Annotated in this window: 46 protein-coding genes and 3 tRNA genes; 29 read left to right on the top strand and 20 right to left on the bottom strand. The window is 70.3% G+C overall.

Annotation, left to right across the window (positions count from 1 at the left end; all coding sequences use genetic code 11):
- The first annotated feature begins 377 nt into the window (after nucleotides 1-377).
- Both IEY73_RS15775 and IEY73_RS15780 read left to right on the top strand, forming a co-directional pair.
- A complete protein-coding gene (locus IEY73_RS15775; RefSeq protein ID WP_014440216.1) occupies nucleotides 378-755 on the top strand; it encodes an ArsR/SmtB family transcription factor in 378 nt (125 codons plus the stop codon).
- Nucleotides 756-855: 100 nt separating this feature from the next.
- Entirely contained in the window at nucleotides 856-1,545 is a 690-nt protein-coding gene (locus tag IEY73_RS15780; RefSeq protein WP_189079959.1) for a class II aldolase/adducin family protein, read from the top strand.
- Nucleotides 1,546-1,583: 38 nt separating this feature from the next.
- Here IEY73_RS15780 and IEY73_RS15785 read toward each other — a convergent pair whose 3' ends face one another.
- Entirely contained in the window at nucleotides 1,584-2,390 is an 807-nt protein-coding gene (locus IEY73_RS15785; protein ID WP_189079960.1) for a DedA family protein, read from the bottom strand.
- Nucleotides 2,391-2,598: 208 nt separating this feature from the next.
- On the opposite strand from IEY73_RS15785, the gene fbaA reads away from it, so the two are divergent.
- Together fbaA and IEY73_RS15795 are read left to right on the top strand one after the other, a co-directional pair.
- Nucleotides 2,599-3,624 carry a class II fructose-bisphosphate aldolase gene (gene fbaA / locus IEY73_RS15790; RefSeq protein ID WP_189079961.1) on the top strand — a complete coding sequence of 342 codons (1,026 nt, stop codon included), beginning with the start codon at nucleotides 2,599-2,601 and terminating at the stop codon, nucleotides 3,622-3,624.
- 109 nt (nucleotides 3,625-3,733) lie between these two features.
- Nucleotides 3,734-4,249 (top strand): hypothetical protein, encoded by a 516-nt coding sequence (locus IEY73_RS15795; RefSeq protein ID WP_189079962.1) that lies wholly within the window; start codon nucleotides 3,734-3,736, stop codon nucleotides 4,247-4,249.
- A gap of 8 nt (nucleotides 4,250-4,257) precedes the next feature.
- On the opposite strand, the gene IEY73_RS15800 is transcribed toward IEY73_RS15795, so the two are convergent.
- The gene (locus tag IEY73_RS15800) at nucleotides 4,258-5,484 is read right to left on the bottom strand and encodes an LOG family protein (protein ID WP_189079963.1); all 1,227 of its coding nucleotides are present in this window, start codon (nucleotides 5,482-5,484) and stop codon (nucleotides 4,258-4,260) included.
- An 86-nt stretch (nucleotides 5,485-5,570) separates the two neighbouring features.
- Here IEY73_RS15800 and IEY73_RS15805 point away from each other — a divergent pair, with 86 nt between their 5' ends.
- From IEY73_RS15805 to IEY73_RS15815, 3 genes are all read left to right on the top strand, one after another.
- Nucleotides 5,571-5,993, top strand: coding sequence for a DUF3151 domain-containing protein (locus IEY73_RS15805; RefSeq protein WP_189079964.1), 423 nt, complete (start codon nucleotides 5,571-5,573; stop codon nucleotides 5,991-5,993).
- A 131-nt stretch (nucleotides 5,994-6,124) separates the two neighbouring features.
- Nucleotides 6,125-7,156, top strand: a complete 1,032-nt coding sequence (locus IEY73_RS15810; protein ID WP_189079965.1) for a YeiH family protein — start codon at nucleotides 6,125-6,127, stop codon at nucleotides 7,154-7,156.
- 13 nt (nucleotides 7,157-7,169) lie between these two features.
- Nucleotides 7,170-8,108, top strand: coding sequence for a LysR family transcriptional regulator (locus IEY73_RS15815; protein ID WP_189079966.1), 939 nt, complete (start codon nucleotides 7,170-7,172; stop codon nucleotides 8,106-8,108).
- Nucleotides 8,109-8,117: 9 nt separating this feature from the next.
- Here the strand turns inward: IEY73_RS15815 and IEY73_RS15820 are convergent, their stop codons facing one another.
- The 3 genes from IEY73_RS15820 to IEY73_RS15830 are packed head-to-tail and all read right to left on the bottom strand — an operon-like array spanning nucleotide 8,118 to nucleotide 12,281.
- Nucleotides 8,118-9,986, bottom strand: a complete 1,869-nt coding sequence (locus IEY73_RS15820; RefSeq protein WP_189079967.1) for a chromosome partitioning protein — start codon at nucleotides 9,984-9,986, stop codon at nucleotides 8,118-8,120.
- Between the two features lie 31 nt (nucleotides 9,987-10,017).
- Complete coding sequence (locus IEY73_RS15825) at nucleotides 10,018-10,992, bottom strand: hypothetical protein (RefSeq protein ID WP_189079968.1); 975 nt, start codon at nucleotides 10,990-10,992, stop codon at nucleotides 10,018-10,020.
- A gap of 5 nt (nucleotides 10,993-10,997) precedes the next feature.
- A complete protein-coding gene (locus tag IEY73_RS15830) occupies nucleotides 10,998-12,281 on the bottom strand; it encodes an adenylosuccinate synthase (protein WP_189079969.1) in 1,284 nt (427 codons plus the stop codon).
- Between the two features lie 120 nt (nucleotides 12,282-12,401).
- Here IEY73_RS15830 and purD point away from each other — a divergent pair, with 120 nt between their 5' ends.
- On the top strand, nucleotides 12,402-13,646 hold the full coding sequence (gene purD / locus IEY73_RS15835) for a phosphoribosylamine--glycine ligase (RefSeq protein ID WP_189079970.1): 1,245 nt from the start codon (nucleotides 12,402-12,404) through the stop codon (nucleotides 13,644-13,646).
- A gap of 554 nt (nucleotides 13,647-14,200) precedes the next feature.
- Here the strand turns inward: purD and IEY73_RS15840 are convergent.
- Entirely contained in the window at nucleotides 14,201-14,653 is a 453-nt protein-coding gene (locus tag IEY73_RS15840; protein WP_189079971.1) for an SCP2 sterol-binding domain-containing protein, read from the bottom strand.
- A 129-nt stretch (nucleotides 14,654-14,782) separates the two neighbouring features.
- Here IEY73_RS15840 and IEY73_RS15845 point away from each other — a divergent pair, with 129 nt between their 5' ends.
- From IEY73_RS15845 to purL, 5 genes are all read left to right on the top strand, one after another.
- Nucleotides 14,783-15,154, top strand: a complete 372-nt coding sequence (locus IEY73_RS15845) for an ArsR/SmtB family transcription factor (RefSeq protein ID WP_189079972.1) — start codon at nucleotides 14,783-14,785, stop codon at nucleotides 15,152-15,154.
- A gap of 100 nt (nucleotides 15,155-15,254) precedes the next feature.
- The gene (gene purB / locus IEY73_RS15850; RefSeq protein ID WP_189079973.1) at nucleotides 15,255-16,676 is read left to right on the top strand and encodes an adenylosuccinate lyase; all 1,422 of its coding nucleotides are present in this window, start codon (nucleotides 15,255-15,257) and stop codon (nucleotides 16,674-16,676) included.
- Nucleotides 16,677-16,850: 174 nt separating this feature from the next.
- Nucleotides 16,851-17,105, top strand: coding sequence for a phosphoribosylformylglycinamidine synthase subunit PurS (gene purS, locus IEY73_RS15855; protein WP_189079974.1), 255 nt, complete (start codon nucleotides 16,851-16,853; stop codon nucleotides 17,103-17,105).
- Nucleotides 17,102-17,794 (top strand): phosphoribosylformylglycinamidine synthase subunit PurQ, encoded by a 693-nt coding sequence (gene purQ / locus IEY73_RS15860; protein ID WP_189079975.1) that lies wholly within the window; start codon nucleotides 17,102-17,104, stop codon nucleotides 17,792-17,794. The genes purS and purQ overlap by 4 nt, the downstream gene beginning before the upstream one ends.
- Before the next feature lie 35 nt (nucleotides 17,795-17,829).
- On the top strand, nucleotides 17,830-20,448 hold the full coding sequence (gene purL / locus IEY73_RS15865; RefSeq protein WP_189079976.1) for a phosphoribosylformylglycinamidine synthase subunit PurL: 2,619 nt from the start codon (nucleotides 17,830-17,832) through the stop codon (nucleotides 20,446-20,448).
- Nucleotides 20,449-20,523: 75 nt separating this feature from the next.
- Here the strand turns inward: purL and IEY73_RS15870 are convergent, their stop codons facing one another.
- The gene (locus tag IEY73_RS15870; protein WP_189079977.1) at nucleotides 20,524-22,827 is read right to left on the bottom strand and encodes a carboxypeptidase-like regulatory domain-containing protein; all 2,304 of its coding nucleotides are present in this window, start codon (nucleotides 22,825-22,827) and stop codon (nucleotides 20,524-20,526) included.
- A gap of 174 nt (nucleotides 22,828-23,001) precedes the next feature.
- Here IEY73_RS15870 and IEY73_RS15875 point away from each other — a divergent pair, with 174 nt between their 5' ends.
- The 5 genes from IEY73_RS15875 (at nucleotide 23,002) to amcA (ending at nucleotide 27,691) form a co-directional block, all read left to right on the top strand.
- Nucleotides 23,002-23,367, top strand: a complete 366-nt coding sequence (locus IEY73_RS15875) for a sterol carrier family protein (RefSeq protein WP_229715863.1) — start codon at nucleotides 23,002-23,004, stop codon at nucleotides 23,365-23,367.
- A gap of 144 nt (nucleotides 23,368-23,511) precedes the next feature.
- On the top strand, nucleotides 23,512-25,083 hold the full coding sequence (gene purF / locus IEY73_RS15880; protein WP_189079978.1) for an amidophosphoribosyltransferase: 1,572 nt from the start codon (nucleotides 23,512-23,514) through the stop codon (nucleotides 25,081-25,083).
- Between the two features lie 33 nt (nucleotides 25,084-25,116).
- Nucleotides 25,117-26,268 carry a phosphoribosylformylglycinamidine cyclo-ligase gene (gene purM / locus IEY73_RS15885; protein ID WP_189079979.1) on the top strand — a complete coding sequence of 384 codons (1,152 nt, stop codon included), beginning with the start codon at nucleotides 25,117-25,119 and terminating at the stop codon, nucleotides 26,266-26,268.
- Nucleotides 26,269-26,394: 126 nt separating this feature from the next.
- Entirely contained in the window at nucleotides 26,395-27,504 is a 1,110-nt protein-coding gene (amcB, locus tag IEY73_RS15890; protein WP_189080009.1) for a cyclophane-forming radical SAM peptide maturase AmcB, read from the top strand.
- Entirely contained in the window at nucleotides 27,470-27,691 is a 222-nt protein-coding gene (gene amcA / locus IEY73_RS15895; RefSeq protein ID WP_189079980.1) for a multiple cyclophane-containing RiPP AmcA, read from the top strand. Before amcB ends, amcA begins: the two co-directional genes overlap by 35 nt.
- Before the next feature lie 169 nt (nucleotides 27,692-27,860).
- Here amcA and IEY73_RS15900 read toward each other — a convergent pair whose 3' ends face one another.
- Entirely contained in the window at nucleotides 27,861-28,073 is a 213-nt protein-coding gene (locus tag IEY73_RS15900) for a DUF3073 domain-containing protein (protein ID WP_189079981.1), read from the bottom strand.
- 147 nt (nucleotides 28,074-28,220) lie between these two features.
- Nucleotides 28,221-29,300 carry a Glu/Leu/Phe/Val family dehydrogenase gene (locus IEY73_RS15905; RefSeq protein ID WP_189079982.1) on the bottom strand — a complete coding sequence of 360 codons (1,080 nt, stop codon included), beginning with the start codon at nucleotides 29,298-29,300 and terminating at the stop codon, nucleotides 28,221-28,223.
- Between the two features lie 121 nt (nucleotides 29,301-29,421).
- Between IEY73_RS15905 and IEY73_RS15910 the strand changes: the two genes are divergently transcribed.
- The 4 genes from IEY73_RS15910 to IEY73_RS15925 all read left to right on the top strand — a co-directional run bounded on the left by IEY73_RS15910 (nucleotide 29,422) and on the right by IEY73_RS15925 (nucleotide 32,736).
- On the top strand, nucleotides 29,422-30,261 hold the full coding sequence (locus tag IEY73_RS15910) for a DUF8083 family protein (protein ID WP_189079983.1): 840 nt from the start codon (nucleotides 29,422-29,424) through the stop codon (nucleotides 30,259-30,261).
- A gap of 281 nt (nucleotides 30,262-30,542) precedes the next feature.
- A complete protein-coding gene (locus IEY73_RS15915; protein ID WP_014687221.1) occupies nucleotides 30,543-30,752 on the top strand; it encodes a BldC family transcriptional regulator in 210 nt (69 codons plus the stop codon).
- Nucleotides 30,753-30,904: 152 nt separating this feature from the next.
- Entirely contained in the window at nucleotides 30,905-31,468 is a 564-nt protein-coding gene (locus IEY73_RS15920; RefSeq protein WP_189079984.1) for a hypothetical protein, read from the top strand.
- Complete coding sequence (locus IEY73_RS15925) at nucleotides 31,465-32,736, top strand: PrsW family intramembrane metalloprotease (protein WP_229715864.1); 1,272 nt, start codon at nucleotides 31,465-31,467, stop codon at nucleotides 32,734-32,736. Before IEY73_RS15920 ends, IEY73_RS15925 begins: the two co-directional genes overlap by 4 nt.
- Nucleotides 32,737-32,755: 19 nt before the next feature.
- On the opposite strand, the gene IEY73_RS15930 is transcribed toward IEY73_RS15925, so the two are convergent.
- Nucleotides 32,756-33,004, bottom strand: a complete 249-nt coding sequence (locus IEY73_RS15930) for a hypothetical protein (RefSeq protein WP_189079985.1) — start codon at nucleotides 33,002-33,004, stop codon at nucleotides 32,756-32,758.
- A 146-nt stretch (nucleotides 33,005-33,150) separates the two neighbouring features.
- Here IEY73_RS15930 and IEY73_RS15935 point away from each other — a divergent pair, with 146 nt between their 5' ends.
- The 3 genes from IEY73_RS15935 to IEY73_RS15945 all read left to right on the top strand — a co-directional run bounded on the left by IEY73_RS15935 (nucleotide 33,151) and on the right by IEY73_RS15945 (nucleotide 34,698).
- Entirely contained in the window at nucleotides 33,151-33,501 is a 351-nt protein-coding gene (locus tag IEY73_RS15935) for a hotdog fold thioesterase (protein ID WP_189080011.1), read from the top strand.
- 80 nt (nucleotides 33,502-33,581) lie between these two features.
- A complete protein-coding gene (locus IEY73_RS15940; protein ID WP_189079986.1) occupies nucleotides 33,582-33,974 on the top strand; it encodes a hypothetical protein in 393 nt (130 codons plus the stop codon).
- 37 nt (nucleotides 33,975-34,011) lie between these two features.
- Nucleotides 34,012-34,698 carry a DUF2786 domain-containing protein gene (locus IEY73_RS15945; RefSeq protein ID WP_189079987.1) on the top strand — a complete coding sequence of 229 codons (687 nt, stop codon included), beginning with the start codon at nucleotides 34,012-34,014 and terminating at the stop codon, nucleotides 34,696-34,698.
- 52 nt (nucleotides 34,699-34,750) lie between these two features.
- On the opposite strand, the gene IEY73_RS15950 is transcribed toward IEY73_RS15945, so the two are convergent.
- The 10 genes from IEY73_RS15950 to IEY73_RS15995 all read right to left on the bottom strand — a co-directional run bounded on the left by IEY73_RS15950 (nucleotide 34,751) and on the right by IEY73_RS15995 (nucleotide 40,627).
- Complete coding sequence (locus IEY73_RS15950) at nucleotides 34,751-35,068, bottom strand: STAS domain-containing protein (protein WP_189079988.1); 318 nt, start codon at nucleotides 35,066-35,068, stop codon at nucleotides 34,751-34,753.
- A gap of 24 nt (nucleotides 35,069-35,092) precedes the next feature.
- A complete protein-coding gene (locus tag IEY73_RS15955; protein ID WP_189079989.1) occupies nucleotides 35,093-35,524 on the bottom strand; it encodes an ATP-binding protein in 432 nt (143 codons plus the stop codon).
- Nucleotides 35,525-35,624: 100 nt separating this feature from the next.
- Complete coding sequence (locus IEY73_RS15960; protein WP_189079990.1) at nucleotides 35,625-35,957, bottom strand: hypothetical protein; 333 nt, start codon at nucleotides 35,955-35,957, stop codon at nucleotides 35,625-35,627.
- A 42-nt stretch (nucleotides 35,958-35,999) separates the two neighbouring features.
- Nucleotides 36,000-36,076: transfer RNA gene (locus IEY73_RS15965), tRNA-Phe, on the bottom strand.
- A gap of 14 nt (nucleotides 36,077-36,090) precedes the next feature.
- Nucleotides 36,091-36,164 (bottom strand) — tRNA-Asp (locus IEY73_RS15970).
- Between the two features lie 22 nt (nucleotides 36,165-36,186).
- Nucleotides 36,187-36,259: transfer RNA gene (locus tag IEY73_RS15975), tRNA-Glu, on the bottom strand.
- 134 nt (nucleotides 36,260-36,393) lie between these two features.
- The gene (locus tag IEY73_RS15980) at nucleotides 36,394-37,440 is read right to left on the bottom strand and encodes a MerR family transcriptional regulator (RefSeq protein ID WP_189079991.1); all 1,047 of its coding nucleotides are present in this window, start codon (nucleotides 37,438-37,440) and stop codon (nucleotides 36,394-36,396) included.
- Nucleotides 37,430-38,005 carry an isopentenyl-diphosphate Delta-isomerase gene (idi, locus tag IEY73_RS15985; protein ID WP_189079992.1) on the bottom strand — a complete coding sequence of 192 codons (576 nt, stop codon included), beginning with the start codon at nucleotides 38,003-38,005 and terminating at the stop codon, nucleotides 37,430-37,432. The genes IEY73_RS15980 and idi overlap by 11 nt, the downstream gene beginning before the upstream one ends.
- Complete coding sequence (crtI, locus tag IEY73_RS15990; protein WP_189079993.1) at nucleotides 38,002-39,483, bottom strand: phytoene desaturase family protein; 1,482 nt, start codon at nucleotides 39,481-39,483, stop codon at nucleotides 38,002-38,004. The genes idi and crtI overlap by 4 nt, the downstream gene beginning before the upstream one ends.
- A 31-nt stretch (nucleotides 39,484-39,514) precedes the next feature.
- Nucleotides 39,515-40,627: a polyprenyl synthetase family protein gene (locus tag IEY73_RS15995; protein ID WP_229715865.1), complete on the bottom strand. Its 1,113-nt coding sequence runs from the start codon at nucleotides 40,625-40,627 to the stop codon at nucleotides 39,515-39,517.
- 67 nt (nucleotides 40,628-40,694) lie between these two features.
- On the opposite strand from IEY73_RS15995, the gene IEY73_RS16000 reads away from it, so the two are divergent.
- The 4 genes from IEY73_RS16000 (at nucleotide 40,695) to IEY73_RS16015 (ending at nucleotide 45,387) form a co-directional block, all read left to right on the top strand.
- Nucleotides 40,695-41,579, top strand: coding sequence for a phytoene/squalene synthase family protein (locus tag IEY73_RS16000; RefSeq protein ID WP_189079994.1), 885 nt, complete (start codon nucleotides 40,695-40,697; stop codon nucleotides 41,577-41,579).
- A complete protein-coding gene (locus IEY73_RS16005; protein WP_189079995.1) occupies nucleotides 41,576-42,910 on the top strand; it encodes a cryptochrome/photolyase family protein in 1,335 nt (444 codons plus the stop codon). The genes IEY73_RS16000 and IEY73_RS16005 overlap by 4 nt, the downstream gene beginning before the upstream one ends.
- A gap of 206 nt (nucleotides 42,911-43,116) precedes the next feature.
- On the top strand, nucleotides 43,117-44,475 hold the full coding sequence (locus IEY73_RS16010; RefSeq protein WP_189079996.1) for a dihydrolipoyl dehydrogenase family protein: 1,359 nt from the start codon (nucleotides 43,117-43,119) through the stop codon (nucleotides 44,473-44,475).
- A gap of 57 nt (nucleotides 44,476-44,532) precedes the next feature.
- Nucleotides 44,533-45,387 (top strand): Rieske (2Fe-2S) protein, encoded by an 855-nt coding sequence (locus IEY73_RS16015; RefSeq protein ID WP_189079997.1) that lies wholly within the window; start codon nucleotides 44,533-44,535, stop codon nucleotides 45,385-45,387.
- Nucleotides 45,388-45,830 lie beyond the last annotated feature (443 nt).

Raw genomic sequence — 45,830 nt, forward strand, 5'->3', positions numbered from 1 at the left:
CTTTCGCGGGGTCGTGAGGCGACGGTGCCGCCGCGCCAGACGACCGCACCCGACGTGCATGTCGGCTCGGCCGGTGGGGACCGACGGGAGCGCGGAATCGAGAGATTCACATTGTGGGACGGCTCACTTCCAGCACGGAGACCGAGGTCTCTACGACGATCAGCAGCGACCTCACGGCGGCTGAGGCGTTGCAGGAGGCAGAGACCGAAGTCGGTGTCGGGATATTGCTCGTTTCATCGGGGTAGGAACGCTGCACGGTGGCGGTCGGCCGCCGTGCCGATCGCCCGACCTGGCGACCCGTCTCGGACTTACGGCCTGAAAGGTTAGCCGGTTCGTTCCTGCGGACATGCAGGAGAATCGATGCAGTTGGTGGAAGGATGGAGATCGTGGGAACAGCGTTGGCGGAAATGACAATGCCGCAGATCTCGCCGCTTGCCGGCGAGCCAATTGAACGAGCCGATGCCGAGCGTCTCGCGGGGGTGTTGAAGGCTCTCGCGGACCCTGCGCGGCTCCGGCTGCTCAGCCTCATTCAGTCCGCTACGGACGGTGAAGCGTGCGTCTGCGACCTGACTGCCCCGCTCGGGCTGTCGCAGCCGACCGTGTCGCACCATTTGCGGATCCTGACCGAGGCCGGCCTCCTGGAGCGCGAGAAGCGCGGCGTCTGGGCGTACTACCGCCTGGTGCCGACCGCCATCGCGACCATCGCCGACCTGCTGACGCCGCCGCGCAAGCGGGCCACCAAGAAGGCGCGCTGACCTCAGGGCGTACGCCTGGCGTCACCGTTCATGGCTGTGGCGCCAGGCTGGATTACCTCTCCATTCGCCAGTCCACCCCCACGGACCCGAAGGAGCACGGGTGAACTACGTACCGGGTGATCTGCGAGACCAGCTCACGCACGTGGGATACGACGTGGTCCAAGCAGGGTTGGTCTGCGGATCCGGCGGCAATCTGTCCGCCCGCATCGCCGACGACGACGCCTGCTGGGTCACCGCCGGCGGCACCTGGCTCGATCGGCTCAGCCGCACCTCCTTCACCGCGGTGCGCATCTCCGACGGTTCGCCGGTGGAGGGCCCCACTGGGCCGGGCGCCCCGCTCCCGGCGCCGCGGCTCGAACCGAGTAGCGAAGTGGCCCTGCACCTGGCGCTCTATCGTGCCCGGCCGGACGTCAACGCCGTGGTGCACCTGCATCCGCAGACCACGCTGCTGCTCGACGCGCTCGGAGAGCGTGTCCGGCTGGTCACCACGGATCATGCGTTCTATCTGCGCCGCGTGGTCACGGTGCCGTTCCGGCTGCCGGGCACCACCGAGTTGGCCGCGCTCACCGCGGCGATGGCCGCCGACGGCACCGACTGCATGGTGCTCAGCCAGCACGGCTGCGTGGTCATGGCGGACAGCGTCGAACTCGCCCACAAGCGGGCGCGCAACCTGGAAGAGGCGGCGTTGCTGACGTACCGGGCGCTTACCGCCGGGCGGTTGGACAGCCTGCCCGACTGCCCCGAGGCGTTCGTCGAACGGCTCGACGGGGCCGCGGCAATCGCCGTCTGAACCCGCCCGGCCTGGACCGGAGCTTCCGCACAGCTCGGTCAGCGGCGGTGGCTGCGCGGCCGATGCGGCTCCTCCGACCCGTCATCGTCGTGCACCGCATCGGCCAGGCCGGCGATGCTCGCCGCGGCCACGACGCCGACCGCCGCGGCGGGCCCTGCCTCCGAGGCGGTCCGGCGGGCCTTCCGCTCCCGAACCGCCTCGATCACGATCGGCAACACCGAGATCAGCACGATCAGCGCGACGACCGGCAGGATGTAGTGGTCGATCTGATCCCCGATGGCGTCGTAGATCTGCTGGGCCAGGAGATAACCGACCAACAGCACGCCGTCGCACCAGAGAATCGCGCCCACCACGTTCCACAGGAGGAACTTGCGGGCAGACATGCCGAGCGTGCCGGCCACCGGGTTCAAGAAGGTCCGGACGATCGGGATGAAGCGCGCCAGCACCACGGCCTTGGCCGGTCCGAACTTGTCGAAGTAGTACTCCGCCTTCTCCACGTATTCCCGCTTGAAGAGCCGGGAGTCGGGCTTGTCGAACATCCGCCGCCCGTAGCGAGCCCCGAGGAAGTGGCCGAGCTGCGCACCCAGAATCGCGCACAGTGGAGCTCCCACCAGCAGGCCGACCAGCGAAAGTCGGGTGCCGTCACCGAAGAAGGAGTCGGCCACGGGGGAGGACGCGACACCAGCCAGGAACAGCAGGGAGTCGCCGGGGAAGAAGAACCCGGCGAGGAGGCCGGTCTCGGCGAAGAGCACCACCCAGACTCCGAAGAGTCCGAAGGTGTGCACGAGGTCCGTCGGGTCCAGCGGATTGAAAGCCAACTGCTCAGTCAGCGCACGCACGTCCACGAGGAGCCAGGGTACCGGCCCGGACCTTCAGATGAGCTGTGTGAACGCTGAGACCAGCACCTCAGCGGTAGTCGTCCACGATCCCGGCGAAATGCCCCACCTCGAACGGGCCGGTTTCCGTCCACGCCGTCGGCTGCGGAATACTGCCCGAAGGGGGACAGCGCGGTCCGGGCCCTCATGTCGTACAGAATGATCAAGGAGCCTTTCGATGCCTATCGCTTCGCCTGAGGTCTACCGCGAGATGCTCGACCGTGCCAAGTCCGGCGCGTTCGCCTATCCCGCGATCAACGTGACGTCCTCGCAGACCCTGAACGCAGCCCTTCAGGGCTTCACCGAGGCGGGCAGCGACGGCATCATCCAGATCTCCACCGGCGGCGCCGAGTACGTCTCCGGCCCGACCGTCAAGAACATGGTCACCGGGGCGGTGGCGCTGGCCGAGTTCGCCACCGAGGTGGCCAAGAACTACCCGGTCAACATCGCCCTGCACACCGACCACTGCCCGAAGGACAAGCTGGACAAGTACGTTCGTCCGCTGCTGGCGATCAGTAAGGAGCGGGTGGCGAACGGCAAGGCGCCGCTGTTCCAGTCGCACATGTGGGACGGTTCGGCCGTGCCGGTCGAGGAGAACCTGCAGATCGCCGAGGAGCTGCTGACGCTGGCGGCGGCCGCGCACATCGTCCTGGAGATCGAGGTCGGCGTGGTCGGCGGCGAGGAGGACGGCGTCTCCGCCGCGATCGACGACAAGCTCTACTCGACGGTCGAGGACGGTCTCGCCACCGCTGCCGCGCTGGGCCTGGGCGAGAAGGGCCGCTACATGACGGCGCTGACCTTCGGCAACGTGCACGGCGTCTACAAGCCGGGCAACGTCAAGCTCCGCCCGGAGATCCTCAAGGAGATCCAGGAGGCGGTGGGCGCCAAGTACGGCAAGGAGAAGCCGTTCGACCTGGTGTTCCATGGCGGCTCCGGTTCGCTGCTGTCGGAGATCCACGGTGCTCTCGACTACGGTGTGGTGAAGATGAACATCGACACCGACACGCAGTATGCGTTCACCCGCCCGGTCGCGGACCACATGCTCCGCAACTACGACGGCGTGCTGAAGGTGGACGGCGAGGTCGGCAACAAGAAGGCGTACGACCCGCGTGCCTGGGGCAAGCTGGCCGAGAACGGCCTGGCGAAGCGCGTCGTGGAGGCATGCGAGAACCTCCGGTCGACGGGCACCACTCTCTCGAAGTAATCATCCCATCACGGCCGGTCCCCGTTGGTGGGGCCGGCCGTCGTCGTGTTGCAGGGCCGCGCCGCGGGATGGGTACGATCGATCACTTCTCCGACGGCTGGAGGTGATCGTGCTCGGCATTGCGGGATATGAACCCGAGTGGCATCACGACGCCGAGGCCCTGGCCGCCGTCCACCGGCACCGTTTCGTTCGCCTGATCGGGCGCAAGCTGCGCTCCGGCTGGCTGATGTGGGACATGGCCGAGCGCGGCTGGTTCGCCGACGGTCCGGTGGTGCTGCACTTCGGCTCGACGCAGGTCGAGATCACGCACCGCAAGTTCGACGAGTGCGCCATCACCTGGGACCAGATCGATCTGAACGTGCCGATCGACTGGTATGAGCATTTCGACTGGCGCGCCGACCCGACCGCGGCGCTGCGCAACGCCCGCGGGCGTCCGCTGCGCGCGGTCAACATCATCGAGTTGATCACCGTGGCACAGTGGCGGCCCCGGATCCTGCACGGAGTGGAGTTCCTCTTCGAAGGCGCCCGGCTGGCCGTCTACAACGCGATGGACGAGAACGGGCTGACCGACGTGCCCGAGGTGGACCTGCCGGTGCACAACTGGCGCCGGGTGCACGTGGCCTGACCGGCAGGTCAGTCCACCGTCAACGCGTGCATGGCCCGGTCCAGGTCATCCGTCACCACGATGAGGTCCGACTGGTCGCCGTGCGGCGAATCGGCCAGCAGCGGCCGGAGCAGCGCCTCCACCGGCAGCGCCCGCCAATGCTCGACACCGAGGAAGACGAACGCCCCGGACGGGCCGTCGGTCCGGTAGAACGTCTTGGTCGCGGCCTGGAAGACCTCCTGCACCGTGCCGGCGCGTCCGGGCGCGAAGACGATGCCGCCGCGGGCCAGCCGAAGGATCGAGTCCTCGCGCACCGCGTTGGAGAAATATTTGCCGATCTGACCGGCGAACAGGTTCGCCGGCTCGTGGCCGTACAGCCAGGTGGGCAGGGCGAGGCCGCCGTAGGTGAGCCGGCCGACGAGGTCGTGCGCGGCCGTCGGCGGCGCGGGGAAGGCCGCACGCACCTCGATCGCGGCGGCAGTGTATGGATCGTGGTCCAGGAAATCCGGAACCGGCGCCAGCATGTCGATCGCGCGGTGCAACTCGGCGGCTGGTCGCGCGGCGAAATAGGCGCCCAAGTTGGCCGCCTCCATCACGCCCGGACCGCCGCCGGTGACGATCAACCGGTCGGCGCGGGCCAGCCGCCAGGCGAGCGTCGCGGCCATCCGGTAGGCGTCGGAACCGCGCGGTTCGGCGTGGCCGCCCATGATGCCCACTGCCCGGTTCGCGGCATGGTCGACCGCCCAGGCGTCGAGGGCCTTGCCCAGTGCGTTGTCGATGCCCGCGTCGTGCAACCGCTGCGCGATCGCCTCGCGGATGTCCGGCGTCGCCCCGCCGTGCGTCCGGAAGTGCTGGTAGACCCGGGTGTCGTACATCTCGGCGAAGCCGCCCTGCGCGAAGCCCGAGGCCAGATCGTCCGGGGTGTAGAGGATGGCCGGATGGGTCGGGTAGGGCCGCGTCTCGAACGGCGGCACCAGATGCGCGCCGCGCCGGATCAGATCGGTCTCCACGTCCGCGTCGGCCAGATGACACCCGACGAACAGCGTTTCCCGTACGTCCACCGCGCTCAGATCCGGCGGATCCTGATCCAACCGGAGGCCGAGCACGATCAAACCGGCCAGTGACCGTTTCGCCAGGTGGGTGTCGAGTTCGGCGCGCGATTCGATCTCATTCGCGGTGGCGTCGAAGGGTAGGTCACCGGTGGCTTCGACGGCGAGGTTGCCACGGTGCGCCGGCGCGAATGGATCATCGGACATGACTCGTAGCGTATGCCGGGCGGACAACGCGGCACGTCGTACGCCCCCTCGGGAATCGGTGGCCGCCGGACCGGTTGAATGGAGTCATGCAGAATCTTCTCCCGGAGCCTCCCGCCACGCGCCTGCCCGTCTCCGAGGACGCCGACACGGCGCTCGGAAGGGCAGCGGAGAGTGGCACCGACGCCGCCTACCAGCAGGTCGCGGCGGACTATCCGGCTTACAGCGCGGCCTGGGCCGCACTGGCCGCGAACGCGCTCGCCGCCGATCAGCCGGTCACCGCGTACGCCTACGCGCGCACCGGCTACCACCGCGGTTTGGACGCGCTGCGCCGCAGCGGCTGGAAGGGGCACGGACCGGTGCCCTGGTCGCACGAGCCGAACCGCGGATTCCTGCGTTGCTTGCACAGCCTCTCCCAGGCGGCGGCGGCGATCGGCGAGTCGGATGAGGCGGCGCGCTGCGCCCAGTTCCTGCGCGACAGCGACCCGGCCGCCGCCGACGCCCTGACCTGAGCCGCGCCCGCCGTCGGCGCCCCCGCGGTCGATGTGCCGGTCCGTCGAGCCCAGGTCATAGGCACCGACTATGACGGTGGGTGCCGGATCGGCGCTACCGCAGGCTTGAGCGCGGCGGAAGCCTGGAACCCATGATCGTTCTGGCTCCCGCCGACCGCCGCACCGCGCCTGGTCCGGTCGCCGGTCTGGTCGTCGCCGTGCTGCTCGGCCTGGGCGCGACGGCGGCCGGCGCGGCGGTGCCGGTGATCGGCGCACCGGTCTTCGCGGTGCTCACCGGTGTGGCGCTGAGCCCACTGCTGCGTCGCCGCGCCGCGCTCTGGCATCCAGGTCTGGACTTCGCCAAGGGCCGGGTGCTGCAGTTCTCCGTGGTGCTCCTGGGCGCGCAGCTTTCGCTCGGCGAGGCGGTCTCGGTGGGCGTCGACTCGCTGCCAGTGATGCTCGGCACCCTGGCGGTGTGCCTGGCACTCGCCGCCGTCCTGGGCAGGCGCTTGGGCATCGGCCGCGACCTGAGCACGCTGATCGGCGTCGGCACCGGCATCTGCGGTGCCTCGGCGATCGCCGCCGTCACGCCGACGATCCGGGCGCGCAGCACCGATGTGGCGTACGCGATCTCCACCATCTTCCTGTGCAACATCGCCGCGGTGTTGCTCTTTCCGCCCCTGGGCCACGCCCTCGGCCTGGGCCAGGAGGCGTTCGGGCTGTTCGCCGGCACGGCGGTGAACGACACCAGCTCCGTGGTGGCCGCGGCGAGCACCTACGGGCCGACCGCCGCCCAGCACGCCGTCGTGGTCAAGCTCGTGCGCACCTTGATGATCATTCCGATCGTGCTGGCGCTGGCCGCGACGGTCCGGCACCGAGACGGCGCCGCGCCGGCGGAAGCGCGGCCGGCCCGCTGGCGTGCAGCCGTGGCGCTGGTGCCGTGGTTCCTGGTCGGGTTCGTGCTGGTCGCGGCGCTGAACTCGGCCGGGCTGATCCCGGCCGCCGCGCACCCGCCCGCGCACCGGGCCGCCCTGGTGTGCATCGCGGTCGCGCTCGCCGCCATCGGCCTGTCCACCGACGTGGCCGGTCTGCGCCGGGCTGGGCCCCGTCCGCTGCTGCTCGGCGTGATGCTGTGGGTGGCGGTCAGCGCGACGAGCCTCGGCCTGCAGGCGCTGACGCTGTGACAGACTGCCGACGATGCCGTTGCCGCCCTGGATCAGCGACCTTCCGGCCTTGGACCTGCTGTTGTCGGTCGCCGAGACCGGCAGCGTGGGCCGGGCCGCGCAGGCGCACGGCATCACGCAGCCCAGCGCGAGTGCGCGGATCAACCGGCTGGAGCGTCGGCTGGGCGTCCCGCTGCTGGTGCGTTCCCGACGGGGAAGCCTGCTCACGCCGGCCGGCGAGGCGGTGGTCGCCTGGACCCACGGCGTCGTCGACGCGGCGCAGGCGTTGGCCGACGGAGTGCTCACCCTGCGCGCCGATCGGCAGGCCCGGCTGCGTATCGCGGCCAGCCTCACGGTGGCGGAGTACCTGCTGCCCGCGTGGCTCCTCACGCTGCGCCGGAGCCATCCCGATCTGGACATCTCGGCGGGCGTCGCGAACAGTGCGGACGTCTGCGTCGCGGTCCGCACCGGCGCGGCCGACCTGGGATTCGTGGAGTCGCCGGACGTGCCCGCGGACCTGAGCGCCCGCGTGGTGGGAGAGGACCGGCTGGCCCTGGTGGTGGCCGCGGCCTATCCGCTGGCCGCCCGCGCATCGAGTGGGCTGCGTCTGCGGGACGTGGTGAACCAGCCGCTGCTGCTCCGCGAACCCGGCTCCGGCACGCGGGACACCTTCCTGCTGGCGGTGGAGAACGCGCTCGGTGCCGCGCCGCATCTTCCGCACGCGACAAGCCTCGGTTCCACCACCACCATCATGGCGACGGTGCGGGCGGGCGGCGGCGTCGGCGTGATCAGCGCGCGGGCGGCGGCCACCGCGGTCGCCGCGCGGGAACTGGTGGAGCTGGCGGTGACGGACCTGGACGCCCGTCGGCCGCTGCATGCGGTCTGGTTGGGCCGGACGCCGACCGGACCGGCTGCGGAGCTGCTCACCGCGGCCCTCGGCGGCCCGACCGGCGCCGCCGCCGAGACCGGCTGATTCGCGGCGTCACAGCCCTTCGGCGACGGCCGCAGCGATCTTCAACCATGCGTCGCGGGTCGGGCCGGACAGGTGGCCGTACCGCAACGGCTCACCCGAGTCGATCAGTTTCTCGTACGGTGCGAGCAGCACCGCCCGGGTGCGCGCCGCGAAGTGCCGCTGGATGGCGGGCAGGTCGATGTCCTTGCGGGTGGGCGGCATGGACACCACGCTGATGGCCTGCCGCACCAGGCGCTGGCGTCCGCTCTGCTCCAGGTGGTCGAGCATGCGGGCGGCGGTCTCCGCCGAGTCGTTGCGCGCGGACATGGTGATCACGAGCTGATCGGTGGCGTCGATCGCGGCCTGCCAGTTCTGCGCCCGTACGTTGTTCCCGGTGTCCACGAAGATCAGCTTGTAGAACCGGCTGACGATCTCGCGGATCTCGGCGAACGCGTTGGCGGTGAGCATCTCGCCCGCGGTGGCCGATTCGTCGGAGGCCAGCACGTCGAACATGCCCTCGCCCTGGGCGCGGACGTACTGCGACAGATCGCCCACCCGGCCGTGTGCACCCCGGAACAGGTGCAGGTCGCGCATCATGTCGCGGACCGTACGGGCATGGAAGTCCTGCTGCGCGCGCATGCCGAGGGTGCCCTGGGTCTCGTTGTTGTCCCAGGCGAGCACGTATCCGCCGCGCTTCTGCCCGAAGGTCATCGCGAGCAGCAGCACGGCGACCGTCTTGCCGGCCCCGCCCTTCGGGTTGACCACGGTGACCTGGCGCAGGCCGCCGAAGTTGCGGCGCACCATCTCGACGTCGCGCTTGTAGTCCAGTTCCCGCCTGCCAGGCGCGATGCGCAGCAGCCCGAGGGTGGACTTCTGGAGCATGGCGCGCGGACCCATGGTGGCGGTCGGCTCGGCGGGCTTTGCCAGGCGGCGGCGCGCGAACTCCTCCGCGGTGGGTGTGTCGCCGGGGTTCCACGGCACCTGCTGGTACGGATCCACCGGCTGATAGGGATCCGCCGGCGGGGGGCCGGCAGAGTGGGGACCGGCGGCCGGTGGCGCGGCGGGCGGTGGCGCGGTAGGCGGCGGGCCGGCGGGTGGTGACGCGGCGGGGCGCGCGCGCTGACGCGGAGCGGCCGGCGGTCGCTGGTCGCCCGCCCCGCGCGGGCCGGGACGGTAGACGGCGCCGTTCCCCGGATCGCCGGCGGCGCCGGGGCCGGGGCCGGGGCCGGGGCCGGGCGGCGGGGAAACCTCGTCCGGTCGCCGGGCGGGTGCCTCATGCGGTCGCCGGGCCGGTGCGTCCGCCGGACGCCGGGCAGGCGCCGGATCGGACGCGGCCGGGCGCGCGGTGCCCGTGCCGGACGGACCGACGCGGCCGCGATGTGGGCTGCCCAGCCGGTGCATGTCCACGTCATCATCGGCGGCGGGCGGACTCGCCTCGGTGGGCTGCCGCTGCGGCGGCTGCGCCCACGGCGAGTCCGCGATGCCCGTGGGCGTGTCCGCCTTGCCCGTCGGGGCATCAGGTCGCGGCGAGTCCGCATCGGCCGGTTCCTCGGCATGCTGCGGAAGGTGCGGCCAGGCGCCGTTGGCCACGCGCGGCTCCCCGGCCGGCGGCGGCGTCGCGACGTACGGCGGAGGCGGCTGCTGCGCCGGCGGTTGCGGGCGGGCGGGCGGTTCCGTGGCGCGCTCCGTGGGCCGGTACACGCCATGCTGCTCGGCCCCGCCGGAACGGCCCGGTGGGGTGGAGGCGGGCGTGGTGGGCCGCGATTCGTGCGGCACCGGCTTCCCGCCGTGCACCGGAGTCTCCAGCTCCTCGGGCGGCCAGAAGGGCTCCACGTCCCGGGCGGGCGGCGTGGCATTCGTGCCCGGGACGTAGACGCGGTCGGCGTTCTCGTCCTCCACTGCTGCAACCTCCCCCAGGTCTCCTACCACTTCAGACTGGCACAGCCGATCGGTTCGCGTACACCGCCCAGGCACCCGGTTCGATCCACCAGGATCGCTTGCGAGCCATCGATCCGCCTACCCCGTCGTCGAGAAAGTGCAGTTCACCGTCGCGGGGAAGCACCGAGGCGGCGCGGCCTCGGGCGCGGCGCACCTCGACGCGCACGCGGTTGCGCCGGAACCGGCGCCTGCTGACCACGGGCACCGCCACGGCCACCTCGACCCGGCCGTCGCTGGGATCCCCGGCGGCCAGCAGCGGCAGGCCGTCGACTGTCGCATAGCCACCGGCGTTGCCGATGGCGCACGCGAGAATGCCGTCCGTGCCGTCGGACAGCACCGCGTCGTCCACCTCCACCCGCCCGCGCCAGGTCACCGCGCGTCCGTGATCGTCCGCGCCGCCGATCAGCGCACCGTCCACGGTGACCGAACCGGCGTCGTTGCGCAGCAGATCGAGGCGCCGCACGTGGTCGCCGAGCACTGCGGCGGCTACCTCCTCCGGCGACCTCGGCAAGCCCAGTTGCGCCGCCAGATCGGCGGGTGCGGCGGCGTCCAGCGGCAGGATCGCCACCGGCGGCAGATCCGGCACGGTTCGGTCCGCGGCCAGGTCGGCGGGACGTTTGCTGGGCGGTGGGGCGTACCGGCGGACCAGCCGGCGCAGCACCGCGCGTAACTGACTGTCGGTCGCCGAAGCCACCACGAGGCGCAGGCCGCGGTCGTCCCGCGGCCAGGTCAGGCCGTCCGCGCGCGACGGGCCGTCGAGCCGGGTGAGCACCGCGTCGATCTCCGCATCCGAGGTGGCGACCACGGTGTCCACCCGCGCGCCCCCGGCCCGAAGCGCGTCGGCGCATTTCAGCACGGGGACCCGCGGCGTGCAGCGGTCGTCCTTGCGCGCGTCGGATCCGCACGCGCCGCAACCGCCGCCGCAGGCGTCGCCCTCGGCCAGGCTCAGCAGGACGACGTCGAGCACGGCGTTCACAGCACCGGGTGCCGCTCGATGACCGCCTCGCGGCCCGGACCGACGCCGACGATGGAGACCCGAGCGCCGACCCGGTGCTCGACGAACTCCACGAAGCGTTGCGCGTCCTTCGGCAGGTCCTCGAAGGAGCGGCAACCCGAGATGTCCGCCTTCCAGCCCGGCAGGGTCTCGTAGACCGGTACGGCGTGGTGGAAGTCGGACTGGTTGACCGGCATCTCGTCGTGGCGCACGCCGTTCACGTCGTACGCCACGCAGACCGGGATCTCGTCCAAGCCGTCGTAGTTGTCGAGCTTGGTGAGGGCGAAGTCGGTGACGCCGTTGATCCGCTGGGCGTACCGGGCCATCACCAGGTCGAGCCAGCCGATCCGGCGTGGGCGGCCGGTCGTGGTGCCGTACTCGTGACCGACCTCGCGAAGGTAGTCGCCGAACTTGTCGTGCAGCTCGGTGGGGAACGGGCCCTCGCCGACCCGGCTGGTGAACGCCTTCAGCACCGCCACCACGCTGTCGATGCGCGTCGGCGGGATGCCGGCGCCGGTGCACGCCCCGCCAGAGGTCGCGTTGGAGCTGGTCACGAACGGGTAGGTGCCGTGGTCCACGTCCAGCAAGGTGGCCTGGCCCGCTTCGCACAGCACCACCTTGCCGGCATCCAGCGCCTTGGACAGTTCCAGGGCGGTGTCGCCCACGTACGGGCGGAGACGGTCGGCGTAGGACAACAACTCGGCGATCACGTCGTCCGGCTTGATCGCGCTGCGGTTGTAGATCTTGGAGAGCACCTGATTCTTGAAGGAGAGCGCGGCTTCCACCTTCTGCCGCAGGATCGATGCGTCGAAGATGTCCTGAATGCGTACGCCGAGGCGGCTCATCTTGTCGGCGTAGGTCGGCCCGATCCCGCGACCCGTGGTGCCGATCCGGCGCGCGCCCAGGAACCGCTCGCTGACCTTGTCGAGAGATCGGTTGTACGACGGGATGACGTGCGCGTTGGCGCTGATCCGCAGGCGCGAGGTGTCGATGCCGCGGGCCTGCAACCCGTCGAGTTCCTCGAACAGCACCGCGAGGTCGACCACCACGCCGTTGCCGATCACCGGCGTGACGCCCGGCGTGAGGATGCCGCTCGGCAGCAGGTGCAGGGCGTACTTCTCGCCGTCGATGACCACCGTGTGCCCGGCGTTGTTGCCGCCGTTGAACTTGACGACGTAGTCGAGACGGTCGCCCAGAAGGTCGGTGGCCTTACCCTTGCCCTCGTCGCCCCACTGGGCGCCGACCAACACGATCACTGGCACTTCTCAACACGCCTTCCGTCTTACGTGTGATGTACGCGGAGAAGCCCGAGTACTGGTGGAGTTTACGTGACGGCAGCGTGTGCGACGTGCGGGCGCGGGCGCTGGGTAGGATCTGCGGCCGTGCGCGTACTACTGATCGGCTCCGGCGGGCGCGAACACGCCCTTGCCGTCAACCTGGCCGCCGACCCCGCCGTGGAGCACCTGGTCGCGGCGCCCGGGAACCCCGGCATCGCTCAGATCGCGGAACTGCGCGCGGTGCAGCCCGCGGATCCCGGCGCGGTCGCCGACCTGGCCGCCGAGGTGGGCGCCGATCTGGTGGTGATCGGGCCCGAGGCGCCGCTGGTGGCGGGCGTGGCAGACGCCGTACGCGCCAAGGGGATCGCCTGTTTCGGACCGTCGGCGGCGGCGGCGAGGCTGGAAGGCTCGAAGGAGTTCGCCAAGGACGTGATGAGCGCGGCCGGCGTGCCCACCGCTCGCCATCGGACCTGCGGCACGCCGGACGAGGTGCGGCGGGCGCTGGACGAGTTCGGGCCGCCGCACGTGGTCAAGGACGATGGTCTGGCGGCCGGCAAGGGTGTGGTGGTCACCGAGTCCCGCGACGCCGCGCTGGCACACGCCGGTGACTGCGGAAAGGTCGTGGTCGAGGAATACCTGTCCGGGCCGGAGGTGTCGCTGTTCGTGGTGACCGACGGCACGTCGGCGGTCCCGCTGTTGCCCGCCCAGGACTTCAAGCGGATCTTCGACGGAGATCAGGGGCCGAACACCGGCGGCATGGGCGCGTACGCTCCGTTGCCGTGGGCGCCGGATGATCTGGTGGTCCGGGTGATGCGGGAGACGGTGGAACCGACCCTGGCCGAGATGCGCCGCCGGGACGCGCCGTTCGCGGGCTTGCTGTATGTCGGGCTGGCGATCACCGCCGACGGGCCTAAAGTCATCGAGTTCAACGCGCGTTTCGGTGACCCGGAGACACAGGCTGTGCTGGCGCTGCTGGACACGCCGCTGGCGGGCCTGCTGCGCGCGGCGGCGACCGGGACGCTGTCCGCCTGCCCGCCCTTACGGTGGCACTCCGGCGCCGCGGTCACCGTCGTGGTGGCGGCGGCGAACTATCCGGGCAAGCCACGCACGGGCGACGAGATCACGGGCGGGGAACGCCCCGGAATCATCCACGCGGGCACGGCTCGGCGAGCAGACGACGGCGCGCTGCTCTCGTCCGGTGGCCGGGTGCTGTGCGCGACGGGTGTCGGCCCGGACCTGGCGGCGGCGCGGGATGCGGCGTACGCCCTGGTGGACGGGGTGGACCTGGCGGGCGCTCAGCACCGCACGGACATAGCGTTGAAGGCCGTGCAGGGCAAGATCATGGCCTGACCACCGAGCCCGCCGCCGCACCCGGCTCGCGGCGCCGCGCCGCTCATGCCGCGCCGCGGCGCTCGTGTCGTGCCGGGCCGCCGCTCGTGTCGTGCCGGGCCGCCGTTCGTGCCGGGCCGCCGTTCGTGCCGGGCCGCGCCGTTCGTGTCGTGCCGGGCCGCGCCGTTCGTGCCGTGCCGGGCCGCGCCGGGCCGATCTTGAGGTTAGTGTGCCGGTTACGACGGGAAAAGTCCTGTTATGCCCGCCCGCAAACTCCAAGATCGGCGCGGATGTCAGGGGAACGCGCGCCGATCTTGAGCCTTTGGGTCGGACTTGTCGGTCATGGTGTGCCAACTCGGGCACACAAACTCCAAGATCGGCGGGGCTGGGGGCCCCGTGGGCTGGGCCCCGTGGGCTGGGCCCCGTGGGCTGGGGGCCTGTGGGCTGGGCCCCGTGGGCTGGGGGCCTGTGGGCTGGGCCCCGTGGGCTGGGGGCCTGTGGGCTGGGGCCCCGTGGGCTGGGGCCCGTGGGCTGGGGGCCTGTGGGCTGGGGGCCTGTGGGCTGGGGGCCTGGCGTTATGCCTTGGGGATGTCGAACAGCTTCGCCACCTGCGCCGCCAGGCCCAGGTCGCCCTTTGCCTTGATCTTGCCGGTCATGAACATCATCATCGGGTTGCCGTCACCCGAGACCACCTTCAGGAACGTGACCGGGTCCATCGTCATCGCCAGCTTCGGGTCGCGGACCGGTTCGTTGGTGACCGTGCACGCACCGTTTTCGATCACCGTCTCGTAGGTGTCCGTGCTGTCGCCGGGACCTCCCGTGATGTTCCAGTGGATCACCGCCTGGGTGCTGCCGGCGCGGTCCGCGCGGAACAGGGTCGGCATCCGGTTGAAGACCTCGTCGAGGATCTTGGAGCGGTCCGGGCCGCCCATCACTTCGGCGATCTTCGAGTCGGGGGTCGACTTGACGAGCTGAGCGAACTCCTTCGGGCCGATCGACGCGAAGGATTCGGGCTTGAAATCAGTCATCGGTGGACCTTTCGGAACGATCGTCGGACCTACTCACGGGTAACCCTATCGACAACACCGCGGTCACGCAGTCTGCCACCACCAAAGGATCGTTTGACTGATGGGTGTCGATGAAACAGGCTCCCCAACATGTCTTTGGGTGACGGCGCCTCCTCCCGCACGGCCACCATGCGGGCCACCGCGCACCCGGTGCGGTTGCAGATCATGTCGCTGCTCGCCGGTGCCGCGATGACCGCCGCCGAAGTGGCCCGCAAGCTCGGCCTGACGCACGCCAACGCCAGCTATCACCTGCGCCGGATCGCCGAAGTCGGCCTGATCGTGCCAGCCGGCGAGGAACGCATCCGGGGTGGCGTCGCGAAGCGTTACCGGTACGCGGTGGGTGACGACCGTGACCGGATCCTGGCCGCTGCGCGTGACCTGCACGAGGCGGCACGGCCGCCGGGTACGCCGGGAACCGTGCGCACCTCCACCGCCGTGGCCATGTTCCGGATGGAGCGCTGACGACCGCGGCGGCACTCTTCATGCTGGGCGGCCGCGACGTCCGTACGCTGCGGCACAAGCTGCCGGAACGGGTCGAGGCGCCCGTGGGAGAATCGGTCGCGTGACCATCCCCAACGTGCTCGCCGCCCGGTACGCCTCCGCCGAACTCGTCGCCCTGTGGACGCCGGAAGAAAAGATCCGGATGGAGCGGCGGCTCTGGCTCGCTGTGTTGCGGGCGCAACGCGACCTCGGCGTACCGGTCGGGGACGGGGTGGTCGAGGCGTACGAAGCGGTGGTCGACGACGTCGATCTGGCGTCCATCGCGGCGCGGGAGCGGGTGACCCGGCACGATGTGAAGGCGCGCATCGAGGAGTTCAGCGCGCTGGCCGGGCACGAGCACATCCATAAGGGAATGACGTCTCGCGACCTGACCGAAAACGTCGAGCAACTGCAGATCCGGGCCTCGCTGGAGGTCATCCGGCGGCGGACCGTCGCGACGCTGGCCCGGCTCGCTGCCCTTGCCGTCGAGCACAGCGACCTGGTGATGACCGGTCGTTCGCACAACGTCGCGGCGCAGGCGACCACGCTGGGCAAACGGTTCGCGTCGGCGGCCCAGGAGCTGCTGATCGCGTACGAGCGCCTGGACGACCTGATCGAGCGCTATCCGCTGCGCGGCATCAAGGGCCCGGTCGGCACCGCCGCCGACCAGTTGGACCTGCTCGACGGCGACACGGCGGCGCTGGCCTGTCTGGAGGAGCGGGTCGCCGGGCACCTGGGCTTCCGGCGGGTGCTGGCCAGCGTCGGCCAGGTCTATCCGCGCTCCCTGGACTACGACGTGGTGGCCGCCCTCGCCCAGATCGTGGCCGGTCCGTCCTCTCTGGCCACCACGATCCGCCTGATGGTGGGCCAGGAACTGGTGACCGAGGGCTTCAAGCCGGGCCAGGTCGGATCGTCCGCCATGCCGCACAAGATGAACACGCGCTCGTCGGAGCGGGTCAACGGGCTGGCGGTGGTCGTCCGTGGCTATGTTTCGATGGTCGGGGAACTGGCCGGGGACCAGTGGAACGAGGGCGATGTCTCGTGCTCGGTGGTCCGCCGGGTGGCGTTGCCGGATGCCTTCTTCGCCGCTGACGGGTTGTTCCAGACATTCCTCACCGTGCTCGACGAGTTCGGCGCCTATCCCGCGGTGGTGGCGCGCGAGCTCGATCGGTTCCTGCCGTTCCTGGCCACCACCAAGATCCTCGTCGCCGCGGTGCGTAAGGGCGTGGGCCGGGAGACGGCGCACGAGGTGATCAAGGAGCACGCGGTCGCGGTGGCACTGGCCATGCGGGAGAAGGGTGTGTCCGACAACGACCTGTTCGACCGGCTGGCCGCGGATGGTCGGCTGGATCTGTCCCGGGCCGAAATCGACGCCATGGTGGCCGACCGCGCCGCCTTCGTGGGCGCGGCGGGCTCCCAGGTCCAGGCGGTGGCCGACCTGGTGGCCACGATCGTGTCAGCGCATCCGGACGCGGCGGCATACGCGCCCGCACCGATCCTCTGAGCGGCACGGGACGCCTCGAAAGTGGTCCGCGTCACGCCGAACGCCTGCTCAGAGTCTTGAGCGTCGGTCTGCCGACAGCGGCCGATACGGAGATCGGCGAACCTACAAGGTAGGCTTCGGGCTGCTCGCCCCGTAGAGGGGCTCCCAACTGCGCACCTACAGTCAGGAGTGCCCGTGGCTCGCGTCGTCGTCGACGTCATGCTGAAGCCGGAGATCCTCGATCCGCAGGGCCAGGCGGTTGCGAACGCGCTGCCCCGCCTCGGAGTCACCGACGTCACCTCGGTGCGCATCGGGCGGCGCATCGAGATCGACTTTGATGGTGAACCGGATCTCGACCGTGCCCGGGAGATCGCCGACAAGCTGTTGGCGAACCCGGTGATCGAGGACTTCACGGTCAGCCTTGCCGAGGTCCCGGCGGAAACCGCATGACCATGCGGATCGGTGTGGTCACGTTTCCCGGTTCGCTGGACGATGGCGACGCGGCTCGGGCCGTGCGCCTCGCCGGCGCCGAAGCGGTCCGTCTCTGGCACGGCGACGCCGACCTGCACGGCGTCGACGCGGTCGTGCTCCCCGGTGGCTTCTCCTACGGCGACGCGCTGCGCTGCGGTGCGATCGCTCGCTTCGCGCCGGTCATGGAGACGGTCGCGGACGCCGCCCGCGGCGGCCTCCCGGTGCTCGGCATCTGCAACGGTTTCCAGATCCTGTGCGAGGCGCACCTGCTTCCCGGCGCGCTGACCCGCAACCAGCATCTGCACTTCCGCAACCGCGACCAGCACCTGCGGATCGGATCCACCTCCACGGCGTGGACCGGCCAGTTCACCGCGGACCAGGAGATCCTCATCCCGGTGAAGAACGGCGAGGGTTGCTTCGTGGCCGATGCGCGTACGTTGGACGAGCTTGCGGCCGAGGGCCGGGTGGTCGCCCGTTATGTGCGCGGCAACCCGAACGGATCGCAGCGGGACATCGCGGCGATCACGAACGAGGCCGGCAACGTGGTCGGCATCATGCCGCATCCGGAACACGCGGTGGAGGCGCTGACCGGGCCGTCACTCGACGGCCTCGGCTTCTTCGCCTCCGTCTTGCACACCCTGGCCGGCGCGCCGGCAAGCAGCCGGTAACCGGCAAGCGGCCAGTAGCAGGGGGAATAGCTCATATGACCACGCAGCCCGAGACGGCCGCCGACGACGTTGTGGCGCCGCCAGCGATGCCGAACCAGTCGGCGTCCGGGTTCGGCGGCAAGCCGACCGGATTCGCCGCGACCGATGTGCTGGCCGAGGGGTTCGGCACGCCGGACACGGTGGAGCGGGCCCGCAGCACACCCGACGACCTCCAGCCGCACGCCGAGCTGGGTCTCAAGGACGACGAGTACGAGCGCATCCGGCAGATTCTGGGGCGTCGGCCGACGGCCGCCGAGCTGGCGATGTACTCGATCATGTGGAGCGAGCACTGCTCGTACAAGTCCAGCAAGGTGCACCTGCGGCAGTTCGGCGAGAAGGTGCCGCAGAACACCCGGATGCTCGCCGGCATCGGGGAGAACGCGGGCGTCGTGCAGATCTCCGACGAGCTCGCGGTCACCTTCAAGGTGGAGTCGCACAACCACCCCAGCTTCGTCGAGCCCTACCAGGGCGCGGCCACCGGCGTCGGCGGCATCGTGCGGGACATCCTCGCGATGGGCGCCCGTCCGGTCGCGGTGATGGATCCGCTGCGCTTCGGCGCCGCCGATCACCCGGACACCGCCCGGGTGCTGCCCGGGGTGGTCGCGGGCATCTCCGGATACGGCAACTGCCTCGGCCTGCCCAACATCGGCGGCGAGGTCGTCTTCGACCCGTGCTACCAGGGAAACCCGCTGGTCAACGCGCTGAGCATCGGCGTGCTGCCGGTCCAGCGCCTGCAGCACAAGGAAGCGGCCGGGGTCGGCAACGTGGTCGTGCTGCTCGGCGCTCGCACCGGGCGCGACGGCATCGGCGGTGTCTCGGTGCTCGCCTCCGCCACCTTCGACGATGCGGCCGGTCAGCGACGGCCGTCGGTGCAGGTGGGCGACCCGTTCATGGAGAAGCTGCTGATCGAGAGCTGCCTGGAGCTCTACGACGCCGGGCTGGTCGCCGGCATCCAAGACCTGGGTGGCGCCGGACTGACCTGTGCGCTCACCGAGACGGCCGCCGCGGCCGGCACCGGCATGCGGGTCTGGCTGGAGCGGGTTCCGCTGCGCGAGCCGTCCATGTCCCCCACGGAGATCCTGGCCAGCGAATCCCAGGAGCGCATGCTGCTGATCGTGACGCCGGAGAACCTGGATGCCGTGCTGGCGACCGCGGAGAAGTGGGGTGTCTGGGCGACCGCGATCGGCGAGGTCACCCCCAGCGAGGCCGGGGGACAGCCCGGTCGGCTCGTGATCACGTGGAACGATCACGTCGTGGTCGATGTGCCGCCGGGCTCGCTGGCCGACGACGGCCCCGTCTATGCTCGTCCGCTCCGGGAACCGGGCGACCTGATCCTGCTCCAGGCGGATCACGCCGAGACGCTGCCGCGGCCGTCCACTCCGGACGAGCTGCGAGAGACCCTACTGCGCATGGTCGGCGCGCCGAACCTGTGCGACAAGTCGTGGGTCACCGAGCAGTACGACCGGTACGTGCTGGGCAACACCGTGTTGGCCCAGCCCGAGGACGCCGGCGTGCTGCGGATCGACGAACGCACCGGGCTCGGCGTGGCGCTGTCGGTGGACGGCAACGGCCGATACGCCCGGCTCGACCCGTACGAGGGAGCGAAGCTGGCGCTCGCCGAGGCGTACCGCAACGTGGTCGTGACCGGTGCCGAGCCGGCCGCGGTGACCGACTGCCTCAACTTCGGCTCGCCGGAAGATCCCGCGGTGATGTGGCAGTTCTCCGAGGCCGTCCGCGGCCTGGCCGATGGATGTCAGCAGCTCGGCATTCCGGTGACCGGCGGAAACGTCAGCTTCTATAACCAGACCGGCGCGGCGGCCATCCATCCCACCCCGGTGGTGGGCGTGCTGGGCATCCTTGAGGATGTGGCCCGCCGCGTCCCGATGGGCTTCCCGGCGCCGGCCGACGCGGACGGCGATCTGCTGTTCCTGCTCGGCGACACTGAGTGCGAGCTCTCCGGGTCCGAGTGGGCCTGGGTCACCCACGGCCATCTCGGGGGCCGCCCGCCACGCGTGGACCTGGCCAAGGAGCAGGCGCTGGGTGTGCTGATGGCTCGTGCGGCTCGGGCCGGACTGGCCGTCGCGGCGCACGACCTCTCCGACGGTGGACTGGCGCAGGCGCTCACCGAAAGCGCCCTGCGCCGTGGCGTCGGCGCCCGGGTGAGTCTGCCGGAGTCCGATGACCCGACCGTCCCGTTCGTGCACCTGTTCAGCGAGTCGGCCGGGCGCGCGCTGGTCACCGTCGCGCGTGGACACGAGCAGGCGTTTGTCGAGTTGGCCGCCGAGTGCGGCGTGAACTGCGCGCAGATCGGCACCACCACCGGCGAGCCGGAACTTGAGGTGCGCGGGCAGTTCACCGTGTCACTGGAGGAACTGCGCGCCGCGCACACGGCGACCCTGCCCGGTCTGTTCGGCGGCACGGCCGAGCTGGCCAACCGGCACGGCGCGCCCGAGGAAGCACAGCGGCCGGAAAGCACGACGCTGGCTCCCGAGACGCCGGCGCTGCCGGACACCGAACCGTCCCCGGGCCCGTCCGTGACTTTGGAGCTGACGGACCCGGCGCGTAAGGGCGGCGAGGAACCCCGCGAGGGTGCGGCCGACCCTTCCGGATCCTGAGGCACCTTCCGAGCAGACGATGAGGGCCGGTCCGCATCAAGCGGGCCGGCCCTCATCGTCTGCGTGGTGCGTTCTTCAGTCGTCCAGCCAGTCGAGCGGACGCCGCTGGCCCGGGTGCGTCGACTCACGCGGTTGGCGGGGCGGTTCGCCGTGTCGCCCGCCGCCCTGCTCGCCGCCGTAGTAGCCGCCGCGGTCGTCGTACGCGTTGCCGCCCTGGTCGTACCCGCCGCGGTAGTCGCCGCCGCGGTAGTCGTCCGGCCGACCGTAGCCACCCCGGTCGTCACGTCCGTACTGTCCGGAACCTCCGGCGTAGTTTCCGTCGCCGCCCCCGGCCGGGCTGCCGTAACCGCCGCGCGGGTCCGCGCCTCCGGCACCGTAGCCGCCACCGGAGGACGGGCCGTTTCCGTACGCCCCGCCCGGTCGTGCGCTGCCGTAGTCGCCGCTGTGGCGGCCCTCGTCGTACTGCCCACCGCGCGGGTCGCCGCCGTATTGGCTGCCGCCGTATTGCTGGGGGGCGGCGCCGCCGCCGTACTGCTGGGTGCCGCCGCCGTATTGGCCGTCGTCGTACTGCCCGCCGCGCGGGTCGCCGCCGTATTGGTTGCCGCCGTATTGCTGGGGGGCGGTGCCGCCGTACTGCTGGGTGCCGTCGTAGGTGCCGCCGCCGCGTGGGTCGCCGCCGTACCGGCCGCCGCCGTACTGCTGGGTGCCGCCGCCGTACGGGTTGCCGCCGCGCGGGTCGTCGGTGCCGCCGCCGTATTGGCCGTCGCCGTAGCCGTTGCCCCCGCTCGGCGCTCCGTAGGCGTTGCCGCTGTCGATGCCGTCGGCCGGGGCGTCCCAGGAGCCGTAACCGCCGCGATCGGCGGCACGGTCGGGCTCATGGCCGTAGCCACCGGAGGCGTAGGGCCCGCCGTCTGCGGGCTCGGGGCGTGCCCGGCCGGAACCAGCCGGCGGGTAGTCGGTCGGCCGGCCATAGCCGTCATGGCCACCCGGCTCCGCACCGCGGTAACCGCCGCGGTCGTAGTCCGGCTCCGGGTACCCGTCCTGCTCCGGGCGGTACATGCCGGTCGGCTCGTCGAAGCGCTCCCGCTCGCCGCCGTAACCCCGGTCGCCGTACGCCCGCTCCTCGCTCGCGCCGTACGGCTGTGCGCCGCCGCCGTAGGTGCCGCCGCCGTACGGCGTGCTCGCCGCCGCCGCCGTTGCCGCGGCGCTGGCCGCCCCCGGCGGAGGTGACCACTGCTGGCCGGCCGGAACACCGTACGGATCGGGAAACTCGTCGTCCGCCGGGATGGGCGGGACCGCCTGGTGCAGCATGGTCTGCGCGTCCGACAGGGAACCCGGCCCGAGCGTCGCCACCATGGTGGCGTCGTTGGCGTTGCTTCCACCCATGGGCGCGCCCACGCGCGTGGCGTCGGCCATGCCGCCGTAGGGCGCCGCGCCCGGCACGTTCGCGCCGTCGGGGTCGTCCGCTCCGGGGTCGTCGCCGCCGGCCTCCCTGCGGCGCATCAGCACCAGCACGATCGCGCCGACGCCGGCCGCGACCAGCAGGCCACCGATGATGATGAACAGCATCGAACCGGAACCGCTGTCGTCGGCGTTGGCGGCCGGATCGGTCGCCGGGTTGCTGGCTTCCTCGGTGGCCTCGTCGGTGGCCTCCTCGGTTGCTTCCTCGGTCGCCGACGGCGTCGGGCTCGCGGTCTCCGACGGTGTCGCCGACGGGGAGGCGGCGGCGATCGGCTTGAGGGTCAGCGTCACGTTGACGGTCTTGTTCGCGCCCGCCTGCACGTTTGTCGACGCCGGGTTGAAGTCGTCCTTTATCGCGCCGATGGAGATGGTGCCGGGGGTGATCGGCTTGCCGTCCGACGAGGTGAAGACGAACCGGCCGTCGCCGTTGGTGGTGGTGGAGTATTGGTGGTTGCCGCTGTCCTTCATCAGGACCTGGGCACCGGAGATCGCCTTGCCGTCCGGGTCGCGCACGCGCCCGCTGATCTGGCGGACCTGGGCCGGCTTGTCCGGTCCGCGCACCGTGACGTTCTGCGAAGCCGTCCCGCTCTCGCCGTTCGCGGTCGCCTTGACCTGAACCTTCACGGTCTTGGTCTTGCCGTCGTCGACCGGCCCGGCGGTCAGGTTCGCGGTGAAGTCCTGACTGCCACCGGGCTGCAGGGTGACCGACGGCGAACAGTCGCCGGCGCAGTCCATGCCGCTGACGTTGACCCGCACCGAAGCCGGCTCGTCCTGGCTCGGGTTGCGGACCGTGTACCGCATGGTGGTGCGCCCGCCGGCGTCGACATTGGTCGCCGACAGGCTGGTGATCTGCACGTCGGGCGGCGCTGCCAGGGCCGGCGACGCCGCAAGGGCCACCGTGCCGCCGGCAAGCGCCACTAACGCACCAGCCTGGACAGCCCTGGCTCGGAGGTGCGTCGTCACGATTACCGCCTTTCGCACATGGAAGGACCCACTAGGTATACGCCGTCGGCCACTATGCCTTGTCACGGGTGTTTCGCGCGACCCAGGGCCGCTTGGAGTTCTTCGCACAACGCGTCGTATCGTCCCGTCGTGTCCCCTGCGCACAATAAATCCGAGTCGGTGGACCAGGCGTTGGACGCGCTGGATCGCGGCGTAGAACCCGAGCGTGTGGTGCTGCGCGATGCCGTCCGAGCGCTGCTGAGCGAGTTGGCACGGCGTGCGCCCGGCCGATCGGTGGAGGTCCGCGTTCCACCGTTCGGCGCTATTCAGTGTGTCGCTGGTCCCAGACACACCCGCGGCACACCGCCCAATGTGGTCCAAACCGATCCGATGACCTGGCTGTTGGTCGCCACCGGGCGACTGAGCTGGGCGGACGCCACGGCGTCCGGACGGGTGCAGGCGAGCGGCATCCGTACGGATCTCACCGAGGTGCTGCCCGTCCACCCGTCGCGGTGAGCGCGTCGCCCGTACGGCCGGAGTTCGCGCCTGGCGAACGGGCTGTCCCGCACCGGTGGCGCGTACACTGGTGCGTCGGAGCAGAGCAGTATTACTAGCAGCACACCGTGATTGCTCTGCAGCACACCGTGAGGGAGCGAGCAGGTGCCCCGAGGCGACGGCCGGTTGACCGACGATCTCGACCCCCAGGAGCGCGGCCCGCAGGACGCCTGCGGCATCTTCGGAGTCTGGGCTCCGCGCGAAGAGGTCGCGAAGCTCACTTATTTCGGCTTGTTCGCGCTGCAACACCGCGGCCAGGAGGCCGCGGGCATCGCGGTGAGCGATGGTTCCGGTGTGGTGGTCTACAAGGACCTCGGCCTGGTCTCCCAGGTCTTCGACGAGCCGACGTTGGCCAGTCTGCGCGGCCATCTGGCGATCGGACACACCCGGTACTCCACCACCGGCGGGTCCAACTGGGAGAACGCGCAGCCCACCATCCGTGCCACCACGGCGGGCACCACGATCGCCCTGGCGCACAACGGCAACCTGGTCAACACCGCTGAGCTGGCCCGCGAGGTCGCCGACCGCGGGCTGGAACCCGACCAGGCCACCTCGGACACCGCCGTGGTCACCACGTTGCTGGCCAGTCGGCCGGATCTGTCCGTGGAGGCGGCCGCAATCGAGGTGCTGCCGCGGCTGCGCGGCGCGTTCAGCTTCGTCTTCATGGACGAGGGCACGCTGTACGCCGCCCGCGACGCCCAGGGCGTCCGGCCGCTGGTGCTGGGCCGGATGGAGCACGGTTGGGCGGTGGCCAGCGAGACCGCCGCCCTGGACATCACCGGCGCCAGCTTCGTGCGCGAGGTCGAGCCCGGCGAGATCATCGCCATCGACGAGCACGGTCTGCGTTCCACCCGGTTCGCCGCGCCGGAGCCCAAGGGCTGCCTCTTCGAGTACGTCTACCTGGCTCGCCCGGACACCACGATCTCCGGGCGCAACATCTATTCCGCGCGGGTGGAACTGGGCCGCAGGCTGGCCTGTGAGCACCCGGCCGAGGCCGACCTGGTGATCGGTGTGCCGGAGTCCGGCATCCCGGCGGCCATCGGCTACGCCGAGGAGTCCGGGATTCCGTACAGCGCGGGCTTCATGAAGAACGCCTACGTGGGTCGGACCTTCATCCAGCCGTCGCAGACCATCCGTCAGCTCGGCATCCGGCTCAAGCTCAATCCGCTGCGCGAGGTGGTGCGCGGGAAGCGCATCGTGGTGATCGACGACTCCATCGTGCGCGGCAACACGCAGCGCGCCCAGATCCGGATGTTGCGCGAGGCCGGCGCGCTGGAGGTGCATGTGCGCATCTCGTCACCGCCGGTGAAGTGGCCGTGCTTCTACGGCATCGATTTCGCGACCCGGGCCGAGCTGATCGCCAACGGTCTGGAGCTGGACGGCATACGTCGTTCGATCGGCGCCGACTCCCTCGGGTACGTTTCCCTCAACGGCTTGGTGCAGGCCACCGAACAGCCCAAGACGCGGCTGTGCATGGCCTGCTTCGACGGGCAGTACCCGATCGAACTGCCGGCCGGTCATCTGATCGGCAAGCACCTGCTGGAGAGCGTCGGCAAGCGGGCGACCATGCCCGATGCCACGCCGCAGGAGAGCACCGCCGCGGTGGCCGAGCTGGAAGCAGAGTACGAGGCCAGGGAGTACAGTCCGGGCGGTGCCAACGCTCTACAGCACCCGTGACCCGCACCATCAGCACCGGCGAAGGGAACGAACGTGACGCACGTGTCCGAGCGCAATAGTGCCGGATCGAACGGGCCCGGTAACGCCGATGTCCAGCCGTGGACGGCGGGGTCGGCGCGTGGCGGGCGTAAGCGGGCGGTCACGTACGCCGAAGCGGGTGTCTCCATCGGCGCCGGCGAGAAGGCGGTGGAGCTGCTGAGGTCGAAGGTGAAGAAGACCACTCGCCCGGAGGTCATGGGCGACCTGGGCGGCTTCGCAGGTCTGTTCCGCTTGAACGTCGGCAAATACCGCAGCCCGATCCTCGCCTCGTCGACCGACGGGGTGGGCACCAAGCTGGTCATCGCGCAGCAATTGGACATCCACGACACCATCGGCATCGATCTGGTCGCCATGGTGGTGGACGACCTGGTCGCCTGCGGCGCCGAGCCGCTCTTCCTGCTGGACTACATCGCCTGCGGCGAGGTGGTGCCGGACAAGGTCGCCGAGATCGGCGCCGGCATCTCGGACGGCTGCCGGTACGCGGGTTGCGCGCTCCTCGGCGGCGAGACGGCCGAACACCCCGGCGTGCTGCGCCCGGACGAGTACGACGTGTCCGCGACCGGTGTCGGTGTGGTGGAAGAGAGCGAGATCCTCGGCCGGGACCGGGTCGAGCCCGGTGACGCGGTGATCGCGATGCGGTCCTCGGGCCTGCACTCCAACGGCTACTCCCTGGTCCGCCACGTGCTGCTCGGCGCCGGCCGGATGCGGCTCGACACGGTGGTCGATGACTTCGGCCGCCAGCGGACGCTGGGTGAGGAGCTGCTCACCCCCACCCAGATCTACGCCAAGGACTGTCTCGGCCTCATCGAGGAGGCCGATGTACGGGCGTTCTCGCACGTCACCGGCGGGGGCATCCCCGGCAACCTGGTTCGCATCCTGCCCGAGCACGTCGATGCCGTGGTGGATCGCTCGACCTGGCGCCCGCAGTCGATCTTTGATCTCATCCAGGCCAAGGGTCGCATCGAGGACGGCGAGATGGAGGCCACGTTCAACATGGGCGTCGGCATGTTCACCATCGTCTCGTCCGATGATGCGGACCGTGCGATGGCTTACCTGACCGGCCGCGGTGTGGAAGCGTGGCAGGTCGGCGAGGTCATCGAGGGCACCGGACAGGTGCAGATGGTGGGTCAGCACACGCGCGGTTGAGTTGTGCCGGTGTGAAATGATCCGCGTGTGTCGATGTCTGACACATGCGGATCATTTGTTTGTGCTCAGCCGGAGAGGATGAGGCGTCGGGAGGTGAATCACGTGGGCGACGGGACGTGGAGCGGCATGCGCGGCATCGCTACCACCCCGAGCTACGTGGTCATGCAGCCCACCACTCTCTGCAATCTCAACTGTTCCTACTGCTATCTCCCGTTCCGCGGCAGCGACCGGCGGATGCCTGTCTCGGTGGCGAGGGCGGTGGCCGGGGCGGTGCGTCCATGGGCGCGTTCCGGGCGGTTCTCGGTCGTCTGGCACGGGGGCGAGCCGCTGGCCAGCGGGCGCGAACACCTGCTCGCGCTGCTCGCGGAGTTCGACGACGACGTGGAGCACCACGTCCAGACCAACGCGACGCTGATCGACGATGCCTGGTGCGAAATGTTCCGCGGTCGCCAGATCCGGGTCAGTGTCAGCGTCGACGGGCCGGCCGCCCGCAACGCCGATCGGATCGGCCGGGGCGGCAGACCGGCCTACGACCGCATCGTGCGTGGCATCGAGGCGCTGCGCCGACATGACATTCCGTTCTCGGCGCTGTGCGTGGTCAGCCGCCCGGCGCCGGGGCTGGCGGCCGAACTCTATGCGTACTTCCTCGACCTGGGCTGCGACGTGCTCGGTATCAACGTCGAAGAGCAGGAGGGCGTCAACACACGAGACAACCGGCACCCGGCGGCCGATGTGAGCGGCTTCTGGTCGGAGATGGTTGCCGCCTGGCGCCGTGACCCGCGCATTCACCTGCGCGAGATCGAGTGGACCTTGCGATACGCGGAAGCGGTGCTGGACGGCACAGCCGACCGGGTTCTGCCCCGCGAACTGGACCCCATCCCCACGGTGGCCTACGACGGCTCGGTGGTGCTGCTCTCACCCGAGTTGGCGGGCTTCTCCGACAAGCGGTACGGCGACTTCGTCAGCGGGAACGTGCTGCACACCCCGCTGGCCGACATCCTGGACGGCGCCGTGACGCGGACTCCGTGGATCGGCGAGTTCCTGGACGGGGTCGAGGCCTGTCGAGCCCGGTGCCCGTACTTCGGGTTCTGCGGCGGGGGACACGCGGCAAACCGATATTTCGAGCGAGGCCGGTTCGACGTGACCGAGACCGAGCACTGCCGCAACAGCAAGATCCGCCTATTGGAGGGAGTCCTGGACCATGTCCGAGACCACCAGCAGCCCACGGCTGTCTGACCGGATGGAGAACGCCCGGCGCGGGCTGACCGCGCTCATCGCGGAGGCGGGAGTGGCTCGCGCGCGGCGCGATGAAGTTGCGGCGGTGAAGGACCAGCGTGCGGGCGACGGCGGCACGGCGGTCTGCGCGTGGAACCACTTCGAAAACATCCCGACGTTCTACAACTGGAACAACCGGCCCCGCTGAGCGGCGCCGAGGTGCTCCGCGACCCGGCTCGGAGTCCCGGTCGAGACGCGGGATCGAGGAGGGTCCTGGCCCACGCGGAAACTGCCGACCCGCGTGGGCTCGAGAACATCTGATGTGACCACCGCACACACGAGCACGCGGTAAAGCCGCGTGCTCGGTGCGAGACGGGTCAGCGCCTTGTCGGCGACCAGCTTTCCTGGTCGTCGTCCGCGTCGTCCGCGTCGTCGTCGACGAACTCGTCATGGTCGTCGTCGTAGCGATGGTCGGACTTACCGGCACCCGCCAGTTCGCGCTGCAAGGCGGTGAGGTCGGTGTTCGGGGAGTGGTATTTCAACTCCCGCGCCACCTTCGTCTGCTTGGCCTTAGCACGGCCGCGCCCCATGGCTCGACCCCCTCGCACAGAATTCGGGGCAGCCCGAAGGCGGGCCCCGATGACGTCAGGCATCTCTCGTGGCTCTTACGGTACATGGGCGATGCCCGCTTCGGCACCTCGGGTTGCGTGTGACACGGGCACGAGTTGTGTTGTTCCTTACCTGAGGTGCAGGCTCCGCAGCCTGCCGACCTCCGACATGCGTCGTTCGGCCAGCCGGTCGGCAGCCGCCGCGGGCGGCACCGACTCTTGCGCGGCCAACTCCAGGATGCGCCGGGTGGTGTCGAAGATCCCGGTGGCCCGCAGCTTGGCCCGGTCGAAGTTGAACCCCTCGATTTCGTCGGCCACCTGGATCACGCCGCCGGCGTTGACCACGTAATCCGGCGCGTACAGGATGCCGCGCTCCTCCAACAGCTTCTCCACACCCGGGTGCGCCAACTGGTTGTTCGCCCCGCCGCAGACGATGCGGGCGCGCAGTGCGGAGACCGTGTCGTCGTCGAGCGCGCCGCCGAGCGCGCACGGCGCGTACACATCCAGGTCGGCGGTGATCAACGCGTCCGTGTCGGCGACCAGCTCGATCTCGGGGTGGGCATGCCGCGCCCAGTCCCGCGCCGCCTCGCTGACGTCGGTGGCGACCAGCCGGGCGCCGTCCTCGATCAGGTGACCTGCCAGGTATTTGCCGACCTTGCCGAGCCCGGCGATGCCCACCCGCCGTCCGGCGAGCGTCGGGTTTCCCCAGGCGTGCTCCGCGGCGGCACGCATGCCCTGAAAGACTCCCCATGCGGTGAGGAGCGAGGAATCGCCGGCCCCGCCGTGCTCCGGGCTGCGCCCGGTGACGAACCGGGTCTCCCGGGCCACCAGGTCCATGTCCGGCACATAGGTGCCGACGTCGCAGGCGGTGTAGTAGCGGCCGTTGAGCGACTGGATGAACCGGCCGTACGCGCGCAGCAGCGCCTCGCTCTTGAGGCGTGCCGGGTCGCCCCAGATCACCGCCTTGCCCCCGCCCAGATCCAGACCGGCGAGCGCGTTCTTGTACGCCATCGCCCGGGACAGACGCAGGACGTCGCTGAGGGCGTCCTCCTCCGTCGCGTACGGGTAGAACCGGGTCCCGCCGAGCGCCGGGCCGAGCGCCGTGGAGTAGATGCCGATGATCGCCCGCAGGCCGGTGTGCCGGTCCTGGCAGAAGACGACTTGTTCGTGCGCGGCCTCGCTGCCGTCGCTGTGATCGAACACGCCCATTGTCGAATCTCTCCCTCGTGGGGTCGATATGCTGGCCCAGCCGTGGATGGGCCGGACACTTGGGAAGCTTAGGCCCCCACGGGGGAGCCAACGGTGCGTCTTTTCGTGAAAGGATCGCGCCGTGCCGTCACTGTTCGCCTCGTACCTGCGGGTTTACGAACCCCTGACTGCCTTCGACCGGGACCGGCAGATCTTCTGGCGGCGGTACGCCCGTGAGGGGCGGGCGCTGGGACCGCTGGAGGGTCCGGTCCGGCAGCGCACCGCGGTGCTGGAGGCGCTGGGCGCTGGCTGGACCCGGCTGCCCGACCTCCCGGACGAGGCGTACATGCTGGAGTGGGGCGACTCGCTGCTGGTCTGCCCGTGGAACCTGCGGCTGCGCGTGGCCGAGGCGGCGCTGAACGCCCGCGACGGCGTGCCCACGGTGCTGGCCGATGCCTTCGTGCCGCCCGTGCTGGCCGGTCAGGCGAAGGCGATCGTGGACGACTGGCGCAGCGGGGCCAAGGTGCTGGAGCGGGGCGTGCCCCGGGTGCACGAACAGGTCGCGACCTGGGGTGTGCCGCTGCGCTGGTTCGTGTTCGTGGACCTCGACGAGCGGGACATCGCGCTGTCCGGCGAGCGGCGCACTCTGCGCTACCGGACGGAGATCTCCAAGGCCCGCCGGCGGGCGCACCGCGGCGTCTCGGTGCTCCGCAAGTCGCTGGGCGATGCGCCGATCACCGAGGCGGTCGAGGAGGGCACGCGTTGGCTGGAGGAGTTCCATCCGCGTTCGGTGGTGGAACTCGACTATGGCGGTTTGACGAGTCTGCTGCCGGATGACGATCTCCAGCAGGACGATTCGCCCGGTTTGGTGGCAGCCGGCCTTTCTGCCCTGTCTCGTGGTGATGCAGATCAGGCCACCGAGGTGTACGAGAAGCTCGTCGCCCGGTGGCGGGCGGTGCAACTGCTGGAACGATGCAATTGACCTGCGCAAATGTGTGAAAGGTGAGACGCGAGGGCGGCTCGACGGGGTCGCCAAGTCGAACACCCTTCGTGATCGACAGTCGACGAAGCGCGATTTTCGGTCCAAACGAGACACTATCTGGCGTAGAAAACACGTAAAAATCGGGCATGCTTCAACCATCTATCTAGGGACGTTCGGCCGTTCGGCCCATGTCGGACATCGGGGACTAGCCGGACCATGAAGTACGCACCGGCCGGCGGGACCCCGGCCGATGTCTGTAGGTACCTGTGGAGGAGTGACCGATGGCATCGCGTACGCACGATCCTGAGCCGTTACTAACCCCGGCCGAGGTGGCGTCGATGTTCCGCGTCGACCCGAAAACCGTCACCCGGTGGGCGAAGGCGGGCAAGCTCAGCGCCATTCGGACGTTGGGCGGACACCGCCGTTACCGGGAGTCGGAGGTTCGTGCCTTGCTGCAGGGGCAAATTCCCACGCAGCGTCAGGGCGACTGACCACCGTCGACCGCAGAACGAGGAGGGGCGTGCGCTGGGGAAGGCGTTCGCCCCTTTTCGTGCCCGACGGACGCGCGGTCACCGATGTGTCTCCGGGCAGGAACACCGTGTCGACCTATTAGCGGACGGCCATTGACCGGTAACGTTGTGCCATGGGGAAGGTCACGCGGCGTCAGCTGACCGACCTCCTCGGCATGCTCGGCGTCGTCGCCGTCCTGGCCGGCTTGGCCATCGGTCTTCCCGCCGTCGACGCAGCGCTTCCGGCCAACCGCCCGGTCAGCCCGGACCGACGGTACGAGATCGGTGCCGGGGTGACCGTGCTTCCCCCCTCCGGTGCGGTGCTCGACGTGACCGCGACCCGACCTGGCGATCTTCGGGGCAGTGCGCTGTTCCGGCTCGGGCCGGTGCGCTACCTCATCGCCGTCCGTCCCTTCCACGGCGACGTGGAAGCCGCGGCGGCAAGCCTGCGCGCGCGGATCACCGGCACCCCTGGCTATCAGGTCACCGGAACCCAGCGCAGCATCACCACCGACTACGGCCGGCAGGGGCTGCAAGGCGGATACACCGCCCCAGGTCGCAGCGGCCGGTACGCCGTGTTCGTCGCGAGCGGCCTCTCCGCGGAGGTCACCGTCGCCGGGGCGGATCTGGACCTGGGGCACCGCCTGTCCGCCGTCGAGCGGAGCACCATGAGCCTGCGATTTCCGGAGCAATCGTGACCGCGGTGCGGCCGGCACCGACCGGCGGCACCCTGCGCGCGGGCCTTCTCCGACAGCCCGCGTTCTGGGTGGTCGCCGCTCTGCTGGCGGCCGGCATGATCCGGATCACCGCGATCGGTGTGCACCTCGGCACGGAATATCCCCGCGCCATGCTGACCGCGACCGTCCTGTTCGCCCTTCTCGCTGTCCCGTTCTGGTGGTTCGTGGTGGAGCTGGACTTCCTGGAACGGGAACCGGCGGCCTTGCTGACCATGGCCTTCGGCTGGGGCGCGTTCGTGGCAACCAGCGTCTCGCTGCCCGGCGGCGCGGCGCTGGACGACCTGGTCGCCAAGCTTGGTTCGCCGACGCTTGCCGCGGACTGGGGGGCTGCCCTCGCCAGCCCGACCGTCGAGGAGATCGCCAAAGCGGCGGGCATCGCGGCCATCGCGCTTGTCGCCCGAGGGCATGTCAACAGCGTCCTGGACGGCGTGGTCTACGGCGCCATGGTGGGACTGGGATTTCAGATCGTCGAGGACATCGTCTACGCGCTCGGCGCGGTGGCGCTGGCCGGCCAGGGTGACGAGGCGCAGCCCGTGATCGCCACCTTCCTCCTGCGTGGCTTCCTAGCTGGGGTGTGGAGCCATACGCTCTTCAGTGCCCTGGCCGGCGCGGGCATCGGCTTTCTGGTGGTGCACCGGGAACGCCGGTGGCGGGAACGGATCGGCGTGGCGGCGCTGGCCATGCTGGGCGCCTGGGGCTCGCACATGCTGTGGAACTCGCCGCTGCTGCGCGACGGGCTGGGCAACGGCCTGCTGGCGTTGCTCGCCGTGCTGGTGTTCAAGGGTCTCCCGCCGCTCCTGCTGATCCTTTACCTGGTGCGCCGCGCGCACGACCGGGAGGCGGACTACTACGTCGGACAGCTCTCCACCCTGCACGATCGGGAGGTCATCACGGATCGCGAGCTGGCTGTCCTGCGTTCCGGTTCGCGGCGCGCGGCGGCCCGGTGGTACGCCGACGAACGAGCCGGTCACCGGGCACGTCGAGCCGTGCGTCGCCTGCAACGGGCCCAGGCCGGGCTGGCGGTCGAGATCAGCCGCTCCGGCCCGGCCGAGCGTCATCGCGACGAGATTCGCCAGCAGCGCAGTGTGCTGATCCGGCTCGGGCATCCGGAAGCCATCGACCCGCCCACCGCGTCCGGGACCTGGCGCCGCCGCGCGTGGGCGGTGATCAGCACCGTGGTGGCGGTCGCCGTCGTCTGGGTCGCGTTGAGCGCGCTCGGCGGAAGCTGACCGGAGAGGCCGCTTCCGCTCAGTCGCGCGGAGGGATGCCCCCATCGCCGTCGACGACCGTGTCCGGCGTGCCGTCCTCGTCCAGGTCAACCATCGTGATGTCGACCTTGCCATCACCGTCCGTGTCGAACTGGTAGAGATCGGCCTTGCCGTCGCCGTCGGTGTCGGAGACCCAGACGTCGGGCTTGCCATCGCCGTTAGTGTCCGTGGCGAGCAGGTCGACCCGGTCCTCACCTCGGGTCTCGACGGTTTCCTTCGGCTCGGTCATCGATCATTCTCCTCGACTAGGGGTTCCTCAACGGTAGGGTGCCGCGGCGGAGTCCGCGACCCGAGCAGACGGTAACGTGACTCGCCGTGGACGAGGCATCTGACGGCCTGAGTCTTCTCGGCCCGGGCGGGGAGCTCGGCGAGCGGATGGGCATCGAATTCACTGAGGCATCGCCCGACCGAGTGGTGGCCACCATGCCGGTCGAGGGCAACACCCAACCGTTCGGGCTGCTGCACGGCGGAGCGTCATGCGTGCTGGCCGAGTCGTTGGGTTCGGTCGGCGCCGCGCTGCACGGACAGACCGTGGACCGGCCCGTCGCCGTGGGCGTGGACATCAACGCCACCCACCACAAGGCCGTACGCGCAGGTCGGGTGACCGGGGTGGCGACGCCGGCGCATCGCGGACGGACCATGACCACCTACGAGGTCGTGATCACCGACGAGCGGGGCGATCGGGTGTGCACCGCCCGCATCACCTGCCTGCTGCGTCCCGCTTAGGCCGTGTTCTCCGTGTGGCGCAATCAACGAGTTGGCCGTCGGCGGTGCGATTCTTGACCCCTCCACGTACCTTTTGGTGCGTGACGGAGGTACCACAGCACGCGATCGACGACGCCGCGAATGTGCTGCACTGCGCACTGACCGGTGACACTGACGCGGTGGTCGGCACCTTCGATGCGGTGGTCGACCGCTCCGGGGTGGTCGGCGCTTACGACGTCGCCTGGTGCCTGGCCGCCACCATGGTCGGGCAGAACGTGCCCAGCGGCGGGGCGTGGACCCTCGACTTTCCCGGCATCGATCAGGCGCGTTACGACAAGCGCTGGGTCGCCCGGTTCGTCAGCGCTTACGTGAACGGCGACGTGTCCACCGGGGAGGCCCTGTTCAGCGCGGCCATCGCGGACGGTCAACTGCCGGACTGCCTGCTCGCGCTGGCCGGCTCCACGGTCGCCACACTCCGGCACCGCGCGGCATGAGCCTCCCCGCCACGACCGGCGACCTTCCGGCGGCAGTGTGAGCCCGCTTCTGGATCGCGTACGCAAATTGCTCGCCAAGGCCGAGGATCCCGCCTGCACCCCGGCGGAGGCGGAGGCGTTCACCGCGAAGGCCGCCGAGCTGATCGCCAAGTACGGTGTCGATCGCGCGCTGCTCGCGGCCGACGGCCGTACGCCGGATCCGGTGGGTGATCGCATGATGACGGTCGTCCCGCCGTACGCCCGGGACAAGGCTGCGCTGCTCGCCGTGGTCGCCTTGGCCCTGCGGTGCCGGGTGGTGCACCTGGAACGCCGCGGCGGCGCGCGTACCCACCTGTTCGGTCACGACGCCGACCTGGAACGGGCGGAGCTGTTGTTCACGTCGTTGCTGGTGCAAGCGGCGCATGGGCTGACCGCGGCGGCAGTGCCGAGCGGTGAACATCCTGCGGCGTTCCGGCGCTCCTGGCTGGTGGGATACACCGAGGCGGTCCGGGGGCGGCTGCTTGCCGCGGAACGGGCGGCCACCCGGGAGGCGGAACGGTCCGCAGGCACCGGCGCCGAGCTGGTTCTGCGTGACCGCACCAGCGAGGTGGAACGGCGACGCGACGAGGTCTACCCGCACCTGACGAAGGTCGGTCCGCGGAGGCTGCTGGGCACCGGCCGGCGACAGGGATATGCCGCGGGCCGGGTCGCCGATCTGGGATCGCAGCGGCGGCTGTCCCACTGAACCGTCAACGTGGTGGAGCCGGCGGGTCCCGCAGCCGGTCAGGCGCAGGCGTTCAGTCGTCGAACAGCTCCAGCACGCCGGAAACCGTCAGCACTCGCAGCACCAGGCCCTGCGGATTGACCGCGCGGAACGGCACCTTCTCCGCCTTGGCGGCGTTCATACCGTCGAGCAGGGCACCGATCGCCTCGGACTCGATGAAGGCGGTGTCGGAGAAGTCGATGATCACGCCGCCGGCGCCGGCCTCGGCAACCGCAGCCAGCACGATGTCCCGCAGGTCGTCACGAACGGTGATGTCGAGCTCTCCGCCGAGCCGGAGGCGGACGACATCACCTTCGTGGTGACTTGTGATGCAGTGGTCGGGTTCGGCCATGGCGTGATCGTAGCCGTGAGGCAATCAAGCTGCCGGGGCTTCGAACTGCGCCCAGACGTGCTTGGTCTTGCCCTCCACGTACCATCCGATGTCGAGGGCCAGCTTTCGGGCGAGCTGAAGCCCCAGCCCGCCGGCACCCGGCGGGCGAGCCTCGGCGAACTCGGGAATGACCAGCGGATCGTGATCCGCCACGTCGAGCACGAAAACGACCTCCGCACGGCCGAGCCGCACAATGGTCGGTGGCAGACTGTGCCGCAGCGCGTTGGTGGCCAGTTCGGTCGCCACGATTATCATCTTGTCCGGGACGTCGCCGAGTTCCGCGTTCGGCGAGAAGGTCTCGTTGACGAGCGTCTGCTGCAAGGACGAGCGCAGCACGCGGAGCTCGGTGGCAGTGCCCAGCACCCACTGGCGGATCTCCGTGGTGGCAGGCGGCAGCGACGACGTCAGTGAGGCCATGCCTCATGGTGCCCGATCACGGTGCGTTCCATTCGCGCGGGCACCCACTTCGAGACGCACCCGACGTCATCGGTGGAGTCCATGCCCAGTGCGGCAGCACTCATCCGTCGGCCGGTGGCAGGCCCATCAGTCGGCGGATGGCGGCGACACCGAGGTCATCGGCCTCCTGATCGGCCTTCATCGTCTCTCCGAAGCTGGCGCGGATGGTGCTCCAGACGCCGTCGTGCTCGGCGATGATGCGGTAGACGGAGAAAGGGCTGCCCTTCGGGTCGTTGTAGCGCTGGATGACGACGTCGTGCGTGCCGGCGGGCGCGTTCCAGCCCTCGCCGGTGCAGCGCCAAGGGGTGTGGTGAGATCGCGGCGGCGGCGTCCGGAGAACTCGGCGTGGCCGAGGCGGAAGACCGTGTCCGGCGGTGCAACAAAGCCCCCACATGCGGTAACGCAGGTGAGGGCTTGCTTGACCCGGTTCGGATCGTGGTGGCCAGGGGCGGGGTCGAACCGCCGACCTTCCGATTTTCAGTCGGACGCTCGTACCAACTGAGCTACCTGGCCGCGACAACGCTGAGCGGTCCTGACGGGACTTGAACCCGCGACCTCCGCCTTGACAGGGCGGCGAGCACTCCGACTGCTCCACAGGACCTTGCTATCTAGCTGTACTGCAGTGCCCCCAACGGGATTCGAACCCGTGCTACCGCCTTGAAAGGGCGGCGTCCTGGGCCACTAGACGATGAGGGCAACGCCGCCATCATTGCATACCTGGCAATGCTCGGCGGTGTGGGCCCCAACCGGCCTCGCTTGAGGCGAGCAAAAGCATACGTGATCGACCGGCCAGCCTCCAAACCGGTATCCCCGGTCCGGAAAACACCTGGTCACGCTGCTGCCGCCCGAATCACCCGTACGGCGTCGGCGAGGCTGCAGAGCATCGGCACCTCGCCGGGTAGCGCCTCCGGCGACCAGCCGGGCCCGGCTGCCGCCACGAGCATCGGGCGGCGCGGACCGGTGAGTAGTCGTTCCAGGTCGGAGGGGTGAGCGGTCTCGGGTAGCTGCGACCACATCACGACCACCGCCGGCCCGGTGCGGGCTACCGCGTCGGACAGGGCCCGGGACGGTACGCGTGCCCCGAGCATGCGTGTGGGCGTACCGGCCTCGGCGAGCGCTGCCGCGAGTGCTTCCAGGGGAAGGGTGTGCTGCTCCTCGTCGGCGGCGGTCAGCAGGACTCGTGGCAGGTAGGTGGCCGACGGCCGGGGTACCGCGCCGAGGACTTCGCTGATGCACCGGGAGGCGAGGTGCTCGACCTCGATGAAGCGTTGGGTGGCTTGATAGCGCGCGCCGATGCCGATCAGCACGGGCAAGATGATCTCATCCCAGGCGCGGACCACCCCGTGCCCGGCGATGGAGGACTGCAGGATGTCCCGGGCCGCGGGGGCGTCCAGGCGCATCGCGGCGCGAGCGAGGCCGCGTGCCGTCGGCCCGGCCCGGCCGACGGGGATGGCCAGCCCTCCGCCGTCGCGCGCGGGGCGGCGGGGGCCCGAGATGCCAGGGGCGGCGCGAGGTGTTCCGATGCCGGGTGCGGGCATGTCGTCGGTGGCACCGGGGGCGGCGTCGGCGGTGGGCCCGCCCGCGGCGGGTTCCCGCTCGGGTGTGTCGGCGGTGACATCGTCCGGTCCGGTGCCGATGTCCAGGGGCACCGGCACCCGACGTGCCCACGCGGCCGCTTCGGCCGGTGCCACCCCCTGTGCGGTGAGCCGCCGCATCACCTGGAGGCGGTCCATGTCCTCGGCGGTGTATCGCCGGTGCCGGCCGGGAACATGCTGGCTGGGCCCCAGCCCGTACCGCTGGTGCCAGGTGCGGAGCGTGGTGACCGCGACGCCGAGCCGGCGTGCGACCGCTCCGGCCGTCAGCGCTTCATCGCCCACCTGAGGTCTCCGGAGCGTCGGGCGGCGTGCCGGGTGCGACGAGCAGACCGGCCACACCGCGCAGCCACGGCGCGTACGCCCGGGGGTCGGCGCCGATCGTCGGCATCAGGGTTTCGACGTGTTCCCAGCGCAGGTCCGCCACCTCGTCCGGGTCGGGCATCAGCTTTCGACCCTGCGGCATGGCACCGACCAGCACATGGTCGTATTCGTACTCCACGCGTCCGCTGGCCGGGTCTTCGGCGTAATAGGTGTAGACCCCTACCTCGCGCAGTTCCACGCCACCGACGCCGATCTCCTCGACCAGGCGACGGGCGGCGGACACGGCCAGGTCCTCGCCCGGCTCCGGGTGCCCGCAGCAGGTGTTCGCCCAGCGCAGCGGAAACCGCGTCTTGGCCGCCGAGCGTTGCTGCAGCAGCACACGTCCCTGCGCGTCTCGCAGGAAGACCGAGAAGGCACGATGCAGCCGGCCGGGCACCTGATGTGCCTCCTGCACGGTGGTCTCGCCCATGGGTCGTCCGTCGGTGTCGACGAGTTCGACGAGGTGTTTCTCGCGGGACAGGGTCATCGGGAGCCTCCGGTGATCCGGGCTGCGGCGAGCTTGCCGGAGATCAGCACCATCGGCACGCCCACGCCGGGCTGGGTGCCGGAACCGGTGAACACCACGTTGTCGAGTGCCGGGTGCAGGTTTCCCGGGCGGAACGGGCCGGTTTGGCCGAAGGTGTGCGCGGAGGCGAACGGGGTGCCCGCGGCCATGCCCTGCGCGGCCCAGTCGGCGGGGCTGACGACGCGCAGCACCTCCACCCCGTCGCCGAAGCCGACGTAACCGCGGCGTTCCAGCACGCGGATCAGGTCGTCGGCGTAGCGCCGATCCATGCCGCCGCGCCAGTCGATGTCCGCGGCTTCCAGGTTGGGCGTGGGCGCCAGCACATAGTAGGAGTGCCGACCGGCCGGGGCGATCGACGGATCGGTGTGCGTCGGATTGGTGACCAGCAGGGAGGGATCGCTCATCAGGCGGCCCTTGTGGATCACCTCGTCGAAGGTGGCGGCCCAGGCCGCGCCGAAGTGGATGTTGTGGTGCGCGGTCCGGGTGTACGCCTGGCGCGATCCCACGTGCAGGACCATGCACGACGGCGAGTACCGCAGCCGCCGGGTGCGGCGCGGCGGGAGCAGATCCCGGTACGCGACGGGCAGATCCGGGTTCAGCACCACGGTGTCCGCGGGCACGTACTCACCGTCGGCGGTGATGACCCCCGTGGCCCGCCCGCCGGCCGTGGTGACCTTCGCGACGTCGGTGTCGTAGCGGATCTGGACGCCGTGTTTCTCGGCCGCCCCGGCCAGCGCCTTGGGCACCGCGTGCATACCGCCGCGGGGGTGGTAGACGCCGGCCACCGAGTCCAGGTAGGCGATGACCGCGTAGATGGCCAGCGCGTCCTGCGGCGCCAGTCCGGCGTACATCGCTTGGAAGGAGAAGATGCGCCGGGTGCGCGGGTCACGGAAGTATTGATTGATCTTGGGTTGAAGCCGCCGGAAGCCGCCCATCCCCAGGAGCCGGAGAAGGTTGAGGTTCAGCAGGTCGGCCGGGCTGTCCATGTTGCGGTCGATGAAGTCGGTGCGCTCCAACCGCCACAGGCGCCGGGCGAAGTCGACGAAGCGCAGGTAGCCGTCGGCCTCGCGAGGGCCGCAGACGCGAGAGATCTCCGCGGCCATCCGCACCGTGTCCGTCCGCACGTCCAACGTGGAGCCGTCCGGGTAGTACGCGCGGTAGGCCGGGTCCAGCGGCGTCAGGTCGAGCCAATCGGACAGGTTCTCGCCGACCGCGCCCAGCGGCTCGGCGATCAGTTCAGGCATGGTCAACACGGTCGGACCGGTGTCGAACTCGTAACCCTGCAGGGAGAGACGGCCGGCGCGCCCACCGGGCGCGAATGCTCGCTCCATGATGGTCACCCGACGGCCGGCGGCGGCCAGGTGCAGGGCACAGGCGAGCCCGGCCAGCCCGGCTCCGACGATGACCACCCGGTCGGTGGGCCCGGTCACGGTACGCACGGCAGCTCCTGCGGTCGAGATGTCAGGTTCATCATGCCGCCCGATGCGTCGCCGTCACGGCAAGGTCCACCAGCGCTGCCCGCGCGTCGTCGTGCAGCGGAGCGTCGGACAGCGCCGCGACACCCTCGTCGACCCGTTGCCGGATCAGGCCGCGGATTCGGTCCGGGGCGCCGGTGTCGGAGATCACCTGGGCGATGCGAAGGGGGCTTGAGCCGTCGGCGGGGTTGACGACTCCGGCGGGGTCAAGGGTCAGCTCCGCGAGCTGGGCCGGGGTGGCGAGCTGCCGGGCGAGCATCAGCAACGCGGTCGGCTTTCCGGTACGCAAGTCGTCGCCCGCCGGTTTGCCGGTCACCGCCGGGTCGCCGTATACCCCGAGCAGGTCATCGCAGAGCTGGAACGCCTCGCCGATCGCGGTGCCGTACCGGTCGTACGCGTCCTCGACGGCGGAGTCGGTGCCGGCCAACGCCAGGCCGAACTGCAACGGGCGCTGCACGGTGTAGCTGGCGGTCTTGTTGCGGGCGACCAGCAGCGCCCGGTCCACCGTCCAGGCCTCGGGCTGGTGCTCGCCGAGCATGTCGAGGTATTGCCCGGCGACCGCCTCGGCGCGCATCCGGTCGTATCGGGCGCGCGCCGCGAACAGCGTCGACGTGGGCAGCGTCGCATGCGCGAGTAGCTGGTCGGCCCAGACGAGGCACAGGTCTCCGACCAGGATCGCGGCGGCGTCACCGAACCTTTCGGGGTCGCCGCGGCGACCGTCGGCGATGTGTTGCGCAGCCAGCAGCCGGTGCGCCGTCGGCGCACCGCGCCGGGTCGCCGAGGCGTCCATCACGTCGTCGTGCACCAGCGCGAACGCGTGCATCATCTCCAGCGCGGCGATGGCCGGCAGGATCGGGCCGACCGGCTCGCGCGGGCCGGCGAAGCCACGCCACCCCCAGTAGGCGAACGTCGGGCGCAGCCGCTTGCCCTGCCGCAGGACCAGGTCGCGAGTGGTGCGCGCGAAGCCACCGAGGGCCGGGTCGACGGCGTCGAGCTGGGCGATCTGACTGGCGAGGAAGTCAGCCAGGGTTCCCTCGACGGCCGGGACCAAGCCGTCTTCGTGCACGGACTGGCGGGGTATCACGGGCGTGAGGATGTCGTTGGGCACGCGGATGACAGTACCCACGTAACATGAGTTGAGTCGATTGCTGAGTCGGTTTTTAGCGAGGTGCGCGGTGGATATAGACCTGGACGAGGCTTATGAGCGATGTCGCGAGCTGCACCGGCGACACGGACGCACCTACTACCTGGCGACGCGTCTGCTGCCGCGGTGGAAGCGACGGCACGTGCATGCCTTGTACGGTTTCACCCGCTATGCGGACGAGATCGTCGATCGCACCGAAGCGTTACCGCCGGAGGATCGGGCCGCCCGGCTGACCGCGTGGTCCGAGCGCTTCCTGGCCGGCCTGGCCGGCAAACCGGTCGACGATCCGCTGCTGCCGGCCGTGCTGCACACCATCGCGGTCTTCGACATGGACCTGGACGACTTCGCGTCCTTCCTGCGCAGCATGGCGATGGACCTCACGGTCACCTCGTACGCCACCTACGCGGACCTGCTCGACTACATGGAAGGTTCGGCCGCCGTCATCGGCACGATGATGTTGCCGATCCTCGGCTCGCACGACCCGGCTGCGGCCCGCGAGCCGGCCCGCCAACTCGGGTTGGCGTTCCAGCTCACCAACTTCATCCGGGATGTGGATGAGGACCTGGACCGGGGCCGCACCTACCTGCCGGATGCGGACATGGCCACGTTCGGCGTGACCCGCGACGACCTCGCGGAACGGCGCGCCACCCCGGAGATCAAGGCGCTCATCCGGTACGAGGTGGACCGGGCACATGAGCACTACCGGCGGGCCGCGCCGGGCATCCCGATGCTGAACCCGGGCTCGCAGGCGTGCATGCGAACCGCGTACCGGCTGTACGGCGGCATCCTCGACGAGGTCGTGGCCGCCGACTACGACGTGTTCGTGCGGCGGGCCACGGTGCCGAATCGTCGTCGCGCCGCGGTAGCGCTGCGTAGTCTGGTTACGCGTCCCGGCACGGAGGTGGCAGCCGCATGAAGACCGCCGTCGTCCTGTTCACCCGCGATTTGCGTGTGCGCGACAACCCCGCCTTGGCCGCCACCTGCGCCAACGCCGAGCGCGTGGTGCCGCTGTTCGTCTTCGACCCGAAGCTTCAGGAACTGTCCGCGAACCGGGCGAAATTTCTGCACGAGGCGCTCGCCGACCTGCGTGACACTCTCCGTGACAAGGGAGCAGACCTGGTCGTGCGCCGCGGTGATCCGGTCGCGGAAACCATCAAGGTGGCGCGCGAAGTGCATGCCGAGGGCATCGCGCTGGCCGCCGACGTCAGCAACTACGCCCGGCGCCGCCAGCGCGACCTGGAACGCGAGTGCGAGAAGCACCGCATCGCGTTGCGCTCGTTCCCGGGCGTCACGGTGGTGGACCCGGGAGCCGTGCAACCCGGCGGCAGCTCGGACCACTACAAGGTGTTCACGCCGTATCACCGGTCCTGGGCGGCGAGCAAATGGCGCGACGAGGTGGCCACGCCGCGCCGGATCACGCTGCCGGACGGTCTTGCGGTCGGCCGCATGCCGGCCCAGCCCAAGGGAGAATCCCCGGACGCGGCGACCGGCGGCGAGACCGCCGGCCGGCGCCGGTTCAGCACCTGGCTCGACCACATCGGACAGTACGACGATCTGCACGACGACATGGCCGCGGATCGCACCTCGCGGCTCAGCCCGTACCTCCGGTTCGGCTGTGTCTCACCGCTGGCGGTGGCGAACGCGGCGCGGGACAAGGGCGGGGCGGGCGCCGAAGCGTTCGTCCGGCAGCTCGCCTGGCGCGACTTCTACTACCAGGTGACCAACGCCTTCCCGGCGATCTCCACGCGGGCGTACCGCAAGTCCGGCGACCACGACTGGCGCTCCGACGACGACGCCCTCCAGCACTGGCAGAACGGCCTCACCGGGGTGCCGGTGGTGGACGCCGGGATGCGCCAGTTGCGTGCCGAAGGCTGGATGCACAACCGGGCTCGGCTGCTCACCGCCGCCCTGCTGACCAAGCATCTGGGCGTCGACTGGCGGCCCGGCGTGCAATGGTTCTTCCGCTGGCTGCTGGACGGCGACGTGGCGAACAATTCGGGCAACTGGCAATGGACCGCGGGCACCGGTAACGACACCCGGCCCTACCGCCGGTTCAATCCGATCCGCCAAGCCGAACGGTACGACCCTGACGGCGTGTACGTTCGTCGCTACGTACCCGAACTGGCGTCCGTCGAGGGTAAGGCCGTCCACCAGCCTTGGCGGCTTCCCGACGATGTGCGCCGGGGCCTGGATTATCCGGCGCCCCTGGAGTCACACCGCGACGAGGCGGTCTGGCTCCGACCGTGACATCCCGCCCGGTTCGCCGGGTGGGAGTGAGCGGGCTCTGCCGGCACGTTGCGTTCGTCCGTTCGTCCGGCAGGGCCCGCGACAACGTTCCCCGCGGCGCAAACCGGAAACGCTCCCAACCCGTACGGGCGAGCGCGTCGGCCGACGAACCTTAAGATCCGCTGACATCCGCGCCTCCCGGTGCCATCCGGTGCAAAGCTGGGGCCATGGGCGAAGCACAACACGTTGACGTGGTGGTCATCGGTCTCGGGGTCGGCGGCGAGGAAGTGGCCGGGCGGCTCGCCGAGTCCGGCCGCACGGTGGTCGGCGTCGAACACGGCCTTGTCGGCGGCGAGTGCCCGTACTGGGGATGCGTGCCGACGAAGATGATGATCCGCGCCGGCGACGCGCTGGCCGAGTCGCGCCGCATACCCGGCCTGGCCGGCTCGTCGACGCAGACCCCCGATTGGGCACCGGTGGCCAAACGCATCCGGGAGGAGGCGACCGACAGTTGGGATGACAAGGTCGCGGTCGACCGCTTCACCGGCAAGGGCGGGACGTTCGTCCGCGGCCGGGCCACCATCGTCGGCCCGGGCCGGGTTCGCGTCGGCGACCAGGAATATCAAGCTTCCCGTGGGCTGGTCATCGCCACCGGCACCGCGGCGGTGGTGCCACCGGTCGACGGGCTCGCCGGTACGCCGTACTGGACGAACCGGGAAGCGGTCGAGGCCGAGACCCTGCCCGGCTCGCTGGTGGTGCTCGGCGGCGGGGCGATCGGACTGGAACTGTCGCAGGTGATGGCCCGGTTCGGGGTGGACGTCACGGTGATCGAGGGCAGCGAGCGTGTCCTCGCCATGGAAGAGCCGGAATCCTCCGAGACGGCCGCCGCCGCGCTGACCGAGGACGGGGTACGGCTGTGCACCGGGGTACGCGCGCAACGGGTCGGGTACGCCGACGGGCAGTTCACCGTGGACCTGAGCGACGGCACCTCCCGTACGGCGGAGAAGCTCCTGGTCGCCACCGGCCGCGCGGCCCGGCTGGGTGACCTCGGGCTGGAGAACGTCGGGCTGGACCCGACCGCCCGCTTCCTGACCACCGACGAATGGATGCGTGCCGGGGAGAAGATCTGGGCGGTCGGCGATGTCACCGGCAACGGCAATTTCACCCACATGGCCATGTACGAGGCAGACGTCGCGGTGCGCGACATTCTCCGTCAGGGCGGACCGGCCGCGGACTACCGCGCGCGTCCGAGGGTGACCTTCACCGACCCGGAGATCGGCGCCGTCGGCATGACCGGGAAGCAGGCCCGCGACGCCGGGCTCGACGTGCGGGTGGGACACGTCCCGCTGCCGCAGACGTCCCGCGGATTCATCCACGGTCCCGGCAACGCGGGGTTTATCAAGATCATTGCGGCGGATGGCGTGGTGGTCGGTGCGACGACGGCCGGTCCGTCCGGTGGCGAGATGATCGGCGCGCTCGTGCTCGCGGTGCACGCGCGTGTCCCGCTCGCGACTCTGCACAGCACCATCTGGGCGTACCCGACCTTCCACCGGGGCATCGGCTCCGCCCTACCTCCGGTTTCCTGACGGCGGCGTGCCGGTCCGCTTCGGTTTATCGGACCGGTCCGCGGGAATGGCCTTGAGATGTTGCAGCAGATCCTCTCCCGGCTGGAACGGGCCCGCGTGCTCGATGGTGTGAGCGACTGGCTGCAGGGCCGGGTTCAGCAGTTGTCCGGTCCACGTGCCGTGCAGGACGCGTTGCACGGCACGTGGCTGGGTCATCCCCTGCACCCGGTCCTGGTGCAGGTTCCGGTGGGCGCGTTCGTCTCGGCCTCGGTGCTGGACTTCATGCCGCGTGGCCGGCGGGCGGCGACGACGCTGATCACCCTCGGGGTGGCGAGCGCGCCCGCCGCGATGGCCGCCGGGCTGATGGACTGGTCGCAGATGACCAGCGACCGGCGCCGGGTGGGCTTGGTGCACGCCACCGCGAACACCGTGGCGTTGGGCCTCTATGTCAGCTCGTTGATCGCCCGAGGTTCCGGGCGCAAGGCCCGCGGCGTGGGACTCGCCCTGGCCGGGCTGTCGGCCGCCGGTGCCGGTGCCTACCTGGGCGGCCATTTGTCGTACGCGCAGAGCGGCGGCATGAATCAAGCGGCGCCGGAGATCAGCCGGGTACCGCAGGAGTGGACGAGGGTGGGATCGCTCTCCTCGCTTCCGGACGGGAAACCAGCGGTACGCAAGGTGGAGGACGTGCCGATCCTCCTGTTCCGCACCGGCGGCTCGGTGAGCGCGATGATCGAGCGGTGCTCGCACGAGACCGGGCCGCTCGGCGAGGGCGAGATGGTCGGATCGGGGTCCGACGCCTGCGTCGTGTGTCCCTGGCACGGAAGCACCTTCCGCCTGACCGACGGCACCGTGGTGCACGGACCGGCGGCCAACGCTCAGCCCATGCTGCGCACGCGCGTCCGCCAGGGGATGGTCGAGGTCGCCCAGCCGTAGGTCGGGCGGGTGCCCGGTCGCTCCACCTCGCCCGGCGGATCCTCTGCCAGTTGGGTCGTCGGCCGGCCGGGGAGGGGCCGTGAACTGGGCAGATGCACGGCAGGGGTACCCGATTTGGAGCCTGCTCGACCAGGGGGGTAATGTTCTCTCTCGGCAGGGAAACGGGCGAGAGCGCGACCGAGTCGCGACGGCCGTCCTGCAAGTCCACTTCTACGAAGGCGTGACAGCTTGCTGCGCGCCGGACAGTAGCGGGCGTACTGGGTCGAATCGACACCAACCGGGAGATACCGGTTGACAACGGAGATACGACCTAGTAAAGTGGAGCGAGTGCCCCGCTGGTGGCCAGGGTTTGGTTCTGGTTGTTGGTGGTGTGTGGTTGTTCTTTGAGAACTCAACAGGGTGTTTTGTTTAGCCAGTGCCAATTGTTTTGGTGTGTCGTCTGG

This window comes from Mangrovihabitans endophyticus (genome assembly GCF_014646155.1).
Taxonomy (GTDB): Bacteria; Actinomycetota; Actinomycetes; order Mycobacteriales; family Micromonosporaceae; genus Actinoplanes; species Actinoplanes endophyticus.

Bases quoted from the DNA above. Each gene is read 5' to 3' on its own strand.
- IEY73_RS16015 (WP_189079997.1), top strand. From the start codon at position 44,533: ATGTTGCAGCAGATCCTCTCCCGGCTGGAACGGGCCCGCGTGCTCGAT.
- IEY73_RS15930 (WP_189079985.1), bottom strand. From the start codon at position 33,004: ATGACCGAGCCGAAGGAAACCGTCGAGACCCGAGGTGAGGACCGGGTC.
- IEY73_RS15960 (WP_189079990.1), bottom strand. From the start codon at position 35,957: ATGTGGGGGCTTTGTTGCACCGCCGGACACGGTCTTCCGCCTCGGCCA.
- IEY73_RS15950 (WP_189079988.1), bottom strand. From the start codon at position 35,068: ATGGCCGAACCCGACCACTGCATCACAAGTCACCACGAAGGTGATGTC.
- IEY73_RS15840 (WP_189079971.1), bottom strand. From the start codon at position 14,653: ATGACTGATTTCAAGCCCGAATCCTTCGCGTCGATCGGCCCGAAGGAG.
- IEY73_RS16005 (WP_189079995.1), top strand. From the start codon at position 41,576: ATGAAGACCGCCGTCGTCCTGTTCACCCGCGATTTGCGTGTGCGCGAC.
- IEY73_RS15905 (WP_189079982.1), bottom strand. From the start codon at position 29,300: ATGGGCGTGTTCGATCACAGCGACGGCAGCGAGGCCGCGCACGAACAA.
- IEY73_RS15775 (WP_014440216.1), top strand. From the start codon at position 378: ATGGAGATCGTGGGAACAGCGTTGGCGGAAATGACAATGCCGCAGATC.
- IEY73_RS15800 (WP_189079963.1), bottom strand. From the start codon at position 5,484: ATGTCCGATGATCCATTCGCGCCGGCGCACCGTGGCAACCTCGCCGTC.
- IEY73_RS16010 (WP_189079996.1), top strand. From the start codon at position 43,117: ATGGGCGAAGCACAACACGTTGACGTGGTGGTCATCGGTCTCGGGGTC.
- IEY73_RS15955 (WP_189079989.1), bottom strand. From the start codon at position 35,524: ATGGCCTCACTGACGTCGTCGCTGCCGCCTGCCACCACGGAGATCCGC.
- IEY73_RS15935 (WP_189080011.1), top strand. From the start codon at position 33,151: ATGGGCATCGAATTCACTGAGGCATCGCCCGACCGAGTGGTGGCCACC.
- IEY73_RS15920 (WP_189079984.1), top strand. From the start codon at position 30,905: ATGGGGAAGGTCACGCGGCGTCAGCTGACCGACCTCCTCGGCATGCTC.
- IEY73_RS15915 (WP_014687221.1), top strand. From the start codon at position 30,543: ATGGCATCGCGTACGCACGATCCTGAGCCGTTACTAACCCCGGCCGAG.
- IEY73_RS15845 (WP_189079972.1), top strand. From the start codon at position 14,783: ATGTCTTTGGGTGACGGCGCCTCCTCCCGCACGGCCACCATGCGGGCC.
- IEY73_RS15810 (WP_189079965.1), top strand. From the start codon at position 6,125: ATGATCGTTCTGGCTCCCGCCGACCGCCGCACCGCGCCTGGTCCGGTC.
- IEY73_RS15805 (WP_189079964.1), top strand. From the start codon at position 5,571: ATGCAGAATCTTCTCCCGGAGCCTCCCGCCACGCGCCTGCCCGTCTCC.
- purQ (WP_189079975.1), top strand. From the start codon at position 17,102: ATGACCATGCGGATCGGTGTGGTCACGTTTCCCGGTTCGCTGGACGAT.
- purL (WP_189079976.1), top strand. From the start codon at position 17,830: ATGACCACGCAGCCCGAGACGGCCGCCGACGACGTTGTGGCGCCGCCA.
- fbaA (WP_189079961.1), top strand. From the start codon at position 2,599: ATGCCTATCGCTTCGCCTGAGGTCTACCGCGAGATGCTCGACCGTGCC.
- amcA (WP_189079980.1), top strand. From the start codon at position 27,470: ATGTCCGAGACCACCAGCAGCCCACGGCTGTCTGACCGGATGGAGAAC.
- idi (WP_189079992.1), bottom strand. From the start codon at position 38,005: ATGACCCTGTCCCGCGAGAAACACCTCGTCGAACTCGTCGACACCGAC.
- IEY73_RS15900 (WP_189079981.1), bottom strand. From the start codon at position 28,073: ATGGGGCGCGGCCGTGCTAAGGCCAAGCAGACGAAGGTGGCGCGGGAG.
- IEY73_RS15815 (WP_189079966.1), top strand. From the start codon at position 7,170: ATGCCGTTGCCGCCCTGGATCAGCGACCTTCCGGCCTTGGACCTGCTG.
- amcB (WP_189080009.1), top strand. From the start codon at position 26,395: ATGCGCGGCATCGCTACCACCCCGAGCTACGTGGTCATGCAGCCCACC.